At 68.9% G+C, this 56,766-nt stretch carries 50 protein-coding genes, 1 tRNA gene, 3 pseudogenes and 1 riboswitch (1 of these 55 only partly in view); of the genes and pseudogenes, 32 read left to right on the top strand and 22 right to left on the bottom strand.

All coding sequences use genetic code 11. The annotated features are described in order from the left end of the window. The 4 genes in view from secD to R3F55_20080 are tightly spaced (at most 34 nt apart) and all read left to right on the top strand, a layout consistent with a single transcriptional unit that may run on beyond the window. Positions 1-355: the 3' portion of a protein translocase subunit SecD gene (gene secD, locus R3F55_20095; protein MEZ5669694.1), read on the top strand. Its footprint begins 1,208 nt before the window's first position; 355 of the gene's 1,563 nt are visible here — the last part of the coding sequence; its start codon lies beyond the left edge, outside the window; its stop codon occupies positions 353-355. Between the two features lie 9 nt (positions 356-364). Beyond that, positions 365-1,306, top strand: coding sequence for a protein translocase subunit SecF (secF, locus tag R3F55_20090; GenBank protein MEZ5669693.1), 942 nt, complete (start codon positions 365-367; stop codon positions 1,304-1,306). Between the two features lie 34 nt (positions 1,307-1,340). Next, positions 1,341-1,718 (top strand): Mth938-like domain-containing protein, encoded by a 378-nt coding sequence (locus R3F55_20085; protein ID MEZ5669692.1) that lies wholly within the window; start codon positions 1,341-1,343, stop codon positions 1,716-1,718. Positions 1,719-1,741: 23 nt separating this feature from the next. After that, the gene (locus R3F55_20080) at positions 1,742-2,245 is read left to right on the top strand and encodes a hypothetical protein (GenBank protein ID MEZ5669691.1); all 504 of its coding nucleotides are present in this window, start codon (positions 1,742-1,744) and stop codon (positions 2,243-2,245) included. Positions 2,246-2,318: 73 nt separating this feature from the next. On the opposite strand, the gene R3F55_20075 is transcribed toward R3F55_20080, so the two are convergent. After that, positions 2,319-2,915: a superoxide dismutase gene (locus tag R3F55_20075; protein MEZ5669690.1), complete on the bottom strand. Its 597-nt coding sequence runs from the start codon at positions 2,913-2,915 to the stop codon at positions 2,319-2,321. Positions 2,916-3,081: 166 nt separating this feature from the next. Here R3F55_20075 and R3F55_20070 point away from each other — a divergent pair, with 166 nt between their 5' ends. The 3 genes from R3F55_20070 to R3F55_20060 all read left to right on the top strand — a co-directional run bounded on the left by R3F55_20070 (position 3,082) and on the right by R3F55_20060 (position 6,045). Further along, positions 3,082-3,936: a squalene/phytoene synthase family protein gene (locus R3F55_20070; protein ID MEZ5669689.1), complete on the top strand. Its 855-nt coding sequence runs from the start codon at positions 3,082-3,084 to the stop codon at positions 3,934-3,936. A gap of 103 nt (positions 3,937-4,039) precedes the next feature. Further along, entirely contained in the window at positions 4,040-5,044 is a 1,005-nt protein-coding gene (locus R3F55_20065) for a hypothetical protein (protein ID MEZ5669688.1), read from the top strand. Between the two features lie 65 nt (positions 5,045-5,109). Next, entirely contained in the window at positions 5,110-6,045 is a 936-nt protein-coding gene (locus tag R3F55_20060) for a hypothetical protein (GenBank protein ID MEZ5669687.1), read from the top strand. A 3-nt stretch (positions 6,046-6,048) separates the two neighbouring features. On the opposite strand, the pseudogene trmFO reads toward R3F55_20060, so the two are convergent. Next, positions 6,049-7,426: pseudogene (gene trmFO, locus R3F55_20055) on the bottom strand (methylenetetrahydrofolate--tRNA-(uracil(54)-C(5))-methyltransferase (FADH(2)-oxidizing) TrmFO). Positions 7,427-7,473: 47 nt separating this feature from the next. Between trmFO and R3F55_20050 the strand changes: the two are divergent. Next, positions 7,474-8,097 (top strand): annotated as a pseudogene (locus tag R3F55_20050) (acyloxyacyl hydrolase). A 43-nt stretch (positions 8,098-8,140) separates the two neighbouring features. On the opposite strand, the gene R3F55_20045 reads toward R3F55_20050, so the two are convergent. Both R3F55_20045 and R3F55_20040 read right to left on the bottom strand, forming a co-directional pair. Further along, complete coding sequence (locus R3F55_20045) at positions 8,141-9,055, bottom strand: anti-sigma factor (protein MEZ5669686.1); 915 nt, start codon at positions 9,053-9,055, stop codon at positions 8,141-8,143. Next, a complete protein-coding gene (locus R3F55_20040; protein ID MEZ5669685.1) occupies positions 9,052-9,696 on the bottom strand; it encodes an RNA polymerase sigma factor in 645 nt (214 codons plus the stop codon). The genes R3F55_20045 and R3F55_20040 overlap by 4 nt, the downstream gene beginning before the upstream one ends. A 666-nt stretch (positions 9,697-10,362) precedes the next feature. Between R3F55_20040 and R3F55_20035 the strand changes: the two genes are divergently transcribed. From R3F55_20035 to R3F55_20025, 3 genes are all read left to right on the top strand, one after another. Continuing rightward, positions 10,363-11,058 carry a hypothetical protein gene (locus R3F55_20035; GenBank protein MEZ5669684.1) on the top strand — a complete coding sequence of 232 codons (696 nt, stop codon included), beginning with the start codon at positions 10,363-10,365 and terminating at the stop codon, positions 11,056-11,058. Between the two features lie 653 nt (positions 11,059-11,711). Further along, on the top strand, positions 11,712-13,196 hold the full coding sequence (locus R3F55_20030; GenBank protein MEZ5669683.1) for a beta/gamma crystallin-related protein: 1,485 nt from the start codon (positions 11,712-11,714) through the stop codon (positions 13,194-13,196). 76 nt (positions 13,197-13,272) lie between these two features. Then, positions 13,273-14,031, top strand: coding sequence for a hypothetical protein (locus tag R3F55_20025; protein ID MEZ5669682.1), 759 nt, complete (start codon positions 13,273-13,275; stop codon positions 14,029-14,031). A 76-nt stretch (positions 14,032-14,107) separates the two neighbouring features. Here the strand turns inward: R3F55_20025 and R3F55_20020 are convergent, their stop codons facing one another. Further along, positions 14,108-15,166 (bottom strand): class I SAM-dependent methyltransferase, encoded by a 1,059-nt coding sequence (locus tag R3F55_20020; protein ID MEZ5669681.1) that lies wholly within the window; start codon positions 15,164-15,166, stop codon positions 14,108-14,110. Between the two features lie 194 nt (positions 15,167-15,360). Here R3F55_20020 and R3F55_20015 point away from each other — a divergent pair, with 194 nt between their 5' ends. Next, on the top strand, positions 15,361-15,921 hold the full coding sequence (locus R3F55_20015) for an intradiol ring-cleavage dioxygenase (protein MEZ5669680.1): 561 nt from the start codon (positions 15,361-15,363) through the stop codon (positions 15,919-15,921). 107 nt (positions 15,922-16,028) lie between these two features. On the opposite strand, the gene R3F55_20010 is transcribed toward R3F55_20015, so the two are convergent. Next, positions 16,029-16,637, bottom strand: a complete 609-nt coding sequence (locus R3F55_20010) for a hypothetical protein (protein MEZ5669679.1) — start codon at positions 16,635-16,637, stop codon at positions 16,029-16,031. Between the two features lie 300 nt (positions 16,638-16,937). Here R3F55_20010 and R3F55_20005 point away from each other — a divergent pair, with 300 nt between their 5' ends. Next, entirely contained in the window at positions 16,938-17,903 is a 966-nt protein-coding gene (locus tag R3F55_20005; GenBank protein ID MEZ5669678.1) for a helix-turn-helix domain-containing protein, read from the top strand. Between the two features lie 33 nt (positions 17,904-17,936). Here the strand turns inward: R3F55_20005 and uvrA are convergent, their stop codons facing one another. Beyond that, on the bottom strand, positions 17,937-20,798 hold the full coding sequence (gene uvrA, locus R3F55_20000; protein MEZ5669677.1) for an excinuclease ABC subunit UvrA: 2,862 nt from the start codon (positions 20,796-20,798) through the stop codon (positions 17,937-17,939). A gap of 221 nt (positions 20,799-21,019) precedes the next feature. Between uvrA and ssb the strand changes: the two genes are divergently transcribed. The 4 genes from ssb (at position 21,020) to R3F55_19980 (ending at position 25,159) form a co-directional block, all read left to right on the top strand. Next, a complete protein-coding gene (gene ssb, locus R3F55_19995; protein ID MEZ5669676.1) occupies positions 21,020-21,532 on the top strand; it encodes a single-stranded DNA-binding protein in 513 nt (170 codons plus the stop codon). Between the two features lie 226 nt (positions 21,533-21,758). Beyond that, the gene (gene gyrA / locus R3F55_19990) at positions 21,759-24,476 is read left to right on the top strand and encodes a DNA gyrase subunit A (protein ID MEZ5669675.1); all 2,718 of its coding nucleotides are present in this window, start codon (positions 21,759-21,761) and stop codon (positions 24,474-24,476) included. After that, a complete protein-coding gene (gene coaD, locus R3F55_19985; GenBank protein ID MEZ5669674.1) occupies positions 24,466-25,035 on the top strand; it encodes a pantetheine-phosphate adenylyltransferase in 570 nt (189 codons plus the stop codon). The genes gyrA and coaD overlap by 11 nt, the downstream gene beginning before the upstream one ends. Before the next feature lie 48 nt (positions 25,036-25,083). After that, a tRNA-Lys gene (locus tag R3F55_19980) sits at positions 25,084-25,159 on the top strand. Between the two features lie 119 nt (positions 25,160-25,278). Here the strand turns inward: R3F55_19980 and R3F55_19975 are convergent. The 9 genes and pseudogenes from R3F55_19975 to R3F55_19935 all read right to left on the bottom strand — a co-directional run bounded on the left by R3F55_19975 (position 25,279) and on the right by R3F55_19935 (position 38,693). Then, the gene (locus tag R3F55_19975; GenBank protein MEZ5669673.1) at positions 25,279-27,624 is read right to left on the bottom strand and encodes a xanthine dehydrogenase family protein molybdopterin-binding subunit; all 2,346 of its coding nucleotides are present in this window, start codon (positions 27,622-27,624) and stop codon (positions 25,279-25,281) included. A gap of 31 nt (positions 27,625-27,655) precedes the next feature. Beyond that, entirely contained in the window at positions 27,656-28,315 is a 660-nt protein-coding gene (locus tag R3F55_19970; GenBank protein ID MEZ5669672.1) for a hemerythrin domain-containing protein, read from the bottom strand. Next, positions 28,315-29,109 (bottom strand): peptidylprolyl isomerase, encoded by a 795-nt coding sequence (locus R3F55_19965; protein ID MEZ5669671.1) that lies wholly within the window; start codon positions 29,107-29,109, stop codon positions 28,315-28,317. Before R3F55_19965 ends, R3F55_19970 begins: the two co-directional genes overlap by 1 nt. 5 nt (positions 29,110-29,114) lie before the next feature. Continuing rightward, positions 29,115-29,828, bottom strand: a complete 714-nt coding sequence (gene narI / locus R3F55_19960) for a respiratory nitrate reductase subunit gamma (GenBank protein MEZ5669670.1) — start codon at positions 29,826-29,828, stop codon at positions 29,115-29,117. A 12-nt stretch (positions 29,829-29,840) separates the two neighbouring features. Beyond that, positions 29,841-30,545 (bottom strand): nitrate reductase molybdenum cofactor assembly chaperone, encoded by a 705-nt coding sequence (gene narJ / locus R3F55_19955; GenBank protein ID MEZ5669669.1) that lies wholly within the window; start codon positions 30,543-30,545, stop codon positions 29,841-29,843. Further along, positions 30,545-32,071 carry a nitrate reductase subunit beta gene (gene narH, locus R3F55_19950; protein ID MEZ5669668.1) on the bottom strand — a complete coding sequence of 509 codons (1,527 nt, stop codon included), beginning with the start codon at positions 32,069-32,071 and terminating at the stop codon, positions 30,545-30,547. The genes narJ and narH overlap by 1 nt, the downstream gene beginning before the upstream one ends. Continuing rightward, entirely contained in the window at positions 32,068-35,814 is a 3,747-nt protein-coding gene (locus R3F55_19945) for a nitrate reductase subunit alpha (GenBank protein ID MEZ5669667.1), read from the bottom strand. Before R3F55_19945 ends, narH begins: the two co-directional genes overlap by 4 nt. A gap of 22 nt (positions 35,815-35,836) precedes the next feature. Beyond that, positions 35,837-37,192: pseudogene (locus tag R3F55_19940) on the bottom strand (NarK family nitrate/nitrite MFS transporter). A 106-nt stretch (positions 37,193-37,298) separates the two neighbouring features. Further along, a complete protein-coding gene (locus R3F55_19935; protein ID MEZ5669666.1) occupies positions 37,299-38,693 on the bottom strand; it encodes a nitrate/nitrite transporter in 1,395 nt (464 codons plus the stop codon). A gap of 251 nt (positions 38,694-38,944) precedes the next feature. On the opposite strand from R3F55_19935, the gene R3F55_19930 reads away from it, so the two are divergent. After that, a complete protein-coding gene (locus R3F55_19930) occupies positions 38,945-39,643 on the top strand; it encodes a cyclic nucleotide-binding domain-containing protein (protein MEZ5669665.1) in 699 nt (232 codons plus the stop codon). 7 nt (positions 39,644-39,650) lie between these two features. On the opposite strand, the gene R3F55_19925 is transcribed toward R3F55_19930, so the two are convergent. Then, on the bottom strand, positions 39,651-40,340 hold the full coding sequence (locus R3F55_19925) for a Crp/Fnr family transcriptional regulator (protein ID MEZ5669664.1): 690 nt from the start codon (positions 40,338-40,340) through the stop codon (positions 39,651-39,653). Between the two features lie 174 nt (positions 40,341-40,514). On the opposite strand from R3F55_19925, the gene R3F55_19920 reads away from it, so the two are divergent. The 3 genes from R3F55_19920 to R3F55_19910 all read left to right on the top strand — a co-directional run bounded on the left by R3F55_19920 (position 40,515) and on the right by R3F55_19910 (position 43,152). Then, positions 40,515-41,591 (top strand): trifunctional transcriptional activator/DNA repair protein Ada/methylated-DNA--[protein]-cysteine S-methyltransferase, encoded by a 1,077-nt coding sequence (locus R3F55_19920; GenBank protein ID MEZ5669663.1) that lies wholly within the window; start codon positions 40,515-40,517, stop codon positions 41,589-41,591. Continuing rightward, positions 41,588-42,343 carry an isocitrate lyase/phosphoenolpyruvate mutase family protein gene (locus R3F55_19915; protein ID MEZ5669662.1) on the top strand — a complete coding sequence of 252 codons (756 nt, stop codon included), beginning with the start codon at positions 41,588-41,590 and terminating at the stop codon, positions 42,341-42,343. Before R3F55_19920 ends, R3F55_19915 begins: the two co-directional genes overlap by 4 nt. Positions 42,344-42,465: 122 nt before the next feature. Then, the gene (locus R3F55_19910) at positions 42,466-43,152 is read left to right on the top strand and encodes a calcium-binding protein (protein ID MEZ5669661.1); all 687 of its coding nucleotides are present in this window, start codon (positions 42,466-42,468) and stop codon (positions 43,150-43,152) included. Positions 43,153-43,191: 39 nt separating this feature from the next. Here the strand turns inward: R3F55_19910 and R3F55_19905 are convergent, their stop codons facing one another. The 3 genes from R3F55_19905 to R3F55_19895 form a co-directional block, all read right to left on the bottom strand. After that, a complete protein-coding gene (locus R3F55_19905) occupies positions 43,192-43,716 on the bottom strand; it encodes an OsmC family protein (protein MEZ5669660.1) in 525 nt (174 codons plus the stop codon). 123 nt (positions 43,717-43,839) lie between these two features. Continuing rightward, positions 43,840-43,916, bottom strand: a riboswitch (SAM riboswitch). 51 nt (positions 43,917-43,967) lie between these two features. After that, a complete protein-coding gene (locus tag R3F55_19900; GenBank protein ID MEZ5669659.1) occupies positions 43,968-44,681 on the bottom strand; it encodes an SDR family NAD(P)-dependent oxidoreductase in 714 nt (237 codons plus the stop codon). A gap of 45 nt (positions 44,682-44,726) precedes the next feature. After that, positions 44,727-45,722, bottom strand: coding sequence for a CmcJ/NvfI family oxidoreductase (locus tag R3F55_19895; GenBank protein MEZ5669658.1), 996 nt, complete (start codon positions 45,720-45,722; stop codon positions 44,727-44,729). Positions 45,723-45,955: 233 nt separating this feature from the next. On the opposite strand from R3F55_19895, the gene R3F55_19890 reads away from it, so the two are divergent. The 6 genes from R3F55_19890 (at position 45,956) to R3F55_19865 (ending at position 50,240) form a co-directional block, all read left to right on the top strand. Continuing rightward, positions 45,956-46,591, top strand: a complete 636-nt coding sequence (locus R3F55_19890; GenBank protein ID MEZ5669657.1) for a glutathione S-transferase family protein — start codon at positions 45,956-45,958, stop codon at positions 46,589-46,591. Between the two features lie 122 nt (positions 46,592-46,713). Further along, positions 46,714-47,109, top strand: a complete 396-nt coding sequence (locus R3F55_19885; GenBank protein MEZ5669656.1) for a carboxymuconolactone decarboxylase family protein — start codon at positions 46,714-46,716, stop codon at positions 47,107-47,109. Continuing rightward, a complete protein-coding gene (locus R3F55_19880; GenBank protein MEZ5669655.1) occupies positions 47,102-47,992 on the top strand; it encodes an NAD(P)-dependent oxidoreductase in 891 nt (296 codons plus the stop codon). The genes R3F55_19885 and R3F55_19880 overlap by 8 nt, the downstream gene beginning before the upstream one ends. A gap of 166 nt (positions 47,993-48,158) precedes the next feature. After that, entirely contained in the window at positions 48,159-49,280 is a 1,122-nt protein-coding gene (locus R3F55_19875; GenBank protein MEZ5669654.1) for a putative sugar O-methyltransferase, read from the top strand. A 125-nt stretch (positions 49,281-49,405) separates the two neighbouring features. Further along, positions 49,406-49,840, top strand: a complete 435-nt coding sequence (locus tag R3F55_19870; protein ID MEZ5669653.1) for a MarR family transcriptional regulator — start codon at positions 49,406-49,408, stop codon at positions 49,838-49,840. Next, positions 49,833-50,240 (top strand): DUF2000 family protein, encoded by a 408-nt coding sequence (locus R3F55_19865; GenBank protein MEZ5669652.1) that lies wholly within the window; start codon positions 49,833-49,835, stop codon positions 50,238-50,240. Before R3F55_19870 ends, R3F55_19865 begins: the two co-directional genes overlap by 8 nt. 54 nt (positions 50,241-50,294) lie before the next feature. On the opposite strand, the gene R3F55_19860 is transcribed toward R3F55_19865, so the two are convergent. Beyond that, on the bottom strand, positions 50,295-51,446 hold the full coding sequence (locus R3F55_19860) for a Gfo/Idh/MocA family oxidoreductase (protein ID MEZ5669651.1): 1,152 nt from the start codon (positions 51,444-51,446) through the stop codon (positions 50,295-50,297). Between the two features lie 64 nt (positions 51,447-51,510). Here R3F55_19860 and R3F55_19855 point away from each other — a divergent pair, with 64 nt between their 5' ends. The 3 genes from R3F55_19855 (at position 51,511) to R3F55_19845 (ending at position 54,412) form a co-directional block, all read left to right on the top strand. Continuing rightward, positions 51,511-52,071 (top strand): hypothetical protein, encoded by a 561-nt coding sequence (locus R3F55_19855; GenBank protein ID MEZ5669650.1) that lies wholly within the window; start codon positions 51,511-51,513, stop codon positions 52,069-52,071. Between the two features lie 58 nt (positions 52,072-52,129). Further along, positions 52,130-53,113: a DUF1775 domain-containing protein gene (locus R3F55_19850; GenBank protein ID MEZ5669649.1), complete on the top strand. Its 984-nt coding sequence runs from the start codon at positions 52,130-52,132 to the stop codon at positions 53,111-53,113. A 72-nt stretch (positions 53,114-53,185) separates the two neighbouring features. Next, complete coding sequence (locus R3F55_19845; GenBank protein ID MEZ5669648.1) at positions 53,186-54,412, top strand: amidohydrolase family protein; 1,227 nt, start codon at positions 53,186-53,188, stop codon at positions 54,410-54,412. On the opposite strand, the gene R3F55_19840 is transcribed toward R3F55_19845, so the two are convergent. Then, positions 54,397-55,377, bottom strand: a complete 981-nt coding sequence (locus tag R3F55_19840) for an AraC family transcriptional regulator (protein MEZ5669647.1) — start codon at positions 55,375-55,377, stop codon at positions 54,397-54,399. The genes R3F55_19845 and R3F55_19840 overlap by 16 nt on opposite strands. A 138-nt stretch (positions 55,378-55,515) precedes the next feature. Here R3F55_19840 and R3F55_19835 point away from each other — a divergent pair, with 138 nt between their 5' ends. Together R3F55_19835 and R3F55_19830 are read left to right on the top strand one after the other, a co-directional pair. Next, positions 55,516-55,896, top strand: coding sequence for a rhodanese-like domain-containing protein (locus R3F55_19835; protein ID MEZ5669646.1), 381 nt, complete (start codon positions 55,516-55,518; stop codon positions 55,894-55,896). A 148-nt stretch (positions 55,897-56,044) separates the two neighbouring features. Beyond that, a complete protein-coding gene (locus tag R3F55_19830; GenBank protein MEZ5669645.1) occupies positions 56,045-56,698 on the top strand; it encodes an SOS response-associated peptidase family protein in 654 nt (217 codons plus the stop codon). Positions 56,699-56,766 lie beyond the last annotated feature (68 nt).

Genomic DNA, 56,766 nt, shown 5'->3' with positions numbered 1-56,766 from the left:
CGGCGCCACCCTGACGCTGCCGGGCATCGCCGGCATCGTGCTGACCGTCGGCATGGCGGTCGATGCCAACGTGCTGATCTACGAGCGCATCCGCGAGGAGGTGGCGACCGGCCGCTCGCCGCTGAATGCGTGCGAGATCGGCTTCCGGCGCGCCATCACCACAATCGTCGACGCCAACCTGACCACGCTGATCGCGGCCGCGATCCTGTTCCAGTTCGGCTCCGGGCCGATCAAGGGCTTCGCGGTCACGCTGGCGATCGGCATCCTGACCTCGATGTTCACCGCCATCATGGTCACCCGGCTCCAGGTCGCGACCTGGCTGCGCCGCCGGCGGCCGCAAGCGCTCGCCCTATAGGTCGCCGCCATGCTGCATCTGCGCCTGATCCCCAGCGACACCAAGTTTCCGTTCATGAAGATGCGCGGGGTCGCGGTCATCTTCTCCGCGCTGCTGGTGGTCGGCTCGATCATCGCGTTCCTGACCCAGGGCTTGAACTACGGCATCGACTTCGTCGGCGGCACGCTGATCGAGGTGCGGACCCAGGACGAGCCGGACATCGCCGGCATGCGCAGCAGCCTGGACGGGCTGGGCCTGGGCGAGGTCAGCCTGCAGGCGTTCGGCGACGACAACGACGTGCTGATCCGCATCGAGCGGCAGAGCGAGGCCGAAGGCGAGGACGCCGCGCTGACCGCCGCGGTGCAGCAGGCGTTGGGCGAGGGCGTCGAGCTGCGCCGGGTCGAGTTCGTCGGGCCCAAGGTCGGCGGCGAGCTGCGCGAGGCCGCCATCCTCGCGGTCACGATCGCCCTGGTCGCGATCATGTTCTACATCTGGTTCCGCTTCGAATGGCAGTACGGCGTCGGCGCCATCGTCGCCCTGGCGCACGACGTGATCTCGACGATCGGCCTGTTCGCGGTGCTGCAGCTCGAGTTCAATCTCGCCACGGTCGCCGCGGTGCTGACCATCGCCGGCTATTCGATCAACGACACCGTGGTGGTGTTCGACCGGGTGCGCGAGAACCTGCGCAAGTACAAGAAGACCGAGATGCGGGAGCTGCTCGACCTGTCGATCAATCAGACGCTGTCGCGCACGATCATGACCAGCATGACCACGCTGATCGCGGTGGTCGCGCTGTTCCTGTTCGGCGGCGCGGTGGTGCACGATTTCGCCGGCGCGATGATCTGGGGCATCGTCATCGGCACCTATTCCTCGATCTTCGTCGCCGGGCCGCTGCTGATCTACATGAAGGTGCGCAGCGACGGCGGCACCGACGACGCGCCGGAAGGCAGCGAGGCCGCCAAGGCGGCCTGATCCGCCTGCGCCGCATACCGAGCCGGGAGGGGCGATGGAGATCACCCCGCATATCGCGCGCGACGCCAAGGTGGTGCAGCGCTATGGGCCCGGCCGTTTCACCATCTCCGGCGAGACGTTCGCGGGCGGCGTGCTGGTGAGCCCGACCGCGGTCAGCCCATGGACCGACGCCGAACTCGAAAGCTGGACCGAGGCGACGCTGGCCCCGGTTCTCGCGCTCATGCCCGCGCCGGAGATCCTGCTGGTCGGAACCGGCACGGCGATGCGGCTGTTGCCGCGTGCGCTGCGTCCGGCGCTGCGCGCCCACGGCATCGGCTGCGACGCCATGGATACTGGCGCCGCCTGCCGCACTTACAACATCCTGCTCGCCGAAGGGCGCCGGGTTGCGGCGGTGCTTCTTGCGGTCGGTTGATATTTCGCTGTAAGAGTTTGTGCTTGAACGAAAACGGCCGCGCCGCACAGGTTGTGGGCCGGGGCAAGAGGCCGATGCGGACTTTACATCTTGCCGGAATCCTGGCCCTGACGGCCATGGTTTCGGCCTGCGAGACACTGGGCCTGAGCGACGAGACGGCTGCTGACGCAGGCGGCACGGAAACGGCCGACGCCGTCATCGAGGGTGCCGAAACCGATCTCGCGCGTCCGGGTTTGCCGGATGCGCCCGACGCCATCGTGCGGCTGCAGGTCGAGGACTATCAGCAGTTCCTCGACCAGACCATCCGCGAATACCGCTTCTGCGTGCGCTCGTCGGCGCTGGAGATCGACGATGGCACGTCCAGTCCCGAAGTGATCGTCGAGCGGGCCCAGCGGCGCTGCGAGGAGGAATTCCGCACCGCGCACCGCACCGCCAACCTGCTGGGCGACCTGAACAAAGTGGAATCGCTGCGCGCGGAAAGTCGGGCGGCGGCCCTCGAATCCGTCATCGCGGGACGTTCCTCGTGAGGACGGCGGCGGCCGAAGCCTGACTTGCGGAAGCGGCGGAGAGGAGTCTCCGCCGTTTCTGCATGGGCCGCGATCAGCCGGCGAAATTCTCCGCCGCGAAGTCCCAGTTGATCAGGTTGTTGAGGAACACGTCGAGATACTTCGGCCGCGCGTTGCGGTAGTCGATGTAGTAGGCGTGCTCCCACACGTCCGCAGTCAGCAGCGGCGTTGCGCTGCCGGTCAGCGGCGTCTCGGCATTCGGCGTCTTGGTGACCTTCAGCTTGCCGCCTTCGCTGACCAGCCACGCCCAGCCGCTGCCGAACTGGGTGGCGCCGGCCTGGGCGAACGCCTCCTTGAAGCCGTCCAGGCTGCCGAAATCGCGATTGATCGCGTCGGCCAGCGCACCCGACGGGGCACCGCCGCCGCCCGGCTTCATCGAATGCCAGAAGAAGGTGTGGTTCCAGATCTGGGCGGAGTTGTTGAACAGGCCGGCTTTCGACGCGTCGCCGGCCGATGCCTTGATGATCTCCACCAGGCTCTTGCCGGCATTGTCGGTGCCGTCGATCAGCTTGTTCAGGTTGTCGACATAGGCCTTGTGGTGCTTGCCGTGGTGAAAGTCGAGGGTTTCGCCCGAATAATGCGGCTCCAGTGCGGTCCGGTCATAGGGCAGGGGGGGAAGTTCGAACGCCATCGGAGTCTCGATCCCTTTGTTCTGAGTTGCGTGCTGGCCGGGCGGAGATGTGGCGGAGCGCCGGCCACGCCTTCCACATAGAGCGTCGCGCCTGTCCTGTGAACCCCGACGATGGCCGTCGGTTCCGTCCCCTTGCCTTTCGCCGGGGGCGCGCCATGCTGGCCGGATGACCGCACGCGGAAACCGGCCGGGCGACGACACCGACCTGGCCTATTGCCTGGACCTGATCCGTCACGGCGACCGCGACCGCTATCTGGTCGCGCTGTTCGCCCCGGCGGCTGCGCGCGCAGCGCTGACCGCGCTGTTCGCGCTGAACTGCGAATTGGCCAAGACCGTGCACGTGGTCAGCGAGCCGATGCTGGGACAGATCCGGCTGCAATGGTGGCGCGAGAGCGTCGACGGCATCTTTGCAGGCGCGCCGCGCCGCCATGCGGTCATCCAGCCGTTGGCTGCCGCGGTCGCCCGCTTCGGCCTGCCGCGTGCACCGTTCGACGCCATGATCGACGCGCGCGAGCGCGATCTTGACCCCGCACCCTTCGCCGGAGTGGAGGATCTCGCCGGCTACTGTGCGGCGACCGAAGGTCCGCTGCTGACCCTGGGCCGCGCCGCCACCGGACAGGTTCCCGCCGCGATCGGTGCGGATGCGGGCGCTGGCGTCGCCGCGGGCTACGGCATCGCCCGCCTGCTGTGCGAACTGGCGCAGAACCGGCGGGCGGGACCGCTGGCGGTGCCGGCGGACGTGGCGGCGCGGCATGGCCTGCCCGCAACCGCCCTGCGGACCGGCGCGCCTGGCGACGTGCGGCTGGCCGCCGCGGTGGCGGAGTTGGCGCCGGAGGCGGCACGCCGCCTGGCCGGGCCGGCAGGCGGTCGCGTCGACCGGATGCATGCGACCCTGGCGCGGGCGCGGCTGCGGCGCCTCAAAAAAGCCGGATACGACCCCTATGACGCAACCGTCGCCGCCGCGGGACCCGGCGATTCCTGGCGCCTGCTGTTCGCGCTGCTGCGGCCGGGCCGGCGCTGAACGGCGCGCCGGCACGCATACGGCGGCTTCTCTTGCGGCCGCGACGGATGCCGTGCGACGCATAGACATCTCGGCCGGCCGCCGACGCCCTGGCGACGAGGCGGTGGCCGCAGCCATTCGACGCTCGATTTCAGGTGGGAGGATCGCAATGAGACGGATTTTTCTGGCCGGTGCCATGGCGCTCGGCGTTTGCGGCGCGGCGGCGGCGGACGATTACGACGCCGTCCGTTCCGCGCTGGACGCTGGCGACTACGACACCGCCTTCAGCGCGCTCGCAGCGATGGCGGAGGCCGGCGACACCTTCGCGGCGACCGCGCTGGCCAACCTCCTGCTGAGCGAAGCGGCCGGCCCGCCCGAAGCCGGCGTCGCGATCGCCTGGCTTGAACAGGCCGCAGCGGACGGCAGCGTGAACGCCATGCTCGAACTCGGCGCGCTTTACCAGCGTTCGGGCCCGCTGCTGTTTCCGGACCGTGCCGAGATGCCGATGGCTGCCGGATATCCGGAGGCGTTGGACTGGTTCGGACGCGCCGCCGATGCGGGCTCCGCCATCGCACTGGGCAAGATCGGCGGGCTCTATCGGCTCGGCGTCTACTCGCGCGCCTTCGGGCTGGTTACGGCGGACGACGAGCTACGGCTGTCCAGGGAGTTTCTCGAGCGCGCCGCCGCGGCGGGCAACCCGGCGGCCATGAGCATGCTGGCGCAAATGGTGCGGCGCGACGACGGCGCGCGGTTCGCCGCACTGATCCGGGAGGCGGCCGCACTCGGCGATCCGCTGGCCGTCGGCATGCTGGCTGCCAAGCCCGAATTTGGCGAGATTACCGACCCGATCGACGCCTTGACCTGGAAATTCGCCGCGCGCACCGCCTGGGCCTATGCCCCCAACCCGCGATCGCCGCTGCTGATCATCGCAGGTGCGGATACCGGCCAGGACTTCGTCGCACTCCTCGACGAAGCCATCGCGGCCGCCGATCCGGCAGATGCCGCCGTTGCCGAGGCGAGGGCGGCGGAGATCACCGCCGGCTGGGTCAGCTATATGCCGGGGCAGGTGGGTGCCGCGGCAGACGACAGCGACAGCGGGTCGGGCGGCGGCCTGTTCGGCCGCAATTGAACGCATGGGCCGCGCGTGCGCCACGGCGCACGTCGCGGCCGAAACCGGAGGGGCGGCAACGGACCATGACGCACAGGATCATTGCGGCGGCGGTCGGGCTTTGCCTTGCGGCGGGTTCGGCCTTGGCCGACGGTTACGACAGCGTGCGCGTGGCGCTCGACGCGGGCGACTACGACACCGCTTTCGCCACGCTCGCGGAGATGGGCAATGCCGGCGATACGCTGGCGATGACCATGCTGGCCAACCTGCAGATGGGCTACACGGTAGCCAATCCCAACTACGGGGTTGCGTTCGCTTGGCTGCAGCAGGCGGCGACGGCGGGCAGCATCCACGCCATGATCCAGCTCGGCACGATCTACCAGTTCCAGCCCATGGCGATCGACCGCACGGCGGCGAACACCGGTGCGCGCTATCCGGAGGCGATCAGCTGGTACCAGCGCGCAATCGACGCCGGCTCCGTCGTGGCGGTGAGCCGGCTGGGTCTGCTCCACCGTTTCGGCCTGCTGCCGACGGTCGACGAATCGGTGACTGTCCAGGACGAACTGGCTCGAGCCATCGTGCTGCTGGGCGAAGCCGCGGCGGCCGGGCGGCCGGAGGCGATGGCGCCGATGGCGATGATGGTGCGGCGCGACGATCCGGCCCGAGCGGCGTCGCTGATGCAGCAGGCCGCGGCCCTCGGCGAGCCGACGGCTCTCGGCCTCATCGCCATCAAGCCGGGCGATTTCGGCGTCGAGGATCCGGTGGAGATCTTGGCCTGGGTGCTGGCCGCCGAGGCGCGTTGGGAGCTGGACCGCGACCCGCGGTCCGGCATCTGGACGGCGATGGGTGTGGAGACCGAAACCGACTTCCGCGCCTGGGTCGCGGCCGAGCGCGCGAATGCGGCGTCCGGCCTGCTGGCTGCGGCCGAGCTGAGGGCGGCGGAGATCCGGGCCGGCTGGACCAGCCTGCTGCCGGGCCATTCCGGCGCCCCGCGCGAGGGCGGCCTGTTCGGCCGCAACTGAGCGCTATTCCGCCGCGGCGCTGCGCGCGCCGAGCCAGAGGTCGAGATCGGCGAGCGCGCGGGCGGCCATTGCGTGCTTGCGCTCGCGCCCGCGCAGCCGGTGCTTCTTCGGCCCGTTGTCGCCGGCGAAGCCGGGGAACAGGCCGAAGTTCACGTTCATCGGCTGGAAGGTGGCGGCGTCGGCGCCGCCGGTGATGTGCCCGAGCAGCGCGCCGAGCGCCGTGGTCGGCGGCGGCGGGTTGGGCGCTTCTCCCCGCACCTCGGCGGCCGCGAAACGGCCGCAGAGCAGGCCGATGGCGGCGCTCTCCACATAGCCCTCGACCCCGGTGATCTGGCCGGCGAAGCGGATGCGCGGTTCCGCCTTCAGCCGGCAGATGCCATCGAGCAGGGCCGGGGCGTTGATGAAGGTGTTGCGGTGGATGCCGCCCAGCCGCGCGAATTCGGCCTGCTCCAGGCCCGGGATCATCCGGAAGATCCGTGCCTGCTCGCCGTATTTCAGCTTGGTCTGGAAGCCGACCAGGTTGAACAGCGTGGCGAGCGCATTGTCCTGGCGCAGCTGGACGACCGCATGCGGGCGCCGGCCGGTGTGCGGGTCGGTCAGGCCGACCGGCTTCATCGGCCCGAAGCGCAGAGTCTCGCGCCCGCGCTCGGCCATCACCTCGATCGGCAGGCAGCCCTCGAAATAGGGCGTGTCGCGCTCCCAGTCCTTGAATTCGGTCTTCTCGGCGGCGAGCAGGGCATCGATGAACGCGTCGTAGCCGGCGGCGTCGAAGGCGCAGTTGATGTAGTCGGCCCCGTCGCCTTCCGGCCCGACCTTGTCGTAGCGCGACTGCTTCCACGCCTTCGCCATGTCGATGCTGTCGGCATGCACGATCGGCGCGATCGCGTCGAAGAAGCCAGCGCCTCGCTGCCGGTAGCGCGCGGATCGCCTCGGCCAGGCCGGGCGCCGTCAGCGGCCCGGTGGCGACGATGACCCGGCTCCAGGCGTCGGGCGGCCAGCCGTCGACCGCCTCGCGCACCACCGCGATGCGCGGATGGCCGGCGATGAGCCCGGTCACCGCCTCGGCGAAGCGCTCGCGGTCGACCGCCAGCGCGCCGCCGGCCGGCACCTTGGCCGCGTCGGCGCAGGCGATCACCAGCGAGCCGCAGCGCCGCATCTCCGCATGCAGCAGGCCGACGGCATTGTTCTCTGCATCGTCGGAGCGGAACGAGTTCGAGCAGACCAGCTCGGCCAGCCTGTCGGTCTGGTGCGCCTCGGTGGTGCGCAGCGGGCGCATCTCGTGCAGCACCACGCGGGTGCCGGCCTCCGCCGCCTGCCAGGCCGCCTCGCTGCCGGCCAACCCGCCGCCGACGATGTGCAGGATGTCGCTGTCGCTGGTCATGGGCGCTCAGATAGCCGCCGGGCACGGTTGCGGCAAGCGAAGGCTCCATGCCGGGTATGCGAATGCGGCCGCAGCGGCTAGTTCGATCGCGCCGCGTGCTCGCGGCACAGGCTGAGAGGACGTCCCCCATGGTCCGGACCGGTTCTGTCGTTGCCGTCTTGTCTGCGCTGGCGATTCCCGCTGCCGCGGACGCCCAGGATGCCGGGTTCGTCAGCGGCGTGCACATCGGCGTGCTGGCGCACGACTACGGCCCTCTGACCACGCACGACGAGGACGCCGTCGACGCCAATATCGAGGTCCGATTTGCCAGCCCCGCCTTCCTGGACGCCATCCTGGCGCCGGAGCCGCATCTCGGCGCCACCTTCAACTTCGACAGCGATGCCACCGATCAGGTCTATGCCGGGCTGACCTGGTCGTTCGACCTGACCGACGAAATCTTCTTCGAGATTGGCGGCGGCGGTGCCATCCACAATGGCAAGACCGACGCCGGGCCGCGCGACCGCACGTTGCTGGGCTGTCGGGTGCTGTTCCGCGGTGCCGCCGACCTGGGCTGGAACATCGACGTGCACAACAATGTGGCGCTGCACTGAGACCACATCTCCAACGCGTTTCTCTGCGACCCCAACGAGGGCCTGGAAACCGTCGGCGTCCGCTACGGCTATCGGTTCTGAGCGTCAGGGGCGGCCAACCTCGGCCGCGCGCACGGCGGTGCCGTCAGATCTGTGCCCGCGCGCTTTCGGCGATCTCCAGCAATTCGCCTGTCGATGACGGTCCGACCACCACGAACGCATAGCCGGCGTCGCGCCAGCTGACCAACCCCAGTTCGTCGCGCGTGGTTTCGCTGAATCCCGCGTCCGCGCCGTCGGTCGCCAGGAAGCAAAGGCCGAAGATCGCATCGTCCTGGGCATACATCAGCTGCGCAACCGGCTTGCCGTCGATGATCAACATGCGGGCGCCGCGGAAATCCAGGCCCTGTCCGGCCAGATCCGGGATCGCAAACGGCCGGTCCAGCCGCTCGCCCAGCCAGGCGGTTATGTGCTCGCTTTCGGCTGCAGGCACCTCGACCAGATGTCGCGACTCGGCGCTGTAGGCACGATGGTACTGCGCGACCTGCGTCAGCCAGCCGTGGCGGACGAGGTCGGTTTCGGCTTCCTGGACGACGCCGGTCTCGATGCCGTAGCGATAGGCCAGCGGAATGCCGACCGCGGCGATCAGCGCGCCGGCGGCGGCAGCCATCACCCAGGTGCGCGTGCGTTCGAGCGTCCGCGGCGGGCGTCGAAGCGGCGTGACGCTGGCCCCGCCCGGCGGCCCGGACGGCAAGCCGCCGTCCGGTCCCCCACCCGCCGTCGCCCGCGGGCGGGACGGCGCAACCGGGACGGGGCCGGCCGCGCGCGCCAACGCCAGCGGCACCGGCGCGCGCATGACGCCGGCGAACGCGTGCGGCAACTGGCGGTCCAGCGCGCGCATCTGCTCGGCCAGCCGCGCCGCTGCGGGGTCGCTTTTCACCATGGCGTCGACCCGTTCGGCCGTCGCGTCGTCCAGGACGCCGTCCAGCCAGGCGGCCAGGTAGTCGCCGAGCGAATCCTGCGACAGCGGCGGCAGACCTTCATAGGCGATCACGGCGCTCATTGACGGGCCTCTGCCTGCGCGCCTTCGGCCGCCGCCGTGGCCAGCGCGCCGCGGGCGCGGGACAGCCGGCTCATGACGGTGCCGATCGGCACGCCGAGCAGCGTCGCGGCCTCCTTGTAGGAATGGCCCTCGACCGACACGAGCATGAGGGCAAGCCGCTGCTCCTCGGGCAGCGCGAGGATCAGCCGGTCGAGCAGGCTCAGCTCCGCCCGCGCTTCGGCCTCGCTGTGGGCCCGCTCGTCGACGAGCTGGTCCGCATCCACGTTGCCGCCGCCGCCGCGCACGGCGTCGGCTCGCAGCCGGTTCTTCCAGATCGAATGCATTATCGCGAACATCCAGCTGTCCAGTCGCGTGCCCGGCGTGAACTGGTCGACCCGGTTGAGCGCGCGCTCGCAGGCGTCCTGGACCAGGTCGTCGGCGCGATCGAGCGAACCGGACAGGCTGGTGCCGAAGCGACGCAGGCGCGGCAACAGCGAAACCAGTGTTCGTGAAATCTCGGCGGCATCCTCTCCGCTCGTGCTGTGGACCATGATCTGCCTGTCTCGCGTGATTTCGACGGCGGGCGCATGACAGGCCTGTCGCTCGGACAACACCTGAGGAACCGAGCTTATTCCTGAGGCGCTGCGAGAAAAAATCAACATGAAAAATGCACGTCCGAAGGAATAAGAGTGCGGACTGGGATGTTGTTCCAATGTGCGCGGAAAAGTCAGGATGATGATCGTGGGTGTGTTGGGGGGAAGGGTAACCGACATCCACGCGCAGAGCAAAGATCAATGCAAGAACTGGTGAAGGTTCGAGAATTACAGATCTTGCATTGCCTTTGCTTAGCCAGGTAGGCCCTCGCACCGCCTGAAGTTACCTGATCCAGGAACCGGAGAACCCAATGCTCCCTTCAACCGGCGCTCATATGCAAAGATACTACGTATGCGAGAGTGCGCGGAGTTTTATCGCGCCTCTGGCGGGCACGCGTTATCGCGTGACCACGAATTCGCATCCGATCAGAGGCGCCATCTACACCCTGCACGCCATCGAGCAAAACCCGGCGGGCGACGTGGCCCGAGACGGCCGGGGCGTCAGCCGCAGCGGCGGCGCTCAGGCGACGGGTTCGGTTCTGCCGGACATGTCCGATCGCGATCGGTAGCCCAACGAACAGCCGATCCCCCGGGCTTGCGCGGCCAGGGCAGTTGCCTGGCGCGGCTGCCAACGGCTGGAACCCGGGTAGGGGTTCACGGCATGCCGCCGAACGCCGCGAGGCCGAACAGACTCACCCCAGTATCTTTTTCGAAGAAGAGGCGACAATGTCATACATGCACGCTGCCAGCGCAGGATTCGCTGAGGCCAGGGCCATCTACACAACGGGACGCAAGTCGGACAACAAGCTACATGTCAACCCTGGGTCGTTCTATGCTGCCGGTGACCTCTTGCAGGACGAACCGCTGCTGAAACCGCTGGCGCATGGCGAGACCGTTCCGGCCTATGAGCACCGGCGCCGATCCGCAATGCGCAGATTGAACGCATATAGGCAAACCAATCCCGTCAACCCTCAGACGTTTCTGCAGTTTGGAAAAGGGATGCTTGCCGCGCCCCCGACTGCGGCGAATTGCGGCGAGCTCGCCTTGATGGCGGCAGCGAGCGCGTGGCATCGACTGGGCGAGCAAACCCCCGCGCCGGTGGCGCTTGTCATGCTGGACGACCCGGCCGATCACATGTTCTGCGTGGTCGGTGATCACGAGGCTTGCGGGGACCTGATGTTCGTCAATGCCGTTCGGGATCTGGCGACAAATGCGCCGGCTGCTGACATGTGGGTCGCCGATCCTTGGCTGAACGTGATGTGCCGACTGCGGGACTATCCGGCGCGTGCAGCCGCGAAGTTCGCCAAATGGCAACAGGCCAACAAGCGGATCGCCTGGGAAACCGGTCCGCTCGGGCCTGGCTGGTATTCACCGCTGGGAGACTATTCCGATGGGTTCCGAGATGCGACGATGATCCCGATATTGGGCTGAGGAAGCGCCCGCGGACCGCATCGGTTCGGCCAGGGTTCGTTCGCAGCGAACTTCCCGATCGCGTGGAAGTTCGCTGCGGACGTTTCCCGTCGGATTTCACGACGGCCGCGTTTCCCGATTTTGGCTGCCTCTCGCCGGGACTGATGGCCGTTTGAAGGTCGCTTTGCCGAAACCGCGTCGCCGTTGCTGGCCGGGATAGCGGGGCCGCCATTGCCTGCACGACCGCGCCGATCGCTGTGACGCGGCTCACTTTGCGGGATGGCTGCGCCTTATTGTTGCCGCGTTATTGCGGTCAGGTCATTATTGACGGGGACAACGGATGGCAGAGGAGGCAGCAATGCCTTTCGGCCGCCATGTCGGCACCGTCATGCCCGGATTCCCGGGCAGTCATTCGCGCGTTGATCGCACCTCGATACCTGTCGCCGTCTCGGCGGAGGGATCGCCCGTGCGCCGGCGTCTTGTCGCCGGCATGATCGGATCAGCCAATACTCAATTCGCGGCAGCCCGCTCGACCGCCACCCAAGGCGGTGCGGCTGCCCAATCCATTCGGGCCCTGTCCTTTGCGGCGCCCGGATCGCCCGTGCGTGGCCACCGCGAGGCCGGTGGGGCCTCGGCCGCGCGCGACCTACCCTCCCAATAAAGAGGAAACCGCCATGAACCCCGCAAGTCTCAGGCGAGGCGCCGTCGCCGCTGCGCTTTTCGCAGGCGCAACGCTTTGTACGTCGATCGCTGCGCAGGCAGCAGAGGCCATCCTGTTCGACGGCAACAACTGCACCGGCCAGTACCGCATGCTCGACCGTTCGGTCGGCAACTTCGACCAGATCGGCTTCGACAACCGGGTCAATTCGCTGATGGTCATCACCGGGGCGTTCCGCTTCTACCGCGACGCCAACTATGGCGAGGGCAACGGCCCGTCGTTCCAGCTCGGGCCGAGCGGATACACCGAGACCTGCTGGTCGCTGGCCGACGCCGCGCAGGGCAACTTCCCGAACGACCGGATGTCGTCGGCGCAGCTGCTGCAGGACAGCCAGGGTCCGCAGCCGCAGGGCGTAGCGATTGTCTACGACTTCGCCAATTTCGGCGGCCAGTACCGGATTCTCACGCGCAACGTGGCGGACTTCAACGCGATCGGCTTCGACAACGACGTCGAATCGATCCGTGTCGTCTCCGGAACCTGGACCTTCTACCGCGACGCCAACTACGGCCAGGGCAACGGCCAGGCGATCACGCTCGGGCCCGGCGACTATGCCAACGTCAACAACGTGCCCGGCTACCAGCCGGGGACCTTCCCGGGCGACAGGATGTCGGCCGCGCAGGTGCAGGCCGGCAACGCGCCGCCGCCTCCGCCGCAGCAGTGCGCGCCGGGGCAGATTGCCGCCAACAACCAGTGTCTCAACTGCTGGGACTATTTCGGCAATCCGCCCAACTCGTCGCAGTTGAACGCCGCCGGCGACCAGTGCGAGTGTGCGCCGGGGTTCGAATGGTCGAGCTTCGGTGCCGCCAACATCGGCGGTGTGATCTTCCGCAATTGCCTGCCGGCGCAGCAGACGCCGCCTCCGCCGAACTGCCCGGGGCCGTACCAGGTGCTGAACCCTGGCACCAACCAGTGCGTGTTCAACTGCCACCAGTCGACGCAGCCGAACCCGCAGACCGGCCAGTGCGACTGCCTGCCGGGCACGCAGGAGGCGGGCTTCCTGAACGACGGGCGGCGCTATTGCTTGGGTACCGCCCAGCCGCAGCTGCCGCAGGTGATCCGTTACACCGCGCCCGGCAACCAGCTGATCCCGACGGCACAGGGCGCCGGCTTCACCTTCACCACCCAGGTCGACCAGGGCGGGGCGGTGTGCCAGGTCAACGGCAACACGATCATCTTCCAGATGACCAACCTGCCTGACAACAAGGCGCGCACCTGCATCGTCACCATGTTCGGCGGCCGCCAGCTCGCCTATGGCTGGCAGTACGAGGACTACAACATGTCCCAGGTCTACGGGCAGGCGACGCCGATCGGCTCGACGACGGCGTTCCCGTTCCAGATCCGGCTGATCATCCCGCCGTTCGGCGACAAGGTGATCGCCCAGATCGTCTCGGTCGACCTGCTTGGCCCCGCCGGCCAGAGCTGGCAGGCGGCACTGCAATAGAACCAGGAAGGTTCTAGGGAACGCCCCGGCCAGGCAGGCCGGGGCGTACTCGCATTCAGCCAATGGCAAGGCGGGGATGCGAGGCTGGCTCGCCTGCGTGCCGGATCGCGACCACAGGAGGTGTCGAATGCGCATCCAGTTTATTTTCTCGCTCGTACTGCTCTGCATTCCGCCGGCAGCGGCCGAAGGCCAGCAGCTGCAGTTGCCCGAACATCTGCGCGACAGCATCAACACGCACTTCGGCGATGCCCTGTGCCTTGGCCCCTACCGGGTCAGCGCCCGAAATCCGGCCGGCGAGGGCACGGTCTGCTACTGGAACTGCCACGACACCACCATGCCGGACGAAGCCAGCAATCGGTGCGTGTGCACGCCGCCGCTGGTTCCGGCAGGGACCCTGGCCGACGGCCGGCTCTATTGCGAGCATCCAGGCGACGCGCTGTCAGACCGGCCGGAGCTGTACGTGGCATCCGGCCCGGACTTCTTCAGTCTCGCCACGACGCGCGGGTTCGGGCGGCAGGCTTTGCCGGCGCCCGGCTACCAGCCGTGCACGGTGAACGATCGCGGGATCGCCTTCACTCCCGAACCGTTCAACCGCGACAGCCGATGCGTGGTCACGCTGCTGTCGGGTCGCGGTCTGGCAGCGGGCTGGGCGCTGGACGCGTTGCGGATCACGGCGGTCGGCGGCCGCGTCGAGTGGTTCACCAACCCGGGCCGGCTGCCGGCCATCCTGGTCGTCTATGGCGACCATCCCGATGGCGACGTCCAGATCGTCTTCGACGAGGTCAGGCTCCTCGGGCCGCAGGGCGGTCACTGGTCCGACGCTCTGGCGCGATAGCCGCGCTTGCGACCTGTACGGCACCGCGCTGCATGGCGGCAACGAGGCGCCGTACCGGTCCGTCAGTGCGGGATGGTCAGGCCCGCGCCTCGAGCACAAGATTGAACGGAGTCTCGGTGGCGCGGCGCACCCGGGCGAAGCCACCCGCGCCGATCACCTCGCGCAGCCGGGCCTCGCCGGCCTGGGCGCCGAGCCCGGTCCCGGTCTCCTGCGCCAGCGACGTCGGCAGGCAGATCATGGTCGAGGCCGCATAGTACAGCCGGCCGACCGGGTTCAGGTTTTCTTCCAGCGTATCGCCGGCCTTGGGCTCGACGATCATCCAGCTGCCGCCCGGCGCCAGCGACCTGCGCACGTGCGCGGCCGCGCCCTCGGGGTCGCCCATGTCGTGCAGGCAGTCGAAGAAGGTGACCAGGTCGTAGTCGGTGCCGGGATAGTCCTTGGCCAGCGCTACCTCGAAGCGCACGTTGTCCAGGCCGTGCGCCCGGGCGTGCTTGCGGGCCTCGGCGATGGATTCCGCGTGGAAGTCGTAGCCGACGAAGGTGGAGTTCGGGAACGCCTCCGCCATGATCAGGGTCGAATGGCCGTGGCCGCAGCCGACGTCGGCGACGACCGCGCATTCCTCCAGCTTCGGCACCACCCCTTCCAGTGCCGGCAGCCACGCCTGCACCAGGTTGTGCTGGTAGCCGGGGCGGAAGAACTTGGCGACCGCGCAGAACATGCAGCCGGACTGCGCGCCCCACGGCACGCCGCCGCCGTGGCGGAACGCGTCCTCGACATGCGGCTGGTTCTGCAGGGTCGACAGCACGGTGTCGAACGCGCCGAGCAGATAGACCGGGCTGTTCTCGTTGGCGAACACCATCGCCTGCTCCGGCGGCAGCGTGAAGCGCCGGGTGTCGGGATCGTAAGTGACATAGCCGGATGCGGCATGGTGCGACAGCCACTCGCGCACATAGCGCTCCGCCAGGTTGGTTCGGTCGGCCAGCTCCTGGCTGGTCGCCGGCCCGTTGTCGTTGAGCGCCCGGTAAAGGCCCAGCCGTTCGCCCATGCGCACGAGCGCGACGCTGTATGCGCCGCCCAGGTCGCCCAGGACCTGGCCAATGAACTCGTTCAGCTTCGCTTCGTTGACAGTCGGCATTTCAAATCCCCCAAAATCTGGAATGTCGCGCTTTCGCGTCGCGCAGGCCCCCTCCGACTGTGGGGCGCACAGATAGGCAAATGTCCGTGAGGCGCCTGTGATCGTCAGCACAGAGGGCCTATGCTGGATGTGACGGCGCGCAGCGACGGCGAGGCGGCGCCGCGCTGCCGTCCGGATCCGGAGGAGGGAAGGCCATGCCGTTGGCGCTGTCACGACGGCGGCTGCTGATCGCGGGCGGCAGCGCGGTCGGCGTCGGATTGCTGGTGCGCGCAGCCCATGCGCAGGCGTGCGCCCCAGGCGGGACCCCGCCGCAGACCGAAGGTCCTTACTACACGCCCGGCACACCGTTGCGGTCAGATTTCACCGGCGACGGCCCGGGTGTCCCGCTGCTGCTGGAAGGCTTCGTCACCGACGCGGCGTGCCTTCCGCTCGGCGATGCCGTGGTCGACATCTGGCACGCGAATGCCGACGGCATCTACGACAACGACGGCTACCGCTTCCGCGGGTATCAGCGCACCGACGCTGCCGGGCGATACTGGCTGCGGACGATCGTGCCCGGGCTCTATGGCCGCCGCACCCGGCATATCCACGTCAAGGCACAGGCGGCCGGCACCGCGGTGCTGACCACCCAGCTCTATTTCCCGGACGAACCCGCCAATGCGTCGGACCGCCTGTTCGATCCGGCCCTGGCGATGGCCATCGGCGGCGGCGCGGACGGTCTGACCGGGCGTTTCGACTTCGTGCTGTCGGCCTGAGTCCCGGCGCGAACCGGCAGGCCGACCGCTCTTCTCCAACGAGACCTCTCCGACGACCGCCGCCGTTGGCATGCCGTCGAAGAGCACCGGTCCGGCGAGGGAGCCGCCTAGAGTTTGACCGCCTTCCTGGCCAGTCGGCTCAATGTGGCGTGCTCCTGGCAGTAAAAACTCCACTTGCCGTATTCATCCCGCGATCCGGCAACGGAGAACTCCCTGGCTGGATTCTTGAAGTTGAAGACGGGGGCCTTGAACTTGGGATCGACGACCTGGCCCTCTTGCTCCGAGGGCTTGTAGCCGCCGTGCGTGCCCAGGTTCGTTGCCAGGCAGCAGCCGCCTTTGGATTGACTGCCGTAGGAGAACGCCTTGTGCGTCGAGGTGTCGGTGATGCAGATCGCCGGTCCGTCAAACTGCGGGAGCGAAAAGGATACGTCTTTCCCTTCGATGCCGGGAACGTAATAGGCATCGAAGGCGTACTTGGCCTTCTCGCACAGGTCATGCCCCGACTTGTCGAAGTGTATGACGAGCGGAATGCCGTCGATGTCGTCGACCTTGAATTTGCCGACGCTGCTTCGCACCTCCTGGATGTAAGCGGTCTGGCTTCCCGACGATTTCGTTTCGCCGTTACCCAGGTCGCAAATCAAGTACACGCTCTCGAAGAAATCCTCCGGCTCGTGCCGAAGCATGTCGACTGCGTCCTTCAGCATAATATCGGGCATGATCTGAATCCTTCCCTTGGACAATCGGCAACCAGTCGCCGCGCCACGTGCGCCGCGCCAAGCCTTGTGTCGGTCGCGTCGCACCCATGGCGAATGTGTTGCTGTTCGCGCCGACTGCGCTCGGCAGGCGAACGATCCGCCAACACATCCCGCCCATTATGTGCTATATACATGCGCGGCTCGTACTTGCTCCGTGCCGAATTTCGTGCTCCGGGCGTTTCCGTGCCGGCGGGCCGCCGCGCCGCGCTTGCCGGACGCCCGCTCGGTTCGGTGCAACCCGAGGAACGCGGAGGAGGGGAGGTGCGCTACACATTCGACGAATGGCGCCACGTCGCGCGGGTGTTCTACGAACTTGCGCCTCTCGCGGAGACCAACCGGATCGCGGCAGAGGCACACATCCGGCGGCACCAGCGCCTGATCCTCACCGAGGTGCGATTCATCCCGCAGCGTTTCGCCCATGTCCCGTCGCGCATCAGGGGCGTCGACCACAACTATCTGCTCTACGAGCGCTACATGGCCGGGACCTCGCGCGGCCTGGCCGCGGACATGTCGACCCGGATCGACCAGGGCTCGGTCCATGTGATCGACATGTCGCGTGTCTATAGGACGGTGACCAGCGAAGTGGCGACGGCCGGCGTCTGCATCCCGCACGATCTGATCGGCTACGATCCGTCAGTGGACCCGCCCTATCGGACCCTCTGCCTGGACACGCCGCAGGGCAGAATGCTCGACCTCGCCCACGAGGCCCTGCGCACGGCCGTCGCCGACGGTCGTGCCGACGCGGAGGAACTGGCGGCGGCGTTCCTCGCCCTCGTCGGCACGCTCATGCTGAAAACGGCGGGCAGGCGCGCAGTCGATCGCGGCGCCCATCGCAGCAGCGCCATGCTGCGCGCGTTCATCGCGCACAACCTGGCGGACCCGGAACTGACGCCCGAGCGCATCTGCGGCCAGATGGGCGTTTCGCGATCCGTCCTGTACCGAGAGTTCCGTCCGGACGGCGGCGTGGCGCGGTATATCGCCGATCAGCGGCTCGACCAGTGCTTCGCGGACCTGGCCGCCGCTGCCCATGCGCGCGGGGCGGTGCGGAGCGTCGCCGAGCGGTGGGGCTTCTTCCATCCCGGCAACTTCAACCGCGCGTTTCGCGACCGCTTCGGCATCTCGCCGTCGGATTGCCTGGACGGCGCTACCGGCGAGGACGCGCCCGACGGCAGCGTGCGCTACCATCCGGTCCACGACTGGCTGCGTGCCGACGGCTCGTCGCGCTGACCGGAGGCGCCGCCAGATGCCTTTGGCGCCCGCTCAGGCGCTGCGGCGCTTGTCGGCCAGCCGCGGCCGCAGCATTGGCGCGAGGAACTGGCCGGTGTAGCTCTCCGGCACCGCGGCCACGTCCTCCGGCGTGCCGGAAGCGACGATGCGGCCGCCCTTGTCGCCGCCCTCCGGCCCGATGTCGATAATCCAGTCCGCGGTCTTGATCACCTCGAGATTGTGCTCGATCACCAGCACGGTGTTGCCGGTGTCGACCAGGGCGTGCAGCACCTCCAGCAGCTTGCGCACATCCTCGAAGTGCAGCCCCGTGGTCGGCTCGTCGAGGATGTAAAAGGTGCGGCCGGTGGCGCGGCGCGACAGCTCCTTCGACAGCTTGACGCGCTGCGCCTCGCCGCCGGACAGGGTCGTCGCCGACTGGCCGATCTTGATGTAGCCGAGGCCGACCCGCTGCAGCGTCGTCATCTTCTCGCGGATCGACGGCACCGCCTTGAAGAAGTCCGCGCCCTCGTCGACCGTCATGTCGAGCACGTCGGCGATCGACTTCTCGCGGTAGGTCACCTCCAGCGTCTCGCGGTTGTAGCGCTTGCCCTTGCAGACGTCGCACTGCACGTAGACGTCGGGCAGGAAGTGCATCTCGATCTTGATCACGCCGTCGCCCTGGCAGGCCTCGCAGCGCCCGCCCTTGACGTTGAACGAGAACCGTCCCGGCTTGTAGCCGCGCGCCTTGGCCTCCGGCAGGCCGGCGAACCAGTCGCGGATCGGGCCGAAGGCGCCGGTATAGGTCGCCGGGTTCGACCGCGGGGTGCGGCCGATCGGTGACTGGTCGATGTCGATCACCTTGTCCAGGTGCTCCAGGCCCTTGATCGCGTCGTGCGGGCCCGGCGTCTCGCGCGCGCCGTTCAGCTTGCGCGCCATCGCCTTGTACAGCGTCTCGATGATCAGCGAGGACTTGCCGCCGCCGGAAACCCCGGTGACGCAGGTGAAGGTGCCGAGCGGGATCTCGGCGTCGACCTTGCGCAGGTTGTTGGCGCTGGCGCCGACCACGCTGACCATGCGGTTGCGGCGGATGCGGCGGCGCTCCGGCGGCAGCGGGATCTGCTCCAGCCCGGTCAGGTACTTGCCGGTCAGGCTGTCCGGGTGCTGCATCACCGCCTCGGGCACGCCCGCCGCGACGACCTCGCCGCCGTGCACGCCGGCGCCGGGGCCCATGTCGACCAGATAGTCGGCGCTGCGCATCGCCTCCTCGTCGTGCTCGACGACGATGACGGTGTTGCCGAGGTCGCGCAGCCGCACCAGCGTGGCCAGCAGCCGCTCGTTGTCGCGCTGGTGCAGGCCGATCGACGGCTCGTCGAGCACGTAGAGCACGCCGGAAAGGCCGGAGCCGATCTGGCTGGCCAGCCGGATGCGCTGGCTCTCGCCGCCCGACAGCGTGCCGGAGGTGCGCGACAGCGTCAGATATTCCAGCCCGACGTCGACCAGGAAGCCCAGCCGCTCGTTGATCTCGCGCAGGATGCGATAGGCAATGGTCTTGTCCTTGTCGCTCAGCCGGTCGTTCAGCGCGGCGAACCAGTCGCGTGCGCCGACGATCGACATGTCGGCGACCTCGCTGATCGTCAGCCTGTCGACCTTCACCGCCAGGGCCTCCGGCTTCAGCCGCCGGCCGCCGCAGGCCTCGCACGGGCTCAGCATCTGGAACTTGGCCAGTTCCTCGCGCACCCACTGGCTGTCGGTCTCGCGCCAGCGCCGCTCCATGTTCGGGATCACGCCCTCGAACGCCTTGCTGGTCTTGTAGCTGCGCAGGCCGTCGTCATAGGCGAAGGTGATGGTCTCCTCTCCGGTGCCGTAGAGGATGGCCTGCTGCACCTTCCAGGGCAGCTCGTCGAAGGGGACCGAGACGCTGGCCTTGTAGTGCTTCGCGATGGAATCGAGGGTCTGCATGTAATAGGGCGAGGTCGAACCCTGCCACGGCGCGATCGCGCCCTGGCGCAGGCTCTTCGTCCCGTCGGGCACGACCAGCGCCGGGTCGATCACGGTCTTGGTGCCCAGCCCGTCGCAGGCCGGGCAGGCACCGAACGGGTTGTTGAACGAGAACAGCCGCGGCTCGATCTCCTCGATGGTGAAGCCGGACACCGGGCAGGCGAACTTGGCCGAGAAGATGGTGCGCTCGCCCGTCTGCGCGTCCTCGACGATGGCCAGCTGCTCGGCCAGATCGAGGCAGGCCTCCAGGCTGTCGGCCAGCCGCGTCTCCAGGCCCTCGCGCACAACCACCCGGTCGACCACGATCTCGATGTCGTGCTTGCGCTTCTTGTCCAGCGCCGGCGCCTCGGCGATGTCGTGGATCGCGCCGTCGATCTTTACCCGCTGGTAGCCGCGCTTCTGCAGCTCGGCCAGCTCCTTGCGGTACTCGCCCTTGCGGCCGCGTATGATCGGCGCCAGCACCAGCAGGCGGGTGCCTTCCGGCATCGCCATCGCCCGGTCGACCATCTGGCTGACCGTCTGGCTCTCGATCGGCAGGCCGGTGGCGGGCGAATAGGGCACGCCGATGCGCGCCCACAGCAGGCGCATGTAGTCGTAGACCTCGGTCACCGTGCCGACGGTGGAGCGCGGGTTGCGCGAGGTGGTCTTCTGCTCGATCGAGATCGCCGGCGACAGCCCGTCGATGGAATCGACGTCGGGCTTCTGCATCAGCTCGAGGAATTGGCGCGCATAGGCCGACAGCGATTCGACATAGCGGCGCTGCCCTTCGGCATAGATCGTGTCGAACGCCAGCGACGACTTGCCCGAGCCGGACAGGCCGGTGATCACAACCAAACGGTTGCGCGGCAGCTCTACATTGATATTCTTCAGGTTGTGTTCGCGGGCGCCGCGCACCGCGATCACGTCGGCGGCGCGCACGGGCTCAGGATGTCCTTCCGGCATGGCGACGATGTAGCACGCGACAGGGCGGTGGCAAAGCGAGGGTTGGCGGCGCACTGGGGCTGCTGACAGGGTTTGGCAGCAGACGTTCGGACCGCCGTGCGCGCCGTTCGCACCGCCGGCGGCGACCGGCCGGCGGGTTTGCCTGCCCGACCGTGATGCCCTACCGTGCGGCGATAACAGAATCGGGGGCAGAAGGCATGGCGGGCAGCGTCAACAAGGTGATCCTGATCGGCAATCTGGGGCGCGATCCGGAGATCCGCAGCCTGCAGAACGGCGGCAAGGTCTGCAACCTCAGCGTCGCCACATCGGAACGCTGGCGCGACCGCAATTCCGGCGAGATGCAGGAGCGGACCGAGTGGCACCGCGTGGTGATCTTCAACGAGCGCCTGGTCGAAGTCGCCGAGAAGTTCCTGCGCAAGGGTGCGAAGGTCTACGTCGAAGGCGCGCTGCAGACCCGCAAGTGGCAGGACCAGTCCGGCCAGGACCGCTATTCCACCGAGGTGGTGCTGCAGCGCTTCCGCGGTGAGCTGACGATGCTCGACGGCCGCGGCGAGGGCGGCGGTGGCGGTGGCGGTGGCGACTACGGCGGCGCCGGCGACGGCGGCTATGGCGGCGACTACGGCGGCGGCTATGGCGGCGGCCAGTCGTCCGGCGGCGGCCGAGGCGGCGGTGGCGGGCCCGGCGACCTCGACGACGACATCCCGTTCTGAAGCGCGCCGCCCGGCCCGCTCCCTGCGCTGCACAAGCCGTGTGCATCACCGTTGTTCGCACGTGCGGGGACTGCTAGTGTGCGTCGCAGCAATGCAAGGATTTGACGGCTATTCGGCAGGGATCGCGCGTGCCACGGCGCGGCGCCGCCGGCCCTCCGGTCCGCTGCCCGCGGCGTCCCGCGCCGGCCTGGCGGGTGTGTCCGACCACGACCATTAGAGCGATCTCTTGAGCGACCCAGAGACCCCGAATCGCGACGGCGAAACCGTCTCCATCGTCCACGAGATGGAGCAGTCCTATCTCGACTATGCGATGAGCGTGATCGTCAGCCGCGCGCTGCCGGACGCGCGCGACGGGCTGAAGCCCGTGCATCGCCGCATCCTCTACACGATGAACAGCAACGGGCTGGTCTACAACCGCCCCTACCGCAAGTCGGCGACCACCGTCGGCGACGTGATGGGCAAGCTGCACCCGCACGGCGACCAGGCGATCTACGACGCCCTGGTCCGCATGGCGCAGCCCTTCTCGATGCGGCTGATGCTGATCGACGGCCAGGGCAATTTCGGCTCGATGGACGGCGATCCGCCGGCGGCAATGCGCTACACCGAGGCGCGGCTGGCGCGCATCGCGGGCGAGCTGGTCGCGGACATCGACGAGGACACCGTCGATTTCCAGCCCAACTACGACGAATCCGCGACCGAGCCGACGGTGCTGCCGGCGCGCTTCCCCAACCTGCTGGTCAACGGCGCCGGCGGCATCGCCGTCGGCATGGCCACCAACATCCCGCCGCACAATCTGGGCGAGGTGATCGAAGCCTGTCTCGCCTATATCGACAACCCCGAGATCCCGATCGAGCGGCTGATGGAACTGGTGCCGGGGCCGGACTTCCCGACCGGCGGCCTGATCATGGGCCGGTCCGGCATCCGCTCGGCCTATCTCACCGGTCGCGGCTCGATCGTCATGCGCGGGCGCACGCGCTTCGAGAGCCGGCCCAACGACCGCTGGGCGATCGTGGTCGACGAGGTGCCGTTCCAGGTCAACAAGGCGCGGATGGTCGAGCGCATCGCCGAGGCACACAAGGAGCAGGTGGTCGAGGGCATTTCCGAGCTGCGCGACGAATCCGACCGCCATGGCGTGCGGGTGGTGATCGAGCTGAAGCGCGACGCCGAGCGCGACGTGGTGCTGAACCAGCTGTTCCGCCATACCCCGCTGCAGTCGAGCTTCGCGGTCAACATGCTGGCGCTGGACGGCGGCCGGCCCGAGGTGATGGACCTGAAGCGGCTGATCGCGGCCTTCGTCGCCTTCCGCGAGGAGGTGGTCACCCGGCGCACCCGCTACCGGCTGGCGCGCGCCCGCGAACGCGCGCACGTGTTGATCGGCCTGGCCGTCGCGGTCGCCAACATCGATCCCGTCATCCAGCTGATCCGCCATGCGGCCAACCCCGAGGCGGCGCGCAACGGCCTGGTCGAGACGCCGTGGCCGGTCGGCGAGGTCGGCCCGCTGATCGAACTGGTCGGCGAGCCGGGACGGACGGTGGCGGAGGACGGGACCTACCGGCTGTCCGAGACCCAGGCCCGCGCCATCCTGGCCCTGCAGCTGCAGCGGCTGACCGGGCTGGAGCGCGAGAAGATCGCCGGCGAACTTGACGAGGTGGTCGAGACCATCGGCGGCCTGCTCGCCATCCTCGGCTCGCGCGAGAAGCTGCTCGACGTGATCCGCGGCGAGCTGAATGCGGTGCGCGAGCAGTTCGCCGATGCGCGCCGCACCGAGATCCAGGAAGGCGAGTTCGAGCACGACGACGAGGACCTGATCCAGCGCGAGGACATGGTGGTGACCGTGACCCACGCCGGCTATGTCAAGCGGGTGCCGCTGGCCACTTATCGGCCGCAGCGCCGCGGCGGCAAGGGCCGCTCCGGCATGGCGACGCGCGAGGAGGACTTCGTCACCCAGGTGATCGTCGCCAACACCCACACGCCGCTCCTGGTGTTCACCACCGACGGCATGGTCTACATGACCAAGGTCTATCGCCTGCCGGTGGCCGCGCCGGCCGCCCGCGGCCGGCCGCTGGTCAACCTGCTCGCCATCAACGAGGGCGAGACGGCGTCGACCATCCTGCCGCTGCCCGACGACGCCGACGAGGCCGACGACCGCACCATGGTGTTCGTCACCGCCTCAGGCCAGGTGCGCCGCAACAAGCTGTCCGACTTCACCCGGATCATGGCCAACGGCAAGATCGCGATGAAGCTGGACGAGGGCGACCGGCTGGTCGGCGTCCGCATCTGCACCGAGGCCGACGACATCCTGCTGTCGACGCGCACCGGCAAGTGCATCCGCTTCGCGGCGCCCGATGTGCGCATCTTCTCCGGCCGCACCTCGACCGGAGTGCGCGGCATCCGGCTGCAGGGCAAGGACGAGGTGATCGCCATGTCCGTCCTGCGTCATGTCGATGCCAGCATCGACGAGCGTGACGCCTATCTGCGGCTGGCTGGCCTGATCCGGCGCGGCGATGCCGAGGAACCGGCGTCGGCCGGCGAGAAGGCGCTGTCGCCGGAGCGCTATGCCGAGCTCAGCGCGCAGGAGGAATTCATCCTGTCGGTGACCGAGAACGGCTACGGCAAGCGCAGCTCGGCCTACGATTATCGTGTGATCGGTCGGGGCGGCCAGGGCATCGGCGACATCGAGACCAGCGGGCGCAACGGCAAGGTGGTGGCCGTGTTCCCGGTCGGCGAGGCCGACCAGGTGATGCTGGTCACCGACGGCGGGCAGCTGATTCGCACCTCGGTGGACCAGATCGGCATCCTGCGCCGGAACACCCAGGGCGTGCGCCTGTTCAATGTCGAGCAGGGCGAGCGCGTGGTCTCGGTGACCCACATCGCCGACGAAAGCTTCGGCGAGGGCGGCAACGGTGACGACGAGGCGGAAGGGGGCGAGGGCGATGACGGCTGAGCCGCGGATCGGGGTCTATCCGGGGACCTTCGACCCGATCACCACCGGCCATTTCGACCTGATCGAGCGGTCGCTGCGGGTGGTCGACCGGCTGGTGGTCGGCGTGGCGCAGAACCGCGACAAGGGCCCGATGTTCGGGCTGGACGAGCGCGTCGACATGGTCCGCGCCGAGGTGGCGACCCTGCCGGCCGACGAGGCGGCGCGGATCGAGGTGCGCGCCTTCGACAACCTGCTGATGGATTTCGTCACCCAGTGCGGCGGTTCGGTCATCATCCGCGGGCTGCGCGCCGTCTCCGACTTCGAGTACGAGTTCCAGATGGCGTCGATGAACCAGAAGCTGAACGGCGAGGTCGAGACCGTCTTCCTGACCGCGTCGGAGACGCACCAGTTCATCGCCTCGCGCTTCGTCAAGGAGATCGGCCGGCTCGGCGGCGACGTCTCGCACTTCGTCTCGCCGCGCGTCGCCCGGCGCCTGAACAACGCCTTCGGCAAGGACAGCGGCGCCGACGAAGACGCCGAAGCGGGCGCTGCCGGCCGCATCGCCATCCGTTCGGCTTGACGCGGCCCGGCACCTTCCCTAGTAGCTTCCTCGCCTTCCGATCCCCGGGAGCCCGTAGCTCAGTCGGTAGAGCAGCAGACTTTTAATCTGACGGTCGCCGGTTCGAATCCGGCCGGGCTCACCAATAAAATCAATGGGTTAGTCTCCGACCGGCCCATTTTTTTTGTTCCGAATTGCTGCCAACAAATCCCGCAGATTTCCGCCCACTCCCATTCAGTGCCATCAGGTCGATGCACCAAAAATTCACCGACAAAGCCCCGCCGCCGGGCGCATCCTGGCCGACTGTAGCGCCTGCCAAACCGACAGCGGGGTTGCCGGCATCTCGATGCGGTCGACGCCCCGGTCGGCGACGGCGTCGAACACGGCGTTGATCACCGCCGGCGGCGCGCCGATGGTCCCGGCCTCGCCGCAGCCCTTGATGCCGAGCGGATTGGTGGTGCACGGGATCTCGTTCCAGCGGAACTTGATCATCGGCGAATAGTCGGCCCGCGGCATGCCGTAGTCCATGAACGAGCCGGTCACCAGCTGGCCGTCGGCGTCGTAGACGGTGCCCTCGTACAGCGCCTGGCCGACGCCCTGGCCGACGCCGCCATGCACCTGGCCGGTCAGCAGCTTCGGATTGATGACCTTGCCGAAGTCGTCGACGATGGTATAGCGCACGATCTCGACCTGGCCGCTGTCCGGGTCGACCTCGACCTCGACGATATGGCATCCGTTGGGGAAGGTCGCCGCCTCCGGCGCGAAGTCGGCATAGGCGCTGAGCAGGCTGTCCGGCCCGCTGTGCCGTTCCCGCCAGGCCTTCGACACCGCGAAGATGTCGGTCGACCTGTCGGTGCCGGCGATGGCGTAGCGGCCCTCGTGGAACTCGATGTCGGCCGGCGCCGCCTCCAGCAGGTCGGCCGCGATCGCCTTGCCCTTCTCGATGATCTCGTCCGCCGCGATCTGGGCCGCCGCGCCGCCGACCGGCACCGAGCGCGAGCCGCCGGTGAAGCTGCCGGTCTTCATCCACGCGGTATCGCCCTGCCTGATGTTCACCTTCTCGTAGGGTACGCCCAGGCGCTCGGCGATGATCTGCGAGTAGGCGGTCTCATGGCCCTGGCCGTTCGACTGGGTGGTGATGATCGCGGTGACGCTGTCGTCCGCCTCGAAGCGCAGCAGCGCCGGCACGTTGGGCGCACCGCCGCAGACCTCGATGTAGTAGGCCAGCCCGCGGCCGCGCAGCTTGCCGCGCCGGGCGGAGTCGGCCCTGCGCGCGTCGTAGCCGTCCCAGTCGGAATCGGCGACGGCGTCGTCGAGGTTCCGTTGGAAATCGCCGCTGTCGTAGGTCAGGCCCAGCACCGAGGAATAGGGCATCTGCGCCGCCTTCACCAAATTGCGACGCCTGATCTCGATCGGGCCGAGCCCGGTCTCGCGGCCGACCTTGTCCATCAGCCGCTCGATCATGTAGGCCGCCTCCGGCCGGCCGGCGCCGCGATAGGCGTCGGTCGAGACCGTGTGGGTGAATACGCCGGTGACCTCGACATAGGCCGCCGGAATGTCGTAGGCGCCGATGTGCATGCCCTTGCCGGCGACGGTCGGGATGTAGGGCCCGAAATTGCCGAGATAGCCGCCCATGTTGGCCAGCGTCTCCGCCTTCAGCCCGATCACCTTGCAGTCCTTGTCCAGTGCCGCCGAAACGGTGGTGATGTGGTCGCGCGAATGGCAGTCCGACAGGAAGGATTCGGAGCGGTCGTTGACCCACTTCACCGGCCGGCCGACCCGCTTTGCCGCCCACAGCACGGCCACCGTTTCCGGATAGAGAAACGCCTTCATGCCGAAGCCGCCGCCGACATCGGGGCACAACACGCGCACCTTGTCGGGCTCGACGTCGCGCAGCAGGCACGCCATCAGCATGTCCTTGTTCAGATGGGCGCCCTGCGAGGTGTTGTAGAGGGTCCAGGTGCCGTCGGCGGCGTCGTACTGGCCGATCGAGCCGCGCGGCTCCATCGAGTTGGCGACCAGCCGGTTGTTGACAAGCTCGAGCGTGACCACACGGTCGGCGCGGCCGAACGCGGCCTCGGTCGCGCCGCGGTCGCCGTCGACCCAGACGAAGGCGACGTTGTCCGGCGCATCGTCCGGCCACAAGGCGGGTGCGCCAGGCTTCATCGCATCGTGCATATCGGTCACCGCCGGCTGCGGCTCCCAGTCGACCTCCACCAGCTCGGCCGCGTCGCGCGCCTGTGCCGCGGTTTCGGCCACCACCATGGCGACGGCGACGCCGGCGTTGCGTGTCTGACGCCCCTCCAGCACCGGGCGCGGTGGCATCTTCTGGGTGGTGCCCTCCTTGACCGCAATCTCGGCCATGCAGGGGATCGGCGGCACGCCGTCGGCTTCCGCGTCTGCTGCCGTCAGCACCGCGATCACGCCCGCCGCCGCCGCGGCGGCACTGGTGTCGATGCCGCCGATCCGCGCATTTGCGTGCGGCGAGCGCACGAACACCGCATGCGCCTGGTTCGGCAGGTTGATGTCGTCGATATAGCGGCCAGCTCCGGTCAGGAGGCGCTGGTCCTCCTTGCGCACCACGGATTGCCCGACGCCGAATTGTACCATCTCGTCCCTCCCGATCCTGGCTGGGACCGATTCAATAGCGGTCCGGCGCGCGCCGCAAGGACGGAGTGAACGATGCGGCCGCTTCGGTGCCGGCAGGCGGCGGGGCGGCGGGCGCGTCGCGGCCGCGTGGCGGTGTCCAGCCGCGTCGGGACGCCATGCGGCGGGCGAGGTTGGCCCGGTCGGCGGCCGACAGCCGGGCACGGGCCAGCGGCAGCACGATGCTGTTTTCCACCATCAGGTGACGTCTCTGGCGCCGGGCGAACGCGACGAGGGGCTCGCGCAGCGCCGGCTCGATGGTGTCGCTGTCTTGCCCGAGCAGCCGAACGATGGCGTCGCACACGCCTTGCGCCGTGCGTTCGTCGTCGCCGTGCTCGCGGCTCAACGCGGCAAGCACCCGCTCGATTTCGTCCTCCGGCGCACAGCTGCGGCGCAGCAGCGGAAACAGGTCCTGTTCCTCGTCGATGACGTGGATGGCCATGTCGCCGCTGAGGAACGCGACGATGTCCAGCCCCAGCGCGCGGTCCAGGACCGGTGTCGCTGCGAAACGCTCGATCTGGCCACACAGGGCGCGTTGGCGGTAGTGGTCGCCGAGGATGAAATCCAGCGGATCGGCCAGATCGGCCGGGCGCATCGGCGCGATGCCGCCAATGTCCGGCATCGAGGCAGCAGCACGCCGATCGAGCGCGGCCATCATTGCACCAGGGGCGAGCTCGCGCTGTCGATCGCAATGCCGTCGATTCTGGCCCGACCGGCAAGCACGCGGACGTACTGCGCAACCGCCCGGCGCCAGCTTGCCTCCTGCAGCCGTTCGGCGATCCGGCGGTGCACGGCCTCGAACGGCAGGTCCCTGCCGGGCAGCTTGCGGTCAAGCCGCAGCACATGGACGCCGTACCGGCTCTTCACCGGCACCGGGCACAGCTGGCCCTCGGACAGCGCGGCGAGGAAGGTCTCGACCTCCGGCACCGTGTCGCCGCGCGCGACCTGGCCGAGGCGGCCGCCGTCGCGCCCCGACGGACAGGCCGACTCCGCCTGGGCCAAGGCCGCGAAGGCGCCTGGATCGGCCGACAGCCGTGCCAGTGCCGCGCGCGCCCTCAACTCTGCCGCGGCATAGGCCGCCCGGTCGTCGGGCTGTGCCGCGTACAGGATGTGCGCGGCCTCGTACAGGTCGGGGCTGCGGAAGCGGGATCGGTTGTTGTCGTAGTAGCGCCGGCAGGTCGCCTCGTCCGCTTCCGGCACGCTGATCTCGTCCTCGATCAAGCTGCGGATGGCGGTTTCGTCGTCGGCCTCGCGCCGCCGCGGATCGCCGGTGCGCGGCTGCGGCGCCAGACCGCGGCGCATCGCCTCCTGGTGCAGCAGCTCGCGCACCACCAGCGCCTCGCGCGCCTCGGCCAGCGCCGCTGCGGCGTCGGCGGCCGGGTGGTTCTGTGCCTCGGCCAGGATGGCGGCCTCGGGAATGGCAACGCCGTTCACAGACACGCTGTCCATCGCCGTCACTCCGCCGCCGGCAGCCGCCGGACCTGACGCCGCGCCCGCACCACCTGGTAGCCCGGCCGCCAGATGTAGCGCAGCGGCACGCTGAGCATGTGGACCAGGCGGGTGAACGGGAACAGCAGGAAGATGGTCAGGCCGAGGAACAGGTGCAGCTTGAACACCGGGCTGACGTCGGCGATGTAGCCGGCCGCATCCAGGTCGAAGGTGTAGATGCCGCGCGCCCAGGACATGAACTTCACCATCTCCGCGCCGTCCAGGTGCCCGAGCGAGAACGGGATCGTCAACAGGCCCAGCACCAGCTGGACCCACAGGATCAGGATGATCGCGCTGTCGGCGAAGCCGGAGGTGCGCCGGATCCGGCTGTCGAACAGGCGCCGGTGCGCCAGCATGGTCGCGCCGACCAATGCGAGCACGCCGGCCACGCCGCCGACGGCGATCGCGGCCACCTGCTTGAGGCCGTGGCCGATGCCGAGCCAGTCGAACACCTCGATCGGGGTCAACAGGCCGATCAGATGGCCGAAGAACACGACCAGCACGCCGACGTGGAACAGCACAGAGCCGATGACGAGCTGGCGTCGCCGCAGCAGTTGGCTGGAGCCGGACCGCCACGTGTAGGGCTCGCGGTCGTAGCGGATGATCGAGCCGATCGCGAGCACGGCCAGCGCCACATAGGGATAGATGCCGAAGATCAGCGTTTGAAAGAACTCACCCATCGTTCCGTCTCCTCAGGCCGCATCGCCGTGCGGCGCCGCGTCCATGCGCGCCAGCACCGCGCGTGCCGCGGGGCACGCGCCGTCGGGCGCCGCCGACCCGGCTGCGCCGGGGCCGAACGTGACCGCTTCCTCCTCCCAGGCGCGGTCGAGCGCGCCGAGGTCGTCGGGGTCCTCGTCGGGTGCGGTGGCCTGTTCGTCCGTCGGGCCGGCGGAAGCGCCGGCCAGCGCCGACAGCGTCTCGAACACCACTGCATAGGCGGTGCCGCGCTTGCGATGGCGCTGGAACAGCGCCGCCAGCACGTGGCCGGTCTCGGCCAGCAGCGCCCGCGCCTCGCCGGGCGGCAGGGTCGAGAGGAACTCAAGGAACAGCGGCAGGTAGTCCGGCAGTTCCCTGGCCTCGATCGCCAGCCCGTGGCTGCGATAGAGCTCGGCCAGGTCGACCATCGCCTGGCCGCGGTCGCGGCCTTCGCCGTGAACATGCTCGAACAGATGCAGCGACAGGCTGCGCGAGCGGTCGAACAGCGCCACATAGCGCTCCTGCGCGTCGAACGGATCGCCGCGCCCGAGGTCGTCGACCAGCGCCGTCAGCCCGGCCTTCAGCCGTGCCGGGATGGCCGAGTCGCCGGCCACCGCGCGGCGCAGCACCGGCGCCGCGGCGACCAGGTCCTCGCCCGGATAGCTCAGCAGCAGCGAGAGCAGCTTGTAGGCCTGTCCCATCAGAACACCTCCGTCGGGGTCTGCACCGTCTTGCGCTTGCGGCCGCCAAACAGGCTGGGCGCGCTGGTTCCCTCCGAGCAGCCGTTGCCGAAGCTGAAACCGCAGGAGCCGCGCAGGTCGTAGGCGTCTTCGCCGACTTCCCGGTGCGTGGTCGGGATGACGAAGCGGTCCTCGTAGTTGGCGATGGCCATCACGTGGTACATCCGCTCGATCGCCTCTGGGGTCAGGCCGACCCGCTCGGCGATGATCTCGTCGATCACGCCGTCGATGGTCTTCGAGCGCATGTAGCCGCGCATCGCCAGCATCCGCTCCAGCCCGCGGACGATCGGCTCCTCCTTGCCCGCCGTCAGCAGGTTGGCGAGGTAGCGGACCGGAATGCGCAGCGACCGCACGTCGGGCAGCTCGCCGTCGACGCCGATCCGGCCGGCCTCCGCCGCCGACTGGATCGGCGACAGCGGCGGCACGTACCAGACCATGGGCAGGGTGCGGTATTCCGGGTGCAGCGGGAAGGCGACCTTCCAGTCCATCGCCATCCGGTAGACCGGCGACCTGCGCGCCGCATCGAGCCAGGCCTCCGGTACGCCGTCGGCCCTCGCCTGGGCGATCACCGCCGGGTCGTCCGGGTTCAGGAACAGGTCGAGCTGGGCCTGGTACAGGTCCTTGGGGTCGGCCGCCGACGCCGCCGCCTCGATGCGGTCGGCGTCATAGAGCAGCACGCCGAGATAACGGATGCGCCCGACGCAGGTTTCCGAGCAGACGGTCGGCTGCCCGGCCTCGATGCGCGGGTAGCAGAAGATGCACTTCTCCGACTTCCCGCTCGACCAGTTGTAATAGATTTTTTTGTACGGGCAGCCGGACACGCACATCCGCCAGCCGCGGCATTTCTCCTGGTCGATCAGGACGATGCCGTCGTCCTCGCGCTTGTAGATCGCCCCGGACGGGCAGGCGGCGACGCAGGTCGGGTTCAGGCAGTGCTCGCACAGCCTGGGCAGGTACATCATGAAGGTGTTCTCGAACTGGCCGTAGATTTCCTTCTCGATGCCCTCGAAGTTGGCGTCTTTCGACCGCTTGGCGAACTCGCCGCCGAGGATCTCCTCCCAGTTCGGACCCCACTTGATCTTCTCGATGCGCTCGCCGTCGATCAGCGAGCGCGGACGGGCCGTCGGCGTCGCCTCCAGCTCCGGCGCGTTCTGCAGATGCTCGTAGTCGAAGGTGAACGGCTCGTAGTAGTCGTCGATCTCCGGCAGGTCGGGGTTGGCGAAGATCTTCGCCAGGATCCGCCATTTCGGGCCCATCTTCGGCCGGATGCGGCCGTTGCCGGTGCGCACCCAGCCGCCGTTCCAGCGCGCCTGGTTCTCCCATTCCTTGGGATAGCCGATGCCGGGCTTGGTCTCGACGTTGTTGAACCACGCGTATTCCATGCCCTCGCGGTTGGTCCACACGTTCTTGCAGGTGACCGAGCAGGTATGGCAGCCGATGCACTTGTCGAGGTTCAGCACCATGCCGATCTGAGCACGGATTTTCATTCCGCGGCCTCCATTGCCTGGGCGGCCGGCCGCTCGAGCCAGTCGACCTTGTCCATCTTGCGCACGATGACGAACTCGTCGCGGTTCGACCCGACGGTGCCGTAGTAGTTGAAGCCGTAGGACTGCTGGGCGTAGCCGCCGATCATGTGGGTCGGCTTGACGATCGCGCGGGTCACCGAGTTGTGGATGCCGCCGCGGTTGCCGGTGGTCTCCGCGCCCGGGGTGTTAATGATCTTCTCCTGGGCGTGGTACATGAAGATCGTTCCCTCCTTCATCCGTTGGGAGACGACCGCCCGCGCCGTCAGCGCGCCGTTGACGTTGTAGGCCTCGACCCAGTCGTTGTCCTCGATGCCGGCCTTGGCCGCGTCGACCTCGGAGATCCAGACCACCGGGCCGCCGCGGTTCAGCGTCAGCATCATCAGGTTGTCGGTGTAGGTGGAGTGGATGCCCCACTTCTGGTGCGGGGTGATGAAGTTCAGCACCACCTGCTTGCGGCCGCCGCCCTTGGCGTCGATCACCGGCTTGACCGTCTTCAGGTCGACCGGCGGGCGATAGACGCAGAAGCCCTCGCCGAACGCCCGCATCCACAGGTGATCCTGGTACAGCTGCTGGCGGCCCGTCAGAGTCCGCCAGGGGATCAGCTCGTGGACGTTGGTGTAGCCGGCGTTGTAGCAGACCTTCTCGGATTCCAGCCCCGACCAGGTCGGGGACGAGATGATCTTGCGCGGCTGTGCGACCACGTCGCGGAAGCGGATCTTCTCGTCCTCCTTCGGCACCGCCAGGTGGCTGTGGTCGCGGCCGGTGTTCTTCGACAGCGCCTGCCACGCCTTGACCGCGACCTCGCCGTTGGTCTCCGGCGCCAGCATCAGGATCACCTCGCTGGCGTCGATGTCGGTCTCGATCCGCGCCATGCCCTTGGTCGGCCCGTCCTCGGCGACGGTGCCGTTCAACGCCTTCAGGTTCTCGACCTCGTGCGCGGTGTCCCAGCTGATGCCCTTGCCGCCGTTGCCGAGCTTGTCAAGCAACGGCCCGAGCGCGGTGAAACGCTTGTACAGATTGGGATAGTCGCGCTCGACCACCGCGATCTGCGGCATGGTCTTGCCGGGGAGCGGGTCGGTCTCGCCCCGCTTCCAGTCCTTCACGTCCAGCGCCTGCGCGATCTCCGCCGGCGTGTCGTGCAGGATCGGCACCAGCACCACGTCCTTCTCGACGCCCAGCACCTCGGGGGCGACATCGGAGAACGCCTTGGCGATGCCCTTGTAGATGTCCCAGTCCGACTTGCACTCCCACACCGGGTCCACCGCGCCGGTCAGCGGGTGGATGAACGGGTGCATGTCGGAGGTGTTGAGGTCGTTCTTCTCGTACCAGGTGGCGGTGGGCAGGACGATGTCGGAGTAGACGCAGGTGGTCGACATCCGGAAGTCGAGCGTGACCAGCAGGTCGAGCTTGCCTTCGGGCGCAGCATCGTGCCAGGCCGCCTCCAGCGGCTTGGCGCCGCCCTCCTCGCCGAGGTCCCTGTTCATCACGCCATGCTTGGTGCCGAGCAGGTGCTTGAGGAAGTACTCGTGGCCCTTGCCCGACGAGCCGAGCAGGTTCGAGCGCCAGACGAACAGGTTGCGCGGCCAGTTGGCCGGGTCGTCCGGATCCTCGCAGGACATCTGCAGCGCGCCGCTCTTCAGCGCCTCGACCACATAGTCCTTCGGCTCCTTGCCCGCCTTCTCGGCCGCCTTGGCCACCTCCAAGGGGTTGGTCTTCAGCTGCGGCGCCGACGGCAGCCAGCCCATCCGCTCGGCGCGGATGTTGTAGTCGATCAGCGCGCCGTCCCACGGGCCGTCCGGCGCGGTCGGCGACAGGATCTCGTCGACGCCCAGGCTTTCGTAGCGCCACTGGTCGGTATGCGCATACCAGAACGAGGTCGAGTTCATCTGCCGCGGCGGCCGGCCCCAGTCCAGGCCGAAGGCCAGCGGCAGCCAGCCGGTCTGCGGCCTGAGCTTCTCCTGCCCGACATAGTGGCACCAGCCGCCGCCGGACTGGCCGACGCAGCCGCACATCACCAGGAGATTGATGATCCCCCGGTAGTTCATGTCCATGTGGTACCAGTGGTTCAGGCCGGCGCCGAGGATGACCATCGACTTGCCGTGGGTCTTCTCGGCGTTGCGGGCGAACTCGCGGGCGACCGCAACGATCTGCGCCGCCGGAACGCCGGTGATCGCCTCGGCCCAGGCCGGGGTGTAGGGTTCGTTCTGCGCATAGTCCTTGGCGACGTGTTCGCCGCCCAGCCCGCGATCGACGCCGTAGTTGGCGACGAACAGGTCGAACACGGTGGCGACCAGCGCATCGCCGTCCTTCAGCGCCACCGCCTTGACCGGCACGTTGCGGATCAGCACGGACGGATGGTCGGTGCCCTTGAAGTGATCGTGCTCGCGGTTGCCGAAATAGGGGAAGCCGACCGCGACCACGTCGTCGTGGTCCTCCTCCATCACCAGGGTCAGCCGCAGGTCGGTGTCCTTGCCCTTGGCGTCCTTGGCCTCGAGGTTCCACTTGCCCTGCTCGCCCCAGCGGAAGCCGACCGAGCCGGTCGGCACCACGACCTCGCCCGTCGTGCGGTCGACGGCGACGGTCTTCCACTCGGGGTTGTTCTTCTGGCCCAGATTGGCCTTGAAGTCCGAGGCGCGGACCAACCGGTCCGGCACGTAGCGGCCGTCGCGTTCGACCAACCGGACCAGCATCGGCATGTCGGTGTAGCGCCGGGCATAGTCCTCGAAATACTCGGCCTGGCGGTCGATGTGGAACTCGCGCAGGATGACGTGGCCCAACGCCATCGCCAGTGCGCTGTCGGTGCCCTGCTTCGGGTGCAGCCACAGGTCCGAGAACTTCGCCGCCTCGGAGTAGTCGGGGCTGATCACCACCGACTTGGCACCCTTGTAGCGGACCTCGGTGTAGAAATGAGCGTCGGGCGTGCGCGTCTGCGGCACGTTCGAGCCCCACAGGATCAGGAAGCCGGAGTTGTACCAGTCGGCGCTCTCCGGCACGTCGGTCTGCTCGCCCCAGGTCTGCGGGCTGGCGGGTGGCAGGTCGCAGTACCAGTCGTAGAACGACATGCACACGCCGCCCATCAGCGACAGGTAGCGCGAGCCGGCCGCATAGGAGACCATCGACATGGCGGGGATCGGCGAGAAGCCGATCACACGGTCAGGGCCGTAGGTCTTCGCCGTGTAGGCGTTGGCGGCGGCGATGAGCTCGTTGACCTCGTCCCACTTCGCCCGCACGAAGCCGCCGAGGCCGCGCTTTGCGGTATAGGCGACGCGCTTCGTCGGGTCCTCGACGATCGAGGCCCACGCCGCCACCGGCGCCAGCGTCCTGCGCGCGTCCCGCCACAGCCGCAGCAGCCGGGCCCGGACCAGCGGGTACTTCACCCGGTTGCCCGAGTAGAGGTACCAGCTGTAACTGGCGCCGCGCGAGCAGCCGCGCGGCTCGTGGTTGGGCAGGTCGGGCCGGGTCCGCGGATAGTCGGTCTGCTGCGTCTCCCAGGTGACGATCCCGCCCTTGACGTAGATCTTCCACGAGCAGGAGCCGGTGCAGTTGGCGCCGTGGGTCGAGCGCACGATCTTGTCGTGCTGCCAGCGGCGGCGATAGCCCTCCTCCCAGCTGCGGTCCTCGTTGGTGGTCACGCCGTGACCGTCGGCGAATTCCCCCACGTTCTTGCGGGCGAAGAAGTTCAGGCGGTCGAGCAATTGGCTCATTGCGAGGCTCCCCGGTCCGCGATCAGCAGGGCACCGGCGCGTTGCGCCGCGTATAGAAGGCCCAGGTCATGACGACGCAGATGGCGTAGAAGGCCATGAAGAACACCAGCGCCCATTCCGGCCCGCCGCTCAGCGTGATCGAGGTGCCGTAGGCCTTCGGGATGAAGAAGGCGCCGTAGGCCGCGATCGCCGAGGTGAAGGCGATGATGGCGGCGGACTCGCGCTCGGCCTGGCGCAGGAACTGGGTCTCGTCCAGGCCGGGCATCAGCCGCTTCACCTCCTGGCGCATGATCGTCGGGATCATCTGGAAGGTGGATGCGTTGCCGACGCCGGTGGCGAAGAACAGCACCATGAAGCAGGCGAAGAAGCCCCAGAACGCGCCGCCGCTTTCCTTGATGTCGAGGAAGAACAGCACGCCGCCGACCGCGACGATCATCACCAGGAAGGTCCAGAAGGTGACCCGGCCGCCGCCGAACTTGTCGGAGACCCAGCCGGTCGCGGCCCGCGACAGTGCGCCGATCAGCGGCCCGAGGAAGACGAACTGCAGCGAGTCGACGTCGGGGAACTGGGTCTTGGCGAGCAGCGGGAAACCGGCGGAGTAGCCGATGAACGAGCCGAAGGTGCCGGTGTACAGCACGCACATGATCCAGTTGTGCTTGCGCTTGAAGATCACCGATTGCTCGCGGAACGAGGCCTTGGCGCTGGCGATGTCGTCCATGCCGAACCAGGCGGCCAGCGCGCTGAGCACCAGGAACGGCACCCAGATGAAGCCGGCGTTCTGCAGCCACAGCTGGCCGCCGCCGTCGACCGCCTGCGGCTCGCCGCCGATGGCGCCGAACACGCCGGCGGTGATCACCAGCGGCACCACGAACTGCATCACGCTGACGCCAGCATTGCCGAGGCCGGCGTTGAGCGCCAGCGCGTTGCCCTTGCGCTTCTTCGGATAGAAGAAATTGATGTTGGCCATCGACGAGGCGAAGTTGCCGCCGCCGAAGCCGCACAGCAGGGCGAGGGCGAGGAACAGGATGTAGGGCGTCTCAGGATCCTGCACCGCGAAGCCGATGCCCAGCGCCGGCAGCAGCAGCGAGGCGGTCGACAGCGTCGTCCACAGCCGCCCGCCGAAGATCGGCACCATGAACGAGTAGAAGATTCTGAGAGTGGCGCCGGACAGGCCGGGCAGGGCGGCCAGCCAGAACAGTTGGTCGGTGCTGTAGGTGAAGCCGATGGTCGGCAGCTTGGCCACCACCACGCTCCACACCATCCACACCGAGAAGGCGAGCAGCAGGCAGGGGATCGAGATCCACAGGTTCTTGCTGGCGATCCGCCGGCCGCCGCCCTCCCAGAACGATGGTTCGTCCGGGCGCCAGTCGGTCAGCAGGTGTCCTCTTCTGCCGCCGTCGGATGTCTGTACCGTTGTCATGTGCGTCGGTCTCCATTGCGGCGGGGCGCGCATGGCGGGCGCGCCCCGCGGGGATGGTGTCGATCTACTGTGCTGGCCGCAGTCGCCGATCGGCCGCCGGACCAGACGCGCGCTGCCGGTCGGTGGAACCCAGGGCGCCCTCGTGCTCCGGCCCGTGCAGCTCGATCAGCTCTGGCAGTTCGGGCAGAGCGCCGAGGGCTTCGGCGGCCGCCCGGCGCTCCATCCGGCGGATGGCCAGATGCATCCACGCCAGCGCCACGGCGACCAGGGCGAACAGCAGCATGAAGCAGCTTGTCCACACGCCGATGGCGTCGTTCATGATCCCGAAGCAGATCGGCAGCACGAAGCCGCCGAGCCCGCCGATCATGCCGACCAGGCCGCCGACGGCGCCGACATTGTCGGGGTAGTAGACCGGGATGTGCTTGTAGACCGCGGCCTTGCCCAGGCTCATGAAAAAGCCGAGCAACACGGTCAGCACCACGAACACCGGCAGGCTGATGGTGATGTTGAAGGCGATCGGGCCTTCGATGCCCTGCACCACATAGTCTGTGGCCGGGTAGCTGAGGAAGAAGCAGATCACCACCGAGGCGATGAAGGTCCAGTACATCACCGCGCGGGCGCCGAACCGGTCGGACAGGAAGCCGCCCAGTGCGCGGAACACGCTGCCGGGCAGGGCGTAGGCGGCGGCGAGCATGCCGGCCGTCTTGATGTCCAGCCCGTAGACGCCGACGTAATAGCGCGGCAGCCACAGCGCCAGCGCGACGAAGGCGCCGAACACGAAGAAGTAGTAGAGCGCGAACCGCCAGACCTGCAGCCGCTTCAGCGGCGTCAGCTGCATGAACGCCGATTTCGGCCGCGTGCCGGCCGCCTTGCGCTTGGCCGTGGTCGGATCGTCCTTGGTCAGCAGGAAGAACAGCACCGCCGTCGCCAGCAGCACCGCTGCATAGACCTGGGCCGTGCCTTCCCAGCCGATCGCGACCAGCAGGAACGGCGCACCGAAGTTGGTCACCGCCGAGCCGACGTTGCCCATGCCGAATATGCCGAGCGCGGTGCCCTGGTGCGCGCGGTCGTACCAGCGCGAGACGTAGGCGATGCCGACCGCGAACGAGCCGCCGGCGAGGCCGACGCCGAGTGCCGCGACCAGGAACATCTCGTAGGTCTCGACCGTCGACAGCAGGTAGACGGCGATCGATGTCACCGCCATCAGCAGCGAATAGACGATCCGGCCGCCATATTGGTCGGTCCAGATGCCGAGGAAAATGCGGCTCAGCGAGCCGGTGAGGATCGGCGTCGCCACCAGGATGCCGAACTCGGTGTCGTTCAGCTGCAGGTCGTTTTTGATCCTGACGCCGATGATCGAGAAGATCGTCCACACGGCGAAGCAGACGGTGAAGGCCAAGGTGCTCGTCGCCAGCGCATTGCGCTGCTGGCCTGGGGTGACGCCGTCCAGTTGTTGCATCGATCCTGTCCCAAAACGCGATGTTGCCGCCGTCCGAACGGACGGTTCTTGGATGCGGGAACAAGATGACGCCAGGGCATCGGCCGGCGGGCTTGACCAAAGTCAAGAGTTCGGCCGCAGTGGAGCAAAATAATCAATCGGCCCAAGGGCTTCGGCGTGCCGCTTGATCGATGTCCGGTCGCGGCTTGGGGTGGCGGCAATTCCACGATTGATATATGTCAAGCGTTGGCTTGCGCCGGGAGAGGCAGAGCGTGCGGGACGAGGATCTGAGAAGCGTCAGGGGGCTGCGGCTGTTCGCCGACATGGCCGACGCGCACTTCGCCGACCTGATGCGGGTGGCCTATCTGCAGTCGTTCCCGCCGCAGGTTCAGCTGATCGCGGAGGGCGAGCCGGCGGACTTCCTGCACGTGGTCGTCGCCGGCGCGGTCGAGCTGTTCGCCTGCGCCAACAACCGCGAGACGACGATGGCGACGGTGCGCCCGGTCTCCACCTTCATCCTCGCCGCCGTGCTGAAGGACGCCGCCTACCTGATGTCGGCGCGGACGCTGGAGAAATCGCGCGTCCTGCTGATCCCGTCCGACAATATCCGCGCGGTCATGGACGTGGACCCGGCGTTCAACCGCGCGATCATCGTCGAACTGGCCTCGTGCTACCGCGCGGTGGTCAAGGCGCAGAAGGACCTGAAGCTGCGCACCGGGGTCGAGCGTCTGGCCAACTATCTCCTGCGCCATCATGCCGCCCAGGGCGGCAACGGCACGGTGGCGCTGCAGATCGAGAAGCGGGTGCTGGCCGGCCAGCTCGGCATGACGCCGGAAAACCTGTCGCGTGCGTTCGGCACGCTGAAGCCCTATGGGGTCGAAGTCGACGGCGCCCAGATCACCTTGACGGCGCTCGCCGACCTGGAGGGCCTGGCCAAGCCGAACCCGCTGATCGACGACCCCAGCATCTGAGGCGGGGTCAGTCCGTTTCCGTCGCGAAGCTCTGCAGGCCGGCGACGTCGGCGATGCGCACGCTGTCGCCGTCGATCCGTACGCCCAGCCCGCGCAGCCGGTTGAAGGCGCGCGACAGGCTTTCCGGTTTCATGCCGACCTTGGCGGCGATCAGGGCCTTGTCGTAGGGCAGGGCGACGGTCTGGTCGCCGGTGCCGTCGCACAGCGACAACAGGAAGCCGGCGACGCGCTGGGCGCCCCCGCTGACCTTGAGCTGTTCCAGTTCCCCGATCAGCAGATGCAGCTTCTGCGACAGCGACGCCAGCATGGCCAGCGCTGCCTCCGGTCGTTCGCGCACCAGCCGCATCAGCGCCGCGGCCGGCACCCGTACCACCCGTGCGTCGGTCGCCGCCTCGGCGGTGGTCGGATAGCCGGCCGCGCGGAACACGGCGGCCTCGGCGAAGCTCTGGCCGCGGGTGAACACCGCCATCACCGCTTCGGCGCCGCCCTGGGTGGTCCGGTAGATCTTGATCCAGCCGTCGATCACGACCCAAATGTGCTCCGCTGGAGCGCCCTGCAGGAACAGCACCTCGCCACGCCGGACGAACCGCTCGCTGCTCGCTGCCGCCAGCGCCGCGAATGCGCCCTCCGGCAGGCCCCGCAGCAGCGGGGTCTGACCGAGAATCGAAAAGGCGGTCGCGGAGAGGGCCTGGGTCAATGTGCCGGTCCATGGCAGTCGGGACGTGGCTTGACAGTAGCCGACGCGGTCGCCGGCGCAACCGCCGGGCCTAGTCGGCCGAACGGGCGCCGACCTTGCTGCGTTGCCGGGCGGCGCGGAATAGGTGTCGGATTTCCGGCGGCGGTCGCTCCGCCGTCGCGCTAGGAATGGCGCATGTCGCTGCCCATGCCCGACGACGACGCGCTCTACGGGGCGCTGCTCGACCGCGACCCGTCTTTCGACGGGCACGTCTTCGTCTGCGTGCGCACGACCGGCGTGTTCTGCCGGCTGACCTGCCCGGCGCGCAAACCGAAGCGCTCCAATGTCGCGTTCCGCACCGCGGTGGCGGATTGCCTGGCGGAAGGATACCGCCCCTGCCTGCGCTGCCGGCCGCTGCAGTCGATGAGCGGCGGCGACCCCCTGGTCCGGGACCTGCTGGCGCGTCTCGACCGGGATCCGCAATCGGTCTGGAGCGAGGACCGGCTGCGTGCGCTCGGCTGCGAGCCGTCGACCGTGCGGCGCCGGTTCCGCCGCCTCTATGGAACGAGCTTCCTGGAGATGGCCCGGATGCGCCGGCTGGCTCGCGCGGCCGGACAGCTTGCCGCCGGCGCGCGGGTCATCGATGCGCAACTCGACGTCGGCAACGAATCGGGCAGCGGGTTCCGCGACGCGGTTACGCGGATGCTCGGCGACGCGCCGGCACGGCTGCGCGGCCGCGGGCTGCTTTGGGCCGCATGGCACGACACGCCCCTCGGCCCGATGCTCTCGATCGCGGACGAGCAGTCCCTGCATCTGCTCGAATTCGTCGATCGCCCGAATCTCGCAGCGCAGCTCGATCGGATCAGCCGGCAGACCGGCGCGACGCCAGTACAGGCATCGAATGCCATTTCCGAAGGCGTCGCGGCGTGGCTGCGGGGCTATTTCGCCGACGGCGCCGGGCCGGGCGCGCTGCCCCTGGCCACGTCCGGCACGCCGTTCCAGCGCGCCGTATGGCAGGCCCTCGCCGGTATTCCGCCGGGGACGACCGAGACCTATGCCGGCCTGGCCGAGCGGGTCGGCCGGCCGCACGCGGTCCGCGCCTGCGCCGCCGCCAACGGCGCCAACAGGATCGCGATCGCCATTCCCTGCCATCGTGTCGTTGCGTCGAACGGCGCACTGACCGGCTATGGCGGCGGGCTGTGGCGCAAGCGTTGGCTGATCGATCACGAAGCCGCGGCCGGACGGCAGCGCCTTGAGGAGGAAACGTCATGAACCAGGCCGAAAAGGCCCGCGCATTCGCGGCCCTGCATCGCAAGGGCCAGCCGCTGCTGCTCTACAATGTCTGGGACGCCGGCACGGCCAAGGCCGTTGCCGACGCCGGTGCGAAGGCGATCGCCACCGGCAGCTGGTCGGTCGCCGCCGCGCACGGCTATCCCGACGGCGAGGCAATTCCGTTGGATCTCGCGCTGCGCATCGTCGCGCGAATCGCGGCAACCGTCGACCTACCGCTCACCGTCGACTTCGAGGGCGGCTACGCGGTCGAGCCCGAGCGGCTGGCGGCGAACGCCGACCGATTGCTCGCGACCGGGGCGATCGGCGTCAACTTCGAGGATCGGGTGGTCGGCGGCAGCGGTCTCCACCCCGTCGACCTGCAGACCAGGCGCATCGCCGCGCTGCGTCGCGCCGCCGACGAACGCGGCGTGCCGCTGTTCGTCAACGCCCGCACCGACCTGTTCCTCGGCGAGCCGGATGCCTCGCGTCATGCCGCGCTGATGGACGAGGCGATGGAGCGGGCCGCCGCCTATGCCGAGGCGGGTGCCGACGGCTTCTTCGTGCCGGCCCTGGTCGAGGAATCGCTCATTGCCCGGGTTACCGAGGCGAGCCGGCTGCCGGTGAACGTGATGATGCGGCCCGGGCTGCCGCCGCTCGACCGCCTCGGCCGGCTCGGCGTCGCCCGGGTCAGCTGGGGCCCGGCGCCCTATCGCGAGGCGATGGAGCGCATCCGGGCCGCAGCAGTGGTGTGAGGGCGACGGCCGCGGCGGGCCGTGTGTGCCGTCGCGGTTCCGCAAGGCGCCGTATTTGACCTCGCGGGGGGCGCGGCGCGTAGGCGAATGCTGTTCGTGCAGTGCGATGAACCGGACCCTCGGTGTTCGGCGACTACAGCAATACACGCAATCAGCTATCGGAGGATGCCATGCAGCGCTCCTATTCCGACGTTTCGATCCTCGACTCACGTGCCAAGCTTAACCCCGGTTTCGTGGTGCGGGACTGGTGGACCAATGTGATCAACGGAACCGAGGGAGGCGATTTCATCGGCGGCAGCGATCGAGCCGATGTCATCTACGGCAAGGGCGGGGCCGATACGTTGTCCGGCAACGGCGAGGACGACGTCATCTACGGCGGCGACGGCGACGACTACATCTACGGCGACTACAATGACGTATCGCAAATGAATGAATTTCCCAACTTCGGCAATCCCGGCGACGACGTCCTTTTCGGCGGTGCCGGTAACGACATCCTGGAAGGCGGCCCGGGCAACGACAAGCTGTACGGCGGTGACGGTGACGATTCCTGCTCGGCGGGCTCGGCGCCAACGAGATGTGGGGCGGCGCCGGTGCCGACAAGTTCCACACCATCGCGCAACTGGGCAATATCGTCGATGGAACGCCGGACATCATCCACGATTTCGAATTCGTGGATCAGGTCTTCGGCACCGCTTATGCGGTCGTCGGCGGCAACACGCTGGTGTTCGATTCAGCCTGGCACGTGCTGTTCGTGCTCGAGAATTACGACGCCGACGTCAACGGCATCACACTGTTCACGTAACCGGTAGTGGGCGGCAGCGGGATCGCGCGCCGCCGCCCTTTGTGGCTCACTCGGCCGCGACGGCGGGCTGGGCCAGCTCGAGGTCCAGCTTCACCGGCACCGGGTTGCTGATGATGTCCAGCACCGGGCAGTGGGCGTTGACCACGTCGCGCAACTGGGCAAGTGCCTCCGGGCTGGCGCCGGACTCGATCCGGACGGTGCCGCGGATGGCCTGGTAGCCGGGCCTCACGTCGTCCTTCACCGCAAAGAAGCCGCGCAGGTCGAGATCGCCCTCGAGCTTGACCGAGACGGAATCGAGCGGGATGCCCAGCGCGGTGGCGTAAGCCTTGTAGGTGATCTCCTGGCAGGTGCCGAGCGCGGCGAGGATGAGCTCGACCGGATTCGGGCCGGCGTCGGTGCCGCCGAGCTGCTGCGGCTCGTCCACCGTCAGCCGGTGGTCGCGCAACCGCACCTCGGACCGCAGGCCGTCCTTGAGCAGCGATACGGATTCGAACCGCGCCTGGGCCTTGGCAGGCTCGGCACGGAAGGCGTCCTGGGTTTCCCCGATCAGTTGGCGCAGGTCGTCGCTCATCCCTCGTCTCCTCTTTAGCGCGGCGGGCGCGCGCGCCGGCCGGGCAAGCTGGAAGTCAAAGCGCCGGACGTTGGGTTGCGACGGGTGCCCGAGGCACGACAAAAAACCGCCGCAGCCTTCGCCGGGCGGTTGGTCCCAACGCTTTAGCTGCATTTGTAAAGCGCCCGCAAGCTGCTGCTCAAATCGGCGCTGAGTTAACGGTAGGATGCACGCACGCGCTTGTCAAACCGGATCGGCGGGAACTCTGCGGTCTACATCGTCACGTCGTCGCGGCAGTTGATCACCAGCTCGGCGATCGAAGCGGTGTTGGACAGGCCGATCAGCATCGTCACCACCGCCGCGATGTCGCCCGGTTCCATCATCCGGTCATGCGGGAAGGTTGCCACGTCGGCGGTCATGTCGGTGGCGACGAAACCGGGGCACAGTGCGGTGCAGCGCACGCCGTCGTCCCAGCCGGCCCGCCGGGTGGCGTGCGACAGCGCCACGGCGGCGAACTTGCTCATCGCATAGCCGGCGTTGTTGTTGTAGACGGCCTTGCCGGCGATCGAGCAGACGTTGACGATGCGCCCGGCGCCGCTCTTGCGCAGGTGCGGCAGCGCGGTGCGTATCATCGACAGCGGTCCCTTGACGTTGACCGCCCACATCCGGTCCAGCTCCTCGTCGCGCTCGTCCTCGACGGTGACGCGCACGGCAATGCCGGCATTGTTGACCAGCCCGTCGATCCGCCCGAACCGGGACACCGTGTCGGCGACCCACTGCCGGTGGCTTTCCCGATCCTCGGCGTCGTAGTGCGCGGCGAGCACCCGGTCGGCCGGCCAACCCGCGGTCACCGCATCGAGCGACGCCGGATCGCGCGCGCCAAGGCTCAGCGAATAGCCGGCAGCATGCAGCGCTTCGGCCACGGCGCGGCCGATGCCGCGGTTGGCGCCGGAGATCATCACCACGCGTCCGTCGGGTGCGAGCATGCGGCCTGCCTTTCCGTCGCTGTTGCAATGGCCCGAAACGGCCGCTCAGTCGTACAGCACCGCGCAGCGCACCTCGATGCTCCAGCGGTCCGGCGCGTCCGGCGGCGTGGTCGGGTCCTCGAACGCGCTGTGGAAGCTGAAGGTGCACGGCCGGCCGCTGCCGGCCGCGTCGCCCTGCGCACCCTTGCTGCGCGCCAGCTCGCCGTCGGAATCCCACTGCTTGATCAGCAGCGCCTCGTCGCGGGTCAGGCCGGGGTAGAGATACCAGCGGTGCCGGTCGGCGTGCTTGGCGAAGTAGTTCTCGCCGATGCGGTCCTGGTAATGGATCTCGAACACCACCAGGTCCTCGGGCTGCACGCTGGCCGCGTCGCACAGGGCGAGCGGATTGGTCGCGACCGGCTCGGCGGCGATGTTGCGCCACAGGTTGATGATGGCGAAGCGGCCGCCGTCGAGCGCCCGCGCGACGGCGTCCTTGTCCAGCAGCGCCTCGCCCTCGCGCAACACCGTGCGCAGCGTGTCGTTGGCGCCCGACGGCCGGGTCAGGTCGCGCAGCCGCTGCGGTGCGCTGGTCAGGGTGTAGTCGCCGTGCACCACATGGGCCGGACCCTGGACCTGCTGGCCGCCGGCGATGCGCCGCTTGCTGTTCTTGCCGACCGCCGAGCGCACGTTGTGGTCGAACGCCGCCACCAGGCTGGCGCCGCTCGCCTCGCGCACGATCTCGGCGCAATGCGGGTAGTAGTCGCGCACGACCGCTTCGTGATCGAAGAAATCCAGGCCGGGGTCGGGCAGGAGGCTCGGCAGCATGTGAAAGCCCGCGTCGGCCAACGTCGGGCGCGCACCGGCGGCAAGGGCGCGCGCGTCGTGCACCGGCATCTGCCGGCTTTCCAGGTCGACGCCCTCCCACGTGGCGTCGCTGCCGTCGCGGTCGCGGCGGGTCAGCACCTTGCCGTTGCGATACAGCGAATGCGCCACCGTCGGCTTCAGATACTTGAACGACCCCGTCCGTACCGCCTCGGTTGCCGTTGTCGCTGCCAGTCCCATGGCGTCCGTCCCGATTCCCGCATGTGCATGCCGTGGCGACCGCGCCGGCGGCGCCACTTCTCGCATCAATTATGGGTGCGATACGCGGCGGGTCCAGCGCGATGATCGAAACGATCCGCTGTGCTAGAGTCCGGGCGCAAAACACACAGCGGAACCGCAAGGATCTGCTGTGAAAACAGGCCTTTGCGACGTCTCATCGCACGTCGCGCGGGCGAAAACAGGAGGAGATGCCCGTGGACGTCTATGCCGATCCGATCACCGTCAACTGCCGCAAGGTCATCGCCGGCCTGAAGCTGATGGGTGCCGACTACACGCTGCACAAGGTCGACTATTTCGCCGGCGAGCAGAAGAGCGACGCCTTCCGCGCCATCAACCCGAACGCCGCATTGCCGGCCTTCAGGGACGGCGACCTCGTGCTGTGGGAATCAAACGCGATCCTGCAGTATGCCGCCGACAAGCTCGGCCGCGCCGACGCCTATCCGACCGCCCTGGCCGCCCGCGCCGACGTCAATCGCTGGCTGCTGTGGGAGGCCGGGTCGTGGTTCCCGTCCTGTTACGTCTATCTGGTCGAGAACTGCGTGAAGCCGTTGCTGGGCGGCGCGCCCGACCCGGCCGTGCTCGCCAGTGAGGCCGACAACTTCCACAAGCTGGCCGGCATTCTGGACGATCGGCTGCGCGGCGGCGGCTGGCTGTGCGGCGCCGGACCGACCATCGCCGACATCGCCGTTGCGGCACCGATGCACTTGCATGAATGGCAGCGGCTGCCGCTCGATCGCCATCCGAACCTTGCCCGCTGGATGATCGAGAAGGTCGAGACCCTGCCCTGCTGGCAGGCCACCCGCGTGATCGAGGGCTTCAAGCTGGCCTGACGGGCAGGGCGGCGTTTCGGTCGCGCAGCCGGCCCGGCCTGCCCGGGTCGGTCCGCTCTCCCGCCCCGGCCGCCCGGCGGGTACACTCGCTCCGTGGTCAGTACGAACGCAGGGAGGGCGACATGGCGGAACGACAACAGAGATCGGAACGGTTCGAGCGCGGACTGAAGACCCGCCGCGCGGTGCTCGGCGACGCCTATGTCGACCGCGCGCTGGACAACGCGACCGACTTCTCCTGGCCGGTGCAGGAGCTGACCACGGAGTGGTGCTGGGACGCGACCTGGAACCGGGAGGGACTCGACCGGCGCAGCCGCTCGATCCTCAACCTCGGCATGATCGCCGCGTTGAACCGGCCGCACGAGTTCAAGGCCCATGTCCGCGGCGCGCTGAACAACGGCATCACCGTGCCGGAGCTGCAGGAGATCTGCATCCAGATCGGCACCTATTGCGGCGTGCCGGCGGCGATGGAGGCGTTCCGGCTGGCGGGCGAGGTGGTGAAGGAGATGGGCCTTGGCTGAGCCCGCCCGCCCTGCGGTCGGCTTCGTCGGCCTCGGCCGGATGGGCCTGCCGATGGCCGGGCGCCTGGTCGCCGCGGGCTTCGACGTGCGCGGCGCCGATCTTGCCGAATCCCGCCGAGCCGCCTTCGCCGGAGCGGGCGGCGCCGCCTTCGCCGACCCGCGCGCGGCCGCCGAAGGGACGGCGGTCCTTGTCACCATGCTGCCGGACGCCGGCGTCGTCGCCGACGCGCTGGTCGGGACCGGTGCCGCCGCCGATGCGCTTGCCGCCGGAGCGCTGGTCGTCGACATGAGCTCGTCGGCGCCGCTGCGCACGCGCGCGCTCGGCGACCGGCTTGCCGGCCGCGGCATCGCGCTGATCGACGCACCCGTGTCCGGCGGGGTGCCGCGCGCGGTCGACGGCACGCTGGCGATCATGGCCGGCGGCGAGGCGCGCGACATCGACAGGGCACAGCCCCTGTTCGACTGCATGGGCACGGTGTTCCGCACCGGTCCGCTTGGCTCGGGCCACGCGATGAAGGCGCTGAACAACTACGTCTCCGCCGCAGGTCTGGTCGCCGCCTGCGAGGCGCTCCGTGTCGCCCGCGCCTTTGGGCTCGAGCCGGAGACGGCGGTCGACGTGCTCAACAGCTCCACCGGCCGCAACAACTCCACGGAACGAAAGCTCAAGCCCTTCGTCCTGCCGCGGAACTATGCGTCCGGCTTCTCGATGGCGCTGATGGCCAAGGACATCCGCACCGCGGCCGATCTGGCCGCCAGCCTCGGCCTCGCCCTCGACGACATCGAGCGCGCCGCCGCGCTGTGGGAGCAGGCGTCGCGCAGCCTCGGCCCCGACGCCGACCACACCGCCATCGACCGCTATCTCGCCGGATGGGAGCCGCAGTGACCGGTCCGGATGGTGCGGCCTCCGGGTCGTGGCACTGCGGAGGCGGCCGGCATCGCGCTTGCCAAACGCAGGTCCGGCCGGGAACATGCGCATCGGCGACCGCTTGCGCTGACTCGCCGAGCCCTTCCGACGGATGCCGCGCGGCCGCGTCGGCACGATCCCGAACATGACAGGCGACAGTCCGCTGGCCATGAAACCGCAGCAACATTCGGTCGATGACGACCCGGACTTGCTCGACCTGATGATGCGTGACGCCGAGCGCCAGTCCGGCGTGTGGCAGCCGCAGGCGAAGTGGCGCGACTATGCGCGCCGGATCGACCGCGAGCTCAGGCGGGTCGGCCTGGCCGACTTCCGCTCCAACCAGGACATCCTCAGCGGCTTCACCGAGGGCGGGCTGCCCAGGCCGGCCATGCCGCACGGCCGGTTCAAGCGGCTGATGTGGGACCGGATCGCCACACTGCCCGTCGTGCGCAGGATCGTCGGCGAATACGAGCACCTGCTGCTCGGCCAGCATCGGTCCAAGCTGTCGGCCAACAAGTCGCATGCGCGGATGATGCTGGATCGCATCGCCGACACGGTCGACCACTTCGAGCCGCCCGCCGGCATGGATGCCGGCGGGGGCGACGACACCTTCATCTGGCGCGGCAGGGCCGTCAGCGCCGCCTGGGTGCAGTATGTCAGCCGGGCGGTCGATCTCTACCGCTCGGTTGACCGCAGCGCGGTCGGGTCGATCCTGGAAATCGGCCCCGGGCTCGGGTTCTCCACACTGGCGCACTTCGCGCTGAACCCGGAGCTGCGGCTGGTGGTCAACGTCGACATCCCGCCGGTGCTCTACGTCGCGACCCAGTTCCTCAAGGCGATCCCGGGCCTGACGGTCGTCGACTATCGCCAGACCCGCGATCTCGACCGCATCGACCTGACGCTTCCGCCGGCCCCGGAGCGGCGCGTGTACCAGCTGGCGCCATGGCAGATCGCCCGTCTCGCAGGCGAGGTCGACGTCGGGCTCAATGCCGCCTCCTTTGCCGAGATGAGCCCCGAGGTCTGTGCCAACTATGCCCGCCACGTCTGCGCCGCCGTGCGCCACACGGTGATGCTGCACACCTTCCCGCCGGAGGAGGCCACCGACGACGGGCCGTTGAGCGGCCGCTATCTCGTCGGGTTGTTCGCCGACGCCTTTCCCCGGACGACCGTCCTGGATAGCGGCTGGTGCGACGACTACGTGTTCTACGACACCTACAAGCGCGAAGGCGCCGGCGGCTATGCCGCCGTCCTGCTGCAGCGCGGCTAGACTCAGCGCGCCTGCAACGACCGGGCGGGCCGGCGGTCACGCGGATGCCCGCCATGCCGATTTCCTTGTGGCTAACTCTCTTGTACACGAGTAAATGAAATGCAAGATACCTGGGAGGCGCCGGCGTGGAGCGCGTCGAGGACTGCATCAGCTTTCTGATCGGCAAGGCGGCGCAGCAGGTCGCGCGCCGGGCGCGCGACCTGCTGGCGCCGCACGGCGTGACGCCGGTCCAGTACGCCGTGCTCAAGGTGCTGCCGGTTGCCGGCGGGATCGCAGGGGCGGAGATCGGTGTGCGGCTGGTGCTTGACAGCGCCAGCGTGACCGGCGTCATCGACCGGCTCGAGGCCGCAGGCCTGATCGAGCGGCGCTTCGATCCGAACGACCGCCGCATCCGGCTGATTGCGGCGACGCCGCGGGCGCGGAACCTTCTGCCCGAACTGGATGCGCAGATGGATCGGCTGAACGGCGAGGCCGGCGCGGCCATCGGCGAGGGAGCGGAGGCGTTCCTGCGGACGTTGCGGCGGCTGGGGAGCGAACGGCATTGGGGCGGGGATGTTTGACACCAAGATCGCCATCGTCGTTCGCGACGACCTGCTGGTCTGGCAGAAGCTGAACGTCACCGCATTCCTGACCAGCGGCGTGCTCGGCGGCGACAGCAGCCTGCTGGGCGAACGCTACGAGGACGCCAGCGGCGTGACTTACAGCCCCTTGATCGTCCAGCCGATGATCGTGCTGACCACCGACGGCGCCGGCCTTGCCAAGATCCACCGCCGCGCGCTCGAGCGCGGCGCGGAACTGGCGATCTATATCGAGGACATGTTCGCAACCGGCCACGACGCAGCCAACCGGGCGGCCGTGCGGCAACATCCGACGGACGCGCTCAACCTCGTCGGCCTCGCCCTGCGCGAGGACCGCAAGGTCGTCGACAAGATCACCAAGGGCGCGCGGATGCACGACTAGGGGCCATGCCTCGTTGCTGCCTGCGGCGTTGATGCGGGGCAGCAGGCGCGAGCGCTACATCGGCTGGATCGTCTGCGGGTCGACCCAGGCGCCGCGCAGTTCCGCGGACCTGACGGCGGCGTGGACCAGGCGGACGGCATCGATGCCGTCCTGCACGGGCGGGAAGCCGAGCGCCGGCCCGTCGACCGCCTCGCCCCTGGCCTGGCGGATCGCCCGATGCAGGCCCTTGTATATGTTGGCGAAAGCGCCGACGAAGCCCTCCGGATGGCCGACGGTGATGCGCGCGCCGGCGTCGGATTCGGGATAGAGGCCGGCGTCGCTGCGCTCCAGGGTGCGGGTCGGCTCGCCGATCGGCGACCAGGTCAGCTGGTTCGGCTGTTCCTGCTGCCAGCGCAGACCGCCCTTGGAGCCGAACACGCGGATGCCGAAGCCGTGGATCTGGCCGGTGGCAACTGCGCTGACCCACAGGCGCCCGACCGCCCCGCCCTCGAGCCGGAACGCGATCAGCGCGTCGTCTTCCAGCCGGCGGTGGGCGACGCAATGGGCGAAGTCCGCGGACAGGCCGGTGACACGCCGGCCGGACAGGAACTGCGCCATCTGGAAGGCGTGGCTGCCGACGTCGGCGACAATGGAGCTGATCCCGGCCTGGGCCGGGTCGTAACGCCAGCGCACCCGCGGATTGTCGGCGTCGTCGCCGGCGGCATGCCAGCCGAAGGCGAACTCGACCACGACGACCCGGAAGTCGCCGAGATCGCCGCGCCGGATCATCTCGCGCGCCTGGATCGCCATCGGGTAGCCGGAATAGCCGAAGTTGACGCCGAGGATCGCGTTGCCGGCGGCGGCGATCCGCCCCAGCTCCTCCGCTTCCTCCACGGTCATGGTCAGCGGCTTCTCGCACAGCACGTTGAAGCCGGCCTCCAGCAGGGCGCGGCTGATCGCGTAGTGGGTGACGTTGGGCGTGGCGACGGTGACCAGGTCCAGCCGCTCGCCGGCGGGCCGCTGCGATTCGGCGGCCAGCAGCTCCTGCCAGGTGCCGTAGGACCGGGCCGGATCGAAGCCGACCTCGATCGCATAGTCGCGGCCGCGTTGCGGGTCGACGTCCAGCGCGGCGGCGGTCGGTACGAACAGGCCGTCCAGCCTCGACGCCATCCGGTGTGCCCCGCCGATCTGGCTGCCCTTGCCGCCCCCGATCAATCCCCAGCGCATGTGGTCTCCCCTTCGCCGCCCCGTGCGGATCTGCGCCGAAGCATATGCCACGATCGGCAGGCGGATGCAGCAGGCTCCGATCGGGCGAAGGCACGTGCCGGCGGGCGGACCTACTGTCGCAGGTCGCTCAGCCGGATTGCCGCGCGGGCGGTTCCTGCGGCAGCGTGGCGGCCGCGTGACACGGCGGAGCACGACCTTGGCGGCAACAGGCATGGCGGGAAGGAGACGGCGCGGCCGGCACATCCTCGGCCTTTGCCTCGCGCTGCTGGCATCGCTGCTGCAGGTCGCATCGGTCGGCTATGCGCATGCCAGCGTGCCGGCTGCCGCCGAGGGCCGCACGGCGGTGCTGTGCACGCCCGAGGGCCTGCGAACGGTCGTGCTCGACGGCCAGGGCCGTCCCGCATCCGGCCAGCCGGCACCGGCCGGCCGCACCGCGGCTCACGACTGCCTGTCCTGTTGCCTGCGTCTGCCGGCCGCGGCGGCGCTGTTGCCCGACGCGCCATTCGTGCCCGTGCCCTTGCCGGTGCCGGCGGCATCCGCGCGGCCGGAATCAACGCGACTCGTCGACTCGGCGCCGTGCCGAGTCGGCGCAAGGGATCCCCCGTTCGTCCCGTCGGTTGGCTGAACCGACGCCGCCCGCACAGGGGGGCGTTGCTCGCATTGCGATCGAACGGAGATGGTCCATGTTCTCAATCCAGGGCCGCCTGGCCCTTGGTCTCGGCGCGGCGGTGCTCGCCGGGACCGGACTCGCGCACGCGCATGCCTCGCTGGAGACGACCGAGGCGCCTGCTGGCAGCACCTATCGCGCGGTGCTGCGCATTCCCCATGGCTGCGACGGCGAGGCGACGCACACCGTCCGCGTCGAGTTGCCCGACGGCTTCTATGCGGCCAAGCCGATGCCGAAGGCCGGCTGGACGCTCGACATCACGATCGGGGCTTATGCGCAGCCCTTCGACAACCACGGCGACGCGATGACCGAGGGTCCCCGCGTGCTGACCTGGTCCGGCGGCGACCTGCCCGACGCGTTCTACGACGAGTTCGTCTTCCGTGGGCAGGTCGGCGATCTGCCGGCCGGCACGCGGCTCGCGTTCCCGACCACGCAGCTTTGCGCCAACGGAGAGGTCGCCTGGGTGGAGATTCCGGCAGACGGTGAAGACGCGCATGCCCTCGGCCATCCCGCCCCGCTGTTGACGGTCTCCGAGCCGACCGGCGGCGACCATCCGCACGGCGACCACGGCCCGATGGCGATGGACGGGATGCAGGTCGGCGACCTGACCGTCTCCGGCGCCTTCGCCCGCGCCAGCGTGGTGGCGACCAGCGCCGCCTACCTGTCCATCGCCAACGCCGGCGACGCCGACGACCGGCTGGTCGCCGCCAGCTCGCCGGCCGCCGGGCGGGTCGAGCTGCACACCATGGCGATGAACGACGGCGTCATGCAGATGACACCCCTTGCCGATGGCGTGCCGGTGCCGGCACATGGTGCCGCGACGCTGGCGCCTGGCGGCATGCATGTGATGCTGCTGGACCTGCACGGACCGCTGCAGGAGGGCGGGATGCTGACGCTGACGCTGGTGTTCGAACATGCCGGTACGCTGACCGTCGATGTGCCGATCCTGCGGCCGGGCGCCGGCGTCGAGGACATGGAACGGCACATGCATGGCCAATAGGCCTTGGCCGGGCGCCGTCCGTCGTGGCGCCCGGCATCGAGGCTTGCCGGGCGAGGGAGGCCGGGCCGAGGGATGGACCTGATCCTGCGCAACGCCATTAAGGCGGAAGGCCCGGGCCGGCCGGTCGACATCGGCATTGCCGACGGCCGCATCGCCGCGATCGCGCCCGCGCTGGCGGCGGATGGCGAAAGCCTGGACCTCGGCGGACGGCTGGTGGTCCCCGGGCTGGTCGAGACTCACCTGCACCTCGACAAGTCCTGCATCATGGATCGGGTGGCGGTGCGCGAAGGCACCCTGGCCGAGGCGGTCGCCCAGGTCGCGGCCGCCAAGCGCGGCTTCACCGCCGCCGACGTGGCCGAGCGCGCCGGCCGCACGCTGCGCAAGTGCATCGTCAACGGCACCATGCGCATCCGCACCCATGTCGAGGTCGACCCGGTCATCGGCCTGACCGGCTTTGCCGGCGTGAAGGCCGCTGCCGCCGACCATGGCTGGGCGGTGGATGTCGAGATCTGCGTGTTCCCGCAGGAAGGCCTGCTCAACAACCCGGGCACCGAGGCGCTGATGCGTGCCGCGCTGTCCGACGGCGCCCGCGTGGTCGGCGCCGCGCCCTACACCGACAGCGACCCGCACGGCCAGATCGACCGCGTATTCGCGATCGCCCGCGATTTCGACGCCGACATCGACATGCACCTGGACCTCAGCGCCGACGCCGCGTCGCTGGATGCCGACCATGTCTGCCGTCAGGCCGACGCCCATGGCTGGGGCGGCCGGGTCGCCATCGGTCACGTCACCAAGCTGGCCTTCCTGGAGCCGGAGCGGTTTGCCGCGACGGCGCGGCGGCTGGCCGATGCCGGCGTCGCCGTCACCGTGCTGCCGTCGACCGACCTGTTCCTGATCGGCCGTGAGCGCGACCACGCCATCCCCAGGGGGGTGGCGCCGGCGCACCGGCTGCTCGCCCACGGCGTCAACTGCTCGCTGTCGACCAACAACGTGCTCAACGCCTTCACCCCGTTCGGCGACGCCTCGCTGATCCGCATGGCCAACCTGTTCGCCAATGTGGCCCAGCTGGGCACGCCGGCGGAGATGGCGGAGTGCCTGGCGATGGTCAGCGCCCGCTCGGCCCGGCTGATGAACCTGGGCGACTACGGTGTCGCCGTCGGCGCGCCGGCCGACATCGTGGTGCTGGATGCGTCAGACCCGGCCACCGCGGTGGCGGAACTGGCTCAGCCGCTGTGCGGCTACAAGGCGGGCCGGCGTACCTTCACCCGGCCGATTCCTCAGCTTCACCCGCCGGGCTGAGGGAGGGCCGCCCCGCCCTGCCGCCGCCAGGCGGCGGGCGTCTGGCCGAACTCGCGCTTGAACGCCCGGTGGAAGGCCGATTCCGATTCGTAGCCGACCGCGGCGGCGGCGGCGGCGATGCACAAGCCCTGGTCGGCGATCTGCTTGGCCGCGAGTTGGACGCGCCAGCGCGTCAGATAGCGCATCGGGCTGCAGCCCAGCCGCGCGGTGAAGCGGCCGGCAAGCGCCGACCGCGAGGACGCCACCGCCTGCGCCAGCGTGTCCACGCTCCAGTCGCGTGCGGGATCCTGGTGCAGCAGGTGGAGGGCGCGGGCAACCACCGGGTCGCGCAGTGCAGCCAGCCAGCCCCTGTCGCCGCCCGGTGCGGTCGCGACGTAGTGGCGCAGCACCTCGACGAAGAACAGCTCCGCCATCCGGAAGACCAGCGAGGCGGCGCCGGGCTTCACCGCTTCCGCCTCGCGGACCGTGTATTCCAGCACCGGTGCCAGCCCGGCCTGCGGGCCGCGGTCGGTGGCCCCGATGGCGATCAGGTCCGGCAGTTCGTCCAGCAGCGGGACGCAGGCCGCGTTGGCGATGTCGAGGTAGCCGCAGAGGATCCGTGTGGCGCTCCCGCCACCGCCATGGCTCAGGACCGGGAATCGGGTCCAGGGCGGGGGCGGCAGCAATTCGGTCATCCGCTGGCAGCGGCGGCCTTCGCAATCGGCCAGCAGATGGGCATGTCCCTGCGGCACCAGCAGCACGCCTGGCGCCTCGACCCGCGCGGTCGTGCCGTTGTCCAGCCGGATCCAGCAGCTTCCGCTGGCGACGATGTGGAACACCAGCAGGCGGCGCGCGACAGGCCGGAGCATGCGGCCGACCGAGGCGGTATCCGGGGTGGCCACGCCCCACGGGCTGGAGAACTCGCCGCGCAGAAAGATTGCCGCCGCGATGCGAAGGCTCTGCAGAACGTCGGACAAGAGGTCCATGCCGGTTTCAGCCACTTGTTGGAGCCTGGGGCAGGAGAGCCGGTGCGGCGGGCATGGCACGCCCCCCAATGCGGCCCTATCTGCCGAACGTCGGTGGATACTAGCCGGCAAGTGAATCGTCAGACAGTGAGGATAGTCATGACCAAGTCGATCATGGAGGCCGTTGCCGCGGCGCGGGTTGAGGTGCCGGCGATCGGGGCGCAGGACGCTGCGCGCCTGCACGGCCAGGAGGACGTGCTGTTCGTCGACGTCCGCGATGCCGAAGAGGTGGCGCAGACCGGCAAGATCGCCGGCGCGCTGAACGTCTCGCGCGGGATGCTGGAGTTCCGCGCCGACGCGGCGACGCCCTATCACGACCCGGCGTTCGATCCCGACAAGACCATCATCCTGTACTGTGCGTCCGGTGGGCGTTCGGCGCTGGGCGGCAAGGCGCTGCTGGAGATGGGCTACCGCGACGTGCGCAACCTGGGGGCGTTCAAGGACTGGGCGGATCGAGGCCTGCCGATCGAGGCCCGATAGGCGACCCGACCGCGTCCGCCGATGGCGCGCACCGCCGGCCGGCCGACCCGCCGCGGCCTCCGCACGACCCTTTGCAGCGCTGCCCGCGCGCCTTAGGTTGCGGCGCAGGCCCGGCCTCGGCGCGGGCGGCACCGCAGCGGAGGCGGCCTTGTGCAATCTCTACCGGATCGAGACGTCGCAGCAGGCGATGCGGCGGCTGTTCGGGATCGCCGACGACAGGCTGGGCAACCTGCCGCTGCTCGACGGCGTCTATCCCGACCAGTTGGCGCCGGTCGTGCACGGCGACGGCGACGGTCGCACGGCCGAGATGATGCGGTGGGGCTTTCCGCCGCCGGCATCGGCCAGGCGCCCGGTGACCAATGTGCGCAACCTCGACAGCCCGTTCTGGCGCAGCTGGCTGGCCAGGCCGGCGCAGCGCTGCCTGGTGCCGGCGACCGCCTTCTGCGAATACGAGGGGGAGGTCGGCGCCAAGGCCAAGCGCTGGTTCGCGCTGCGCGAAACCGACGACGACGGCCGCGCCAGGCCCTTTGCCTTCGCCGGCATCTGGCGCGAATGGAGCGGCATGCGCGGCAAGGAGCAGGGGACGCACCGGCTGTTCTCGATCCTGACCACGGAACCGAACGGCGTCGTCGCCCCGATCCATCCCAAGGCGATGCCGGTGCTGCTGGCCGATGCGGCGGCCTTCGAGCGGTGGCTGCAGGCGCCCTGGCCGGAAGCGGCCGCGCTGGCGGCACCGTTCCCGGACGAGCGGATGCGGCTGCTGCCCGACCAGCCGGAGCCGGTGCCGCTGTTCGCCGGCTAGGGCGCGCCCGCCGCCAGAAAGCCGCAGACGGGCCGGCCGAATCTGCCTAATGTCGCGCTGGCCGCCGG

It is taken from the genome of Alphaproteobacteria bacterium, from assembly GCA_041396705.1.
Classification (GTDB): Bacteria; Pseudomonadota; Alphaproteobacteria; order CALKHQ01; family CALKHQ01; genus CALKHQ01.
The sequence above is the reverse complement of the archived record's forward strand: the minus strand, read 5'-3'. Positions and strand labels throughout refer to the sequence as shown.

What these genes read in the sequence shown, in the direction of transcription:
- R3F55_20075 (MEZ5669690.1), bottom strand. Translation starts at nt 2,915, where the DNA reads ATGGCGTTCGAACTTCCCCCCCTGCCCTATGACCGGACCGCACTGGAG.
- R3F55_20010 (MEZ5669679.1), bottom strand. Translation starts at nt 16,637, where the DNA reads ATGCCCGATATTATGCTGAAGGACGCAGTCGACATGCTTCGGCACGAG.
- R3F55_19850 (MEZ5669649.1), top strand. Translation starts at nt 52,130, where the DNA reads ATGTTCTCAATCCAGGGCCGCCTGGCCCTTGGTCTCGGCGCGGCGGTG.
- R3F55_19840 (MEZ5669647.1), bottom strand. Translation starts at nt 55,377, where the DNA reads ATGGACCTCTTGTCCGACGTTCTGCAGAGCCTTCGCATCGCGGCGGCA.
- R3F55_19835 (MEZ5669646.1), top strand. Translation starts at nt 55,516, where the DNA reads ATGACCAAGTCGATCATGGAGGCCGTTGCCGCGGCGCGGGTTGAGGTG.
- R3F55_20040 (MEZ5669685.1), bottom strand. Translation starts at nt 9,696, where the DNA reads ATGTTGATTTTTTCTCGCAGCGCCTCAGGAATAAGCTCGGTTCCTCAG.
- R3F55_19875 (MEZ5669654.1), top strand. Translation starts at nt 48,159, where the DNA reads ATGACAGGCGACAGTCCGCTGGCCATGAAACCGCAGCAACATTCGGTC.
- R3F55_19865 (MEZ5669652.1), top strand. Translation starts at nt 49,833, where the DNA reads ATGTTTGACACCAAGATCGCCATCGTCGTTCGCGACGACCTGCTGGTC.
- R3F55_19975 (MEZ5669673.1), bottom strand. Translation starts at nt 27,624, where the DNA reads ATGGTACAATTCGGCGTCGGGCAATCCGTGGTGCGCAAGGAGGACCAG.
- R3F55_19965 (MEZ5669671.1), bottom strand. Translation starts at nt 29,109, where the DNA reads ATGGACAGCGTGTCTGTGAACGGCGTTGCCATTCCCGAGGCCGCCATC.
- coaD (MEZ5669674.1), top strand. Translation starts at nt 24,466, where the DNA reads ATGACGGCTGAGCCGCGGATCGGGGTCTATCCGGGGACCTTCGACCCG.
- R3F55_20030 (MEZ5669683.1), top strand. Translation starts at nt 11,712, where the DNA reads ATGAACCCCGCAAGTCTCAGGCGAGGCGCCGTCGCCGCTGCGCTTTTC.
- R3F55_20085 (MEZ5669692.1), top strand. Translation starts at nt 1,341, where the DNA reads ATGGAGATCACCCCGCATATCGCGCGCGACGCCAAGGTGGTGCAGCGC.
- R3F55_19905 (MEZ5669660.1), bottom strand. Translation starts at nt 43,716, where the DNA reads ATGAGCGACGACCTGCGCCAACTGATCGGGGAAACCCAGGACGCCTTC.
- R3F55_20035 (MEZ5669684.1), top strand. Translation starts at nt 10,363, where the DNA reads ATGCACGCTGCCAGCGCAGGATTCGCTGAGGCCAGGGCCATCTACACA.
- ssb (MEZ5669676.1), top strand. Translation starts at nt 21,020, where the DNA reads ATGGCGGGCAGCGTCAACAAGGTGATCCTGATCGGCAATCTGGGGCGC.
- R3F55_19970 (MEZ5669672.1), bottom strand. Translation starts at nt 28,315, where the DNA reads ATGGCCGCGCTCGATCGGCGTGCTGCTGCCTCGATGCCGGACATTGGC.
- narH (MEZ5669668.1), bottom strand. Translation starts at nt 32,071, where the DNA reads ATGAAAATCCGTGCTCAGATCGGCATGGTGCTGAACCTCGACAAGTGC.
- R3F55_20020 (MEZ5669681.1), bottom strand. Translation starts at nt 15,166, where the DNA reads ATGCCGACTGTCAACGAAGCGAAGCTGAACGAGTTCATTGGCCAGGTC.
- R3F55_19915 (MEZ5669662.1), top strand. Translation starts at nt 41,588, where the DNA reads ATGAACCAGGCCGAAAAGGCCCGCGCATTCGCGGCCCTGCATCGCAAG.
- narI (MEZ5669670.1), bottom strand. Translation starts at nt 29,828, where the DNA reads ATGGGTGAGTTCTTTCAAACGCTGATCTTCGGCATCTATCCCTATGTG.
- R3F55_19895 (MEZ5669658.1), bottom strand. Translation starts at nt 45,722, where the DNA reads ATGGGACTGGCAGCGACAACGGCAACCGAGGCGGTACGGACGGGGTCG.
- R3F55_20045 (MEZ5669686.1), bottom strand. Translation starts at nt 9,055, where the DNA reads ATGAGCGCCGTGATCGCCTATGAAGGTCTGCCGCCGCTGTCGCAGGAT.
- R3F55_20060 (MEZ5669687.1), top strand. Translation starts at nt 5,110, where the DNA reads ATGACGCACAGGATCATTGCGGCGGCGGTCGGGCTTTGCCTTGCGGCG.
- R3F55_19885 (MEZ5669656.1), top strand. Translation starts at nt 46,714, where the DNA reads ATGGCGGAACGACAACAGAGATCGGAACGGTTCGAGCGCGGACTGAAG.
- R3F55_20070 (MEZ5669689.1), top strand. Translation starts at nt 3,082, where the DNA reads ATGACCGCACGCGGAAACCGGCCGGGCGACGACACCGACCTGGCCTAT.
- R3F55_20025 (MEZ5669682.1), top strand. Translation starts at nt 13,273, where the DNA reads ATGCGAGGCTGGCTCGCCTGCGTGCCGGATCGCGACCACAGGAGGTGT.
- R3F55_19945 (MEZ5669667.1), bottom strand. Translation starts at nt 35,814, where the DNA reads ATGAGCCAATTGCTCGACCGCCTGAACTTCTTCGCCCGCAAGAACGTG.
- secF (MEZ5669693.1), top strand. Translation starts at nt 365, where the DNA reads ATGCTGCATCTGCGCCTGATCCCCAGCGACACCAAGTTTCCGTTCATG.
- narJ (MEZ5669669.1), bottom strand. Translation starts at nt 30,545, where the DNA reads ATGGGACAGGCCTACAAGCTGCTCTCGCTGCTGCTGAGCTATCCGGGC.
- R3F55_19920 (MEZ5669663.1), top strand. Translation starts at nt 40,515, where the DNA reads ATGTCGCTGCCCATGCCCGACGACGACGCGCTCTACGGGGCGCTGCTC.
- R3F55_19855 (MEZ5669650.1), top strand. Translation starts at nt 51,511, where the DNA reads ATGCAGCAGGCTCCGATCGGGCGAAGGCACGTGCCGGCGGGCGGACCT.
- R3F55_19845 (MEZ5669648.1), top strand. Translation starts at nt 53,186, where the DNA reads ATGGACCTGATCCTGCGCAACGCCATTAAGGCGGAAGGCCCGGGCCGG.
- R3F55_19860 (MEZ5669651.1), bottom strand. Translation starts at nt 51,446, where the DNA reads ATGCGCTGGGGATTGATCGGGGGCGGCAAGGGCAGCCAGATCGGCGGG.
- R3F55_20015 (MEZ5669680.1), top strand. Translation starts at nt 15,361, where the DNA reads ATGCCGTTGGCGCTGTCACGACGGCGGCTGCTGATCGCGGGCGGCAGC.
- R3F55_19900 (MEZ5669659.1), bottom strand. Translation starts at nt 44,681, where the DNA reads ATGCTCGCACCCGACGGACGCGTGGTGATGATCTCCGGCGCCAACCGC.
- R3F55_19935 (MEZ5669666.1), bottom strand. Translation starts at nt 38,693, where the DNA reads ATGCAACAACTGGACGGCGTCACCCCAGGCCAGCAGCGCAATGCGCTG.